38 protein-coding genes, 1 pseudogene and 1 riboswitch (1 of these 40 running past the window's edge) are annotated in these 57,671 nt (G+C 55.3%); of the genes and pseudogenes, 4 read left to right on the top strand and 35 right to left on the bottom strand.

From position 1 onward, the window contains the following. On the bottom strand, positions 1-578 hold the 5' portion of the coding sequence (locus tag XYCOK13_RS04475; RefSeq protein ID WP_244864994.1) for a TRM11 family SAM-dependent methyltransferase. The gene continues 391 nt to the left of window position 1, outside the view; 578 of the gene's 969 nt are visible here — the first part of the coding sequence; the start codon lies at positions 576-578; its stop codon lies beyond the left edge, outside the window. 112 nt (positions 579-690) lie between these two features. Between XYCOK13_RS04475 and XYCOK13_RS04470 the strand changes: the two genes are divergently transcribed. Further along, entirely contained in the window at positions 691-1,332 is a 642-nt protein-coding gene (locus XYCOK13_RS04470; protein ID WP_244864993.1) for a DsbA family oxidoreductase, read from the top strand. Between the two features lie 207 nt (positions 1,333-1,539). Here the strand turns inward: XYCOK13_RS04470 and XYCOK13_RS04465 are convergent, their stop codons facing one another. The 13 genes and pseudogenes from XYCOK13_RS04465 to XYCOK13_RS04410 all read right to left on the bottom strand — a co-directional run bounded on the left by XYCOK13_RS04465 (position 1,540) and on the right by XYCOK13_RS04410 (position 32,351). Continuing rightward, on the bottom strand, positions 1,540-2,055 hold the full coding sequence (locus XYCOK13_RS04465; RefSeq protein ID WP_213410688.1) for a hypothetical protein: 516 nt from the start codon (positions 2,053-2,055) through the stop codon (positions 1,540-1,542). Positions 2,056-2,159: 104 nt separating this feature from the next. Further along, entirely contained in the window at positions 2,160-2,495 is a 336-nt protein-coding gene (locus XYCOK13_RS04460; protein WP_213410687.1) for a hypothetical protein, read from the bottom strand. Positions 2,496-3,170: 675 nt separating this feature from the next. Then, positions 3,171-15,593 carry a LysM peptidoglycan-binding domain-containing protein gene (locus XYCOK13_RS04455; protein ID WP_213410686.1) on the bottom strand — a complete coding sequence of 4,141 codons (12,423 nt, stop codon included), beginning with the start codon at positions 15,591-15,593 and terminating at the stop codon, positions 3,171-3,173. Between the two features lie 29 nt (positions 15,594-15,622). Beyond that, positions 15,623-16,801, bottom strand: a complete 1,179-nt coding sequence (locus XYCOK13_RS04450) for a hypothetical protein (protein ID WP_213410685.1) — start codon at positions 16,799-16,801, stop codon at positions 15,623-15,625. A 35-nt stretch (positions 16,802-16,836) separates the two neighbouring features. Further along, complete coding sequence (locus tag XYCOK13_RS04445; RefSeq protein ID WP_213410684.1) at positions 16,837-19,482, bottom strand: hypothetical protein; 2,646 nt, start codon at positions 19,480-19,482, stop codon at positions 16,837-16,839. Continuing rightward, positions 19,394-20,401, bottom strand: coding sequence for a hypothetical protein (locus XYCOK13_RS04440; protein ID WP_213410683.1), 1,008 nt, complete (start codon positions 20,399-20,401; stop codon positions 19,394-19,396). The genes XYCOK13_RS04445 and XYCOK13_RS04440 overlap by 89 nt, the downstream gene beginning before the upstream one ends. Beyond that, positions 20,394-24,413, bottom strand: coding sequence for a fibronectin type III domain-containing protein (locus XYCOK13_RS04435; RefSeq protein WP_213410682.1), 4,020 nt, complete (start codon positions 24,411-24,413; stop codon positions 20,394-20,396). The genes XYCOK13_RS04440 and XYCOK13_RS04435 overlap by 8 nt, the downstream gene beginning before the upstream one ends. A gap of 38 nt (positions 24,414-24,451) precedes the next feature. After that, a complete protein-coding gene (locus XYCOK13_RS04430) occupies positions 24,452-26,131 on the bottom strand; it encodes a Hint domain-containing protein (protein WP_213410681.1) in 1,680 nt (559 codons plus the stop codon). Positions 26,132-26,427: 296 nt separating this feature from the next. After that, complete coding sequence (locus XYCOK13_RS22225) at positions 26,428-27,036, bottom strand: cellulose binding domain-containing protein (RefSeq protein WP_308443011.1); 609 nt, start codon at positions 27,034-27,036, stop codon at positions 26,428-26,430. 153 nt (positions 27,037-27,189) lie between these two features. Then, positions 27,190-28,149: pseudogene (locus tag XYCOK13_RS22220) on the bottom strand (endo-1,4-beta-xylanase); the annotation flags it as partial. Between the two features lie 403 nt (positions 28,150-28,552). Next, entirely contained in the window at positions 28,553-29,716 is a 1,164-nt protein-coding gene (locus XYCOK13_RS04420; protein ID WP_213410679.1) for an ATP-grasp domain-containing protein, read from the bottom strand. Between the two features lie 84 nt (positions 29,717-29,800). Continuing rightward, positions 29,801-30,058, bottom strand: a complete 258-nt coding sequence (locus XYCOK13_RS04415; protein WP_213410678.1) for a hypothetical protein — start codon at positions 30,056-30,058, stop codon at positions 29,801-29,803. 85 nt (positions 30,059-30,143) lie between these two features. After that, positions 30,144-32,351, bottom strand: coding sequence for a peptidase domain-containing ABC transporter (locus XYCOK13_RS04410; RefSeq protein WP_213410677.1), 2,208 nt, complete (start codon positions 32,349-32,351; stop codon positions 30,144-30,146). Positions 32,352-32,781: 430 nt separating this feature from the next. On the opposite strand from XYCOK13_RS04410, the gene XYCOK13_RS04405 reads away from it, so the two are divergent. Further along, positions 32,782-34,956: a cellulase family glycosylhydrolase gene (locus XYCOK13_RS04405; protein WP_244864991.1), complete on the top strand. Its 2,175-nt coding sequence runs from the start codon at positions 32,782-32,784 to the stop codon at positions 34,954-34,956. Between the two features lie 632 nt (positions 34,957-35,588). Next, positions 35,589-36,149 (top strand): putative periplasmic lipoprotein, encoded by a 561-nt coding sequence (locus tag XYCOK13_RS04400; protein WP_213410676.1) that lies wholly within the window; start codon positions 35,589-35,591, stop codon positions 36,147-36,149. Positions 36,150-36,180: 31 nt separating this feature from the next. Here the strand turns inward: XYCOK13_RS04400 and XYCOK13_RS04395 are convergent, their stop codons facing one another. The 21 genes from XYCOK13_RS04395 to XYCOK13_RS04295 all read right to left on the bottom strand — a co-directional run bounded on the left by XYCOK13_RS04395 (position 36,181) and on the right by XYCOK13_RS04295 (position 55,859). Continuing rightward, on the bottom strand, positions 36,181-36,681 hold the full coding sequence (locus XYCOK13_RS04395) for a hypothetical protein (protein ID WP_213410675.1): 501 nt from the start codon (positions 36,679-36,681) through the stop codon (positions 36,181-36,183). A gap of 117 nt (positions 36,682-36,798) precedes the next feature. Then, positions 36,799-36,960, bottom strand: a complete 162-nt coding sequence (locus tag XYCOK13_RS04390) for a hypothetical protein (RefSeq protein WP_213410674.1) — start codon at positions 36,958-36,960, stop codon at positions 36,799-36,801. A gap of 118 nt (positions 36,961-37,078) precedes the next feature. Then, the gene (locus XYCOK13_RS04385) at positions 37,079-37,405 is read right to left on the bottom strand and encodes a hypothetical protein (protein ID WP_213410673.1); all 327 of its coding nucleotides are present in this window, start codon (positions 37,403-37,405) and stop codon (positions 37,079-37,081) included. A gap of 534 nt (positions 37,406-37,939) precedes the next feature. Beyond that, complete coding sequence (locus tag XYCOK13_RS04380; protein WP_213410672.1) at positions 37,940-38,875, bottom strand: DMT family transporter; 936 nt, start codon at positions 38,873-38,875, stop codon at positions 37,940-37,942. A gap of 29 nt (positions 38,876-38,904) precedes the next feature. Then, positions 38,905-40,251 (bottom strand): nucleotide sugar dehydrogenase, encoded by a 1,347-nt coding sequence (locus tag XYCOK13_RS04375; RefSeq protein ID WP_213410671.1) that lies wholly within the window; start codon positions 40,249-40,251, stop codon positions 38,905-38,907. Further along, the gene (locus XYCOK13_RS04370; RefSeq protein ID WP_213410670.1) at positions 40,238-40,942 is read right to left on the bottom strand and encodes a B3/B4 domain-containing protein; all 705 of its coding nucleotides are present in this window, start codon (positions 40,940-40,942) and stop codon (positions 40,238-40,240) included. Before XYCOK13_RS04370 ends, XYCOK13_RS04375 begins: the two co-directional genes overlap by 14 nt. 57 nt (positions 40,943-40,999) lie before the next feature. Continuing rightward, a complete protein-coding gene (locus XYCOK13_RS04365) occupies positions 41,000-41,404 on the bottom strand; it encodes a DUF6917 domain-containing protein (protein ID WP_213410669.1) in 405 nt (134 codons plus the stop codon). Beyond that, positions 41,401-42,321: a Gfo/Idh/MocA family protein gene (locus tag XYCOK13_RS04360; protein WP_213410668.1), complete on the bottom strand. Its 921-nt coding sequence runs from the start codon at positions 42,319-42,321 to the stop codon at positions 41,401-41,403. The genes XYCOK13_RS04365 and XYCOK13_RS04360 overlap by 4 nt, the downstream gene beginning before the upstream one ends. Continuing rightward, on the bottom strand, positions 42,318-43,439 hold the full coding sequence (locus XYCOK13_RS04355; RefSeq protein ID WP_213410667.1) for an Ldh family oxidoreductase: 1,122 nt from the start codon (positions 43,437-43,439) through the stop codon (positions 42,318-42,320). Before XYCOK13_RS04355 ends, XYCOK13_RS04360 begins: the two co-directional genes overlap by 4 nt. Continuing rightward, a complete protein-coding gene (locus tag XYCOK13_RS04350) occupies positions 43,436-44,749 on the bottom strand; it encodes a M20/M25/M40 family metallo-hydrolase (RefSeq protein ID WP_213410666.1) in 1,314 nt (437 codons plus the stop codon). Before XYCOK13_RS04350 ends, XYCOK13_RS04355 begins: the two co-directional genes overlap by 4 nt. Beyond that, complete coding sequence (locus tag XYCOK13_RS04345) at positions 44,742-45,623, bottom strand: sugar phosphate isomerase/epimerase family protein (RefSeq protein ID WP_213410665.1); 882 nt, start codon at positions 45,621-45,623, stop codon at positions 44,742-44,744. The genes XYCOK13_RS04350 and XYCOK13_RS04345 overlap by 8 nt, the downstream gene beginning before the upstream one ends. Then, on the bottom strand, positions 45,616-46,743 hold the full coding sequence (locus XYCOK13_RS04340; protein ID WP_213410664.1) for a DegT/DnrJ/EryC1/StrS family aminotransferase: 1,128 nt from the start codon (positions 46,741-46,743) through the stop codon (positions 45,616-45,618). Before XYCOK13_RS04340 ends, XYCOK13_RS04345 begins: the two co-directional genes overlap by 8 nt. Continuing rightward, the gene (locus XYCOK13_RS04335; protein ID WP_213410663.1) at positions 46,740-47,873 is read right to left on the bottom strand and encodes a DegT/DnrJ/EryC1/StrS family aminotransferase; all 1,134 of its coding nucleotides are present in this window, start codon (positions 47,871-47,873) and stop codon (positions 46,740-46,742) included. The genes XYCOK13_RS04340 and XYCOK13_RS04335 overlap by 4 nt, the downstream gene beginning before the upstream one ends. Beyond that, entirely contained in the window at positions 47,870-48,901 is a 1,032-nt protein-coding gene (locus XYCOK13_RS04330; protein ID WP_213410662.1) for a Gfo/Idh/MocA family protein, read from the bottom strand. Before XYCOK13_RS04330 ends, XYCOK13_RS04335 begins: the two co-directional genes overlap by 4 nt. Positions 48,902-48,903: 2 nt before the next feature. Further along, positions 48,904-49,551 carry a phosphoribosylanthranilate isomerase gene (locus tag XYCOK13_RS04325; protein WP_213410661.1) on the bottom strand — a complete coding sequence of 216 codons (648 nt, stop codon included), beginning with the start codon at positions 49,549-49,551 and terminating at the stop codon, positions 48,904-48,906. Between the two features lie 27 nt (positions 49,552-49,578). After that, the gene (gene trpA, locus XYCOK13_RS04320) at positions 49,579-50,388 is read right to left on the bottom strand and encodes a tryptophan synthase subunit alpha (protein WP_213410660.1); all 810 of its coding nucleotides are present in this window, start codon (positions 50,386-50,388) and stop codon (positions 49,579-49,581) included. Next, on the bottom strand, positions 50,385-51,581 hold the full coding sequence (gene trpB / locus XYCOK13_RS04315; protein ID WP_213410659.1) for a tryptophan synthase subunit beta: 1,197 nt from the start codon (positions 51,579-51,581) through the stop codon (positions 50,385-50,387). The genes trpA and trpB overlap by 4 nt, the downstream gene beginning before the upstream one ends. A gap of 16 nt (positions 51,582-51,597) precedes the next feature. Beyond that, positions 51,598-52,398 carry an indole-3-glycerol phosphate synthase TrpC gene (trpC, locus tag XYCOK13_RS04310; protein ID WP_213410658.1) on the bottom strand — a complete coding sequence of 267 codons (801 nt, stop codon included), beginning with the start codon at positions 52,396-52,398 and terminating at the stop codon, positions 51,598-51,600. Then, positions 52,382-53,425 (bottom strand): anthranilate phosphoribosyltransferase, encoded by a 1,044-nt coding sequence (gene trpD, locus XYCOK13_RS04305; RefSeq protein ID WP_213410657.1) that lies wholly within the window; start codon positions 53,423-53,425, stop codon positions 52,382-52,384. The genes trpC and trpD overlap by 17 nt, the downstream gene beginning before the upstream one ends. 147 nt (positions 53,426-53,572) lie before the next feature. Beyond that, a riboswitch (cyclic di-GMP riboswitch) is annotated at positions 53,573-53,664 on the bottom strand. A 370-nt stretch (positions 53,665-54,034) separates the two neighbouring features. Continuing rightward, positions 54,035-54,466: a hypothetical protein gene (locus XYCOK13_RS04300; RefSeq protein WP_244864990.1), complete on the bottom strand. Its 432-nt coding sequence runs from the start codon at positions 54,464-54,466 to the stop codon at positions 54,035-54,037. 718 nt (positions 54,467-55,184) lie between these two features. Continuing rightward, a complete protein-coding gene (locus XYCOK13_RS04295; protein ID WP_213410656.1) occupies positions 55,185-55,859 on the bottom strand; it encodes a hypothetical protein in 675 nt (224 codons plus the stop codon). Positions 55,860-56,467: 608 nt separating this feature from the next. Between XYCOK13_RS04295 and XYCOK13_RS04290 the strand changes: the two genes are divergently transcribed. Continuing rightward, positions 56,468-57,019, top strand: a complete 552-nt coding sequence (locus XYCOK13_RS04290; RefSeq protein WP_213410655.1) for a hypothetical protein — start codon at positions 56,468-56,470, stop codon at positions 57,017-57,019. The last annotated feature ends 652 nt before the right edge of the window (positions 57,020-57,671 follow it).

Raw genomic sequence — 57,671 nt, 5'->3', positions numbered from 1 at the left:
GCTTCAAGCAGAACAGTGCCGATTCCGCAGCACGGGTCCACCAGCCTTCGGATGCGCGCATCCGGCGCGGCCATGTTCACAAGCGCGCGCGCTGTCCGGACGCTTAACGCTGTGGAGTACTGCTGCGGCTTGTCTGCATGCCGAAGCCAAGCTGCTTCGCCAGCGCGATAAGGGCCGAACAGCCAGCGACTCTCCCATCTGGCAAGACCGAACACCCTATCAGGATTTTTCATTTCTGCTGTTCCGCGAACTTGCCAGCCTACCACTCGCTCTGCGTCGCGCCTCTCGGCATATGGCACATCCTGCCCTGTCTTCATGTACTGCACCTTGAAGCTTGCCGTCTCTATCCGGCACGCCCCCACTTGCCGGGCCAATTCATCCAGGTCGCTGTCTGCGCAGACGATTTGCAGCTGTTCCTTCAGAAACGGGCTGCGGCCCGGATCGATCCCCCGCTTCGATACAAAAGCCTGTCCGTTGTCGGACTCGATATAATCGCTCCGAAACAAAGTGCGCAGCTTCAGGCTGCAAAAATCCCGCTCATCTTCATGGCGAGCATACGTGTACAGATATGTTGACATGCCGCCCCCGCTACTATGTATTTGCATAAAGTTTATGGACAGATTGTATCATATTCGCGATAATCGAGGTAAACCCTATGTCCATTCAAATAAAAAAATAGCGAGGTGCCTCATGTCTATACAAGTGGAAATATGGTGGGATATTATGTGTCCGTTCTGCTATATCGGCAAAACACGGTTCGAAGCGGCGCTCAAGCAATTTCCGAAGCGCGAATCCGTGACAGTGATTTACCGAAGCTACGAACTGGACCCTCGCGCCGAGCGGGATATCGACCAGGATGTGCATGACATGCTGGCGGCCAAATACGGGATGAGCCGCGAGCAAGCGAAGAGCATGAACGACAATGTCGCTCAGATGGCGAAGGAGGTCGGGCTTGCCTTTGATTTCGACGGCATGGTGCTGACCAATACGTTCGATGCCCACCGTATGATACATTGGGCGTCCACGCAGGGCAAGCAAGCCGAAATGGCGGATCGTCTGTTCCAGGCGTATTTCACGGAAGCGAAGCATGTAGGGGAGCCGGCACAGCTGGCTGCTCTGGCCGGAGAGATCGGGCTGGATGCGGAGGCCGCCGCCGCTATGCTTGCCGGCAGCGACTTCGCTGATGCGGTTCGGGCGGATGAGCATGCCGCCCAGCAGTTGGGGGTAAGGGGAGTGCCCTTCTTCCTGCTGAACCGCAAGCTGGCGGTCACCGGCGCCCAATCGGTAGACGTGTTTCTCGACGCGCTGCAGCAATCCTCGGGAGAAGCCTAGGCCGCCCGGTTAAGATAGAGAAGCGATGGGATGCCGGCAGACTGTCTACTGAACAGACATGGCGATCGCGCTGCTTCCGCACACCCCTATTATGCAGCATGACGGGCAGATGGAATGGATGCTCCATCGCCCGTCACTTTGCATGTCATCATTTGGTAACTTTAGCCGAACAGCCGGACTGCTCCAGTTGTTCAAATTTCGTCTGTCTTAAGGAGACAATGTCGGGGGAGCCGGATCGGTTTCCCTCATGTATGCAGGGATGCGGCCGCTCTCGCCGGGTTGTTGATGCCTGAGCGCCTGGTGCTCCGCTTCCCCTCTCATATCCAGCAGCTTGGCATTGATGTCTGTGAGAATAGAACGCACTTGTCCGATCACATGATATGTGCTTTTGCTTTCGTAGGCGATCGGATTTTGGCTGCGCTGCTCCTCTTCCGTCAGCTGCTCAAGCATGTCCTTTTCCTCTCCTGCCTCCTGTCTGTATTTCTCCGCCCATGCGGACTGCAAGTCATCTACCAGTTCAGTCAGCTTATGCAGACCGAAACGCAGCGTCGGATATTGCTCCGCTTGCTGCTCAGGTGTTCCCGTATGGCTGACGGCATCCCACGTCTGCGCCAGATCGTCCAATGCCGTTTGCAAGGTATGGATGGACATATCGGCTGGCAGCTGGCGAAGCATCGACCGCGCTTGCTCAATATGCTGTGAAATAGTCGACTGGCCATTCATTCGTTTTGAATCCTCCTTCCTATATAGAATATGCAGAGACCTATTCTTGTGCTGTCTGCATGGCGGCCGCTGTTACTCTCCTCCGCAGATGATCTGCACGAATATTAGGGAAAGTCTCTGTCGTACGTGCTGACTTGACCGCGCAATCGGCTAACAATCGATTGCAGCTCTTCATGTTCCGCATGCTGACGGATGGATTGCGCATATTCATTCAACTCGGTATACAGTTCATTGACTAGGGTGTCAGGGGCGTGCGGTTGCGCTGCCTGCTCGGATGCCGGTTCGGCAACGGCGTGATCGGTTGCCATCTCGAACTGCTGCTCGGAATATGCCTGCACCGTTTGCTCTAACCTATCCGCGAGTTCGCAAACGTTCGTGGGCAGCTGCTGCCGATAGGCGGACAAGTCCTGCAAGATCGAAACCACCATAGATTTGTTCATGTGATTGTCAGCCTCCTTCTAGCTATTGGGGGAATGCTGGCTCAATCGGATACGTTCATCCTGCTTAGATTAACCTCAGATTTCCGCCAGTATGCAGATGGAAGCAGGATCGGCCCATCGGAACAGGGGGCTTGGCTGGTATGCGCCCCGGGCTGAACCCGATCTATGCGATCGTTCACCGCTTGTATTGAGCTGAGAACATGAATCGGTTTGCTTCGGGATTTTTATACCGGGAGTTTGGGGTCTTATTTTCACGCAATACCAAACTGCCGATGAACAGCGGAACGGATTGGTCCTATTGCGCCCATTCGATGCCTGTCCCGGTCCCGAGGGCAGCAATTGATCCACTTTTTCCCTCTATTTACCCCTCTATGCCTAGTAACCGCATATATTAGACCAGTAATTCCCGTTATTCTATACAGCCCATCCTAAGGGTGTCTCCGGAGCAGTGCCGTCGCGCACTGGGCGTGTCTTTCAACCTTTTAGACTAGAATGGAGTTTATGTATGAAGGGGGGACTTCCCCATAAAAAGAACTCTGGCTAGTGAGCCAGAGTCCCCGCTTGCATATATCTGTAATTCTACGATGCTGTTCTATCGATTTCTGACTGGGTGGGTGCTGCTATTCCCGCTCTAGATCCCATACGGTCCGATTCATGCAGTGGAAAACGAGCCTGTCACACTCCATTGCTGCGCATCTGAGCCAAGTCGTAGAGGATATTCTCCAGCTCCAAAACAGGCCGCGGCGTTTCTCCTGCAACGGTTGCTTCATAGACTATCAGGTCAAACACTAGCTGTCCCGTCATCGCACTCAACTGCTGGTGAAGCAGCCAATCGTGAATAACGGCCACCAGTTGACTGACGAAAGTTCCGGCAGTGGGTTGGTAGTCCCGCATGACTTGGAATGGATAAAACGGATAATGGAACATCGGTGTCGTCGCTTCGATGCCAGCCAAATCCGACACACGGAATTGGTATCCGCAAGTCAGACTAATCCAGCGTATGCTCGCTTCCTGCCACATTTCGGGATTGTCCGCATCGAGCAATTGCCGGAACAATTCACTCAAGCACTGCTGCAGATCGGCGCCTTGCAGCTCATACGTCTCGTCGCGCACGATAAGCGGCGTGAACGGATTGGCGAACTCCACCAGCGGTGTGGCATAGACGAAAGCGGGCGCTGTCTCCCCTGCGCTGATCAGATGCCTGTTGCGGGTTACCGCCATGCCCGAGGAGGCGCTTTGGTAGCGGATCACATTCAATTCGCTGAAGCCAATCTTCAGCGTCAGCGTTCCGCCTGCTTCCACATGCGAAGGGAAGTCGAATACCGCTTCCTGTGCGCCAGGCTCAATTGCTTGCGCCTCAAGCGCAACCCATTGCTTCTCATGCTGCACCCAAACATGATCTGGCCATACTGTCTCTTCCGCATCGCCCATCGTGCGGAAGATCAAGGTGCGGAACAGTTCCGGCTGGTCGATGTCATGTGTGGTCAGCAATGTATATTCATGCGTGTCCAACATACCGACATCACGCCCCACACGCACTTGACCGTCGCCTGCAGGCCAGCTGTCCGCCAATTGGCTCGCCAGGCTGGATAGCGCCGCGATGGCCGAATCCGCTGTGTCCGACTCGGATTCGCGATCCATCGACGGCAGCAGATCGAGATCATTCTGAATCAGCGGCAGGTTGCTTGCGAACTGAGCAAGCAATTCGAAGAAATCGAACGATTCGTCGCTGCTTCGTGCCTGCCTCCCTCTCACGAGGCCCTCGCGCACATCATTCAAGCGGATGACCGTCCGCATCTCGTCTTGCCCGGACGGTCTGATGTGGAAGCTGTAGGTGAATTCCCAGCTTCGCAGCGTATCCAGCACATCGTCCCCCTCGCCGTGCGGAACGTCATGTTGCTGCATTGCCCCGCTGCTTGTTGCATAGTCGCTTGTTTGCCTGATGACAGGCAGCAGACGCTTGCCGCTCGCTGACTCCGGCAGCCGTACCCCTTCTCCCTCCTGAGTCAGAAGGGTTGGGATGTCCGGGTAGCTCCTCATCAACACCGGTATTTCCTGCTGTCCGATGTTCGGAGCCCAACTGCTCGATGCTGGAGCGTTCGATGCTAGGCCATTCACTGCCGAGCCGTGCGCGCCACTGCCTGCCTGATCGAATGGCAATACGAAGCTCAACCACGAAGAGGCTTGGTAATCCGCAATGTCCGACATCGCATGAATGTCGAACTCCAGCTCATTGATGACATAGTCGAAATCGAAAAACAGCTTGCGTGCCCGGTGCTCGGACTTCACATCGACGAAGTACGTAAGCTGCGAGGACGGCTCCGACAGCGCAATCTTCGCCGTACTGAGATCGTACTGCGGCAACACCTGCAAACTATGCAAGGGCAAGCCGGGCTTCAGCAGATTGGCATGCAGCCGGTAATACGCCGCCAATGTCCCGCTTGTCGTCTCCAGCTTGGCCGCAACCGTCCGCAAGGAATCGTTGGCCTCAACGACTGCTGTTTTTCCTTCGAAGGCGAGCTCGGTTATATGATGGGCGAACAATCCCTGCACATCCTGCACGGCTCTTGCAAATTCGCGCACAGTCAAGTCGAAGAAGAACGCCATGCTTTCCAGACTGTTCTCGGCTACCCATACCGGAGCTTGACCGGTCTGACCGACAATGCCCCGCACCTGTGTTACATTGATCGCCGTGTACGGCGCAAATAAGCTGTCTCCTTCGATTACAGTCAAGCGTCCGATCAAGTCGTATGCGGATCGGAGTCCCAGCGTTTCCACTGCAAGAGATTGCAGCGTCATGCCGGCTGCAAGCGTGACCGTCCGCTCGGGTTCGCCCTCTGCGGAATAACGAACGACAGCAGGCTGCCTGCCTTCGCCGCCTGTTTGCAAGATGCCCGGCATCCGTTCCACAGCGTCCAGCAGAAACTCTTGGCTGACCTGAAGTGCTTCCGCCATCGATGCAATCGATTCGACAGCACCTGTGCGATAGCCTGCATTGACCGGCTTGCCGGACAATCTAGGAGCGGTGTTCGGATCATCCGAGCCTCCGCTTACCGTCACCGGGAACTGAACGATAGCTTCGATGCCGTATGCGTCGGCCAGCCTGATCTTGAGCCTGTCGGCGAAATGCTGACGCGCAATCTCTACGCTGCCCGCATAGGGCGGCTGATCAAGAACCGGCACAACCGCATGCGCCAGCTTGTCAGCCAGCTTCTCCTTGCTGGCCAGCAGCTGCTCGATCGCCTGGCGGCTGCGCCTGGCAGCCGGAACCGCATAAGGAGCGGTTAAAACCAGGTCGACCGTTTCTAGAAACTGCTTCGCCCACAAGTCGAGTTCAACCGATTGGAACGTCTTAGGATCAGCTTGCTCCCATCCTACTCCGGGTACATATTGCTGCATGCGGGCCTGACGGGAGATCAGTGACGTGGACAGCGGCTTCATCGCATAGATGGAGCCTTGGTCAGGCTGAATCGTATAGCAGAATCCTTCCTCCCCGAAGACGACTGCCCACAGCTTGTTCTTCCGGCCTTCCGCATTCCACTCCCGCTTGCCGACACCAACTGCCAGCTTTAATTCACGGCGGCCGCTCTTCAGCGCTTGTTCGAATTGCTCGGCGAAGCGGCGCATGCCCGCTTCCGAGCCTTCCCCTTCCATCACATTCGGCGCTAGCGGAGTGGAAGCATGAAAGACCGGCGGCGTATTTATGCTTGCATTCGCGATGAGCGCCGACTGTTGCGCACTGAGCCGCAACAAGTGTGACAAAGGCAACTCGTTCCATTGCTCGCCAAGCAACTGTCTAAGCTCTCCGCGGAATTGATCACCATTGAGATAACGCACATCAATCATGGGCCCTAGCTTCTGCAGAAGCGCATCCGGCACGCCCGCTTCCCGCATTTCGTTCACAACCGCATCCGTCACCATAAATTGTACACGTCTCAACGCAAAGGCAGCATTCAACGGGAAAATCTTCGCCGGAAGCTGTACATTCGTCTCATAGCTTACCGTGTACGCTTGCGGCGGCAGTACATAGACGGCGCCTAGCGCAAACAGTTCTAGTGACGTAACAGCCTCCGCCAGCATCGCGAAGCTAATGGCTAGCCCCGTCTGCCTCTGGAACTGAGCCAACAGCGTGTTCAAGGTTTCGCCTTCACGTGTTTCAACCGTAACCGGCTGCGAGCTGTCCGGGACATGAAGGGTAACAGGAACCCCCTTCTGCAGCAAGCCCGACAGGCTCCGGTTCACTAGCAGCAAATCGGTGGCGGACACTTGCATCGCATCCGCCGCCGCCTGCGGCTGCAGCAAGCCTTCCGCGGCTAGCGGCGCGGGCACGGCGAAGACAGCTCCGGCGCGCAGCACACCGGGACGATCCAGCGCTGTGACGAGCGTTCCGAGCGGAACGTTCGGGAACTGCGCCTGCAATCCGGCAAGCGTGTCCGATTCCGTCAACACATAAGGCGCGCCCTCAATCGTCACCGCGCTTCCCGGCAGGAACAAGTACGGCATATCCATGTTCCGCTCGGCCAGAGCTTGGGCTCCGGCCAGACCGAACTTCACGGCAATGCTGCCGAGCGTATCGGAAGCCGGGGAGCCGAATGGACCGCCTGCCGCATAAGGTACAAGCAAGTCCCGGCCATCGTCCGGACGGTACGTACGCAGCGGCACCTGCAGCTTGATGTCCGTGGAAGCTTGAAGAGCGGCATGCCCATTCAACTGTCCAAGCTCCTCATAAGTAGCAGCGGTATCGCGAACGATCTGTGCAAGGCTGGCCCCTGGTTCCGGTGAATAAGCAGAGTTGTTGCGAACGAATACGTACACACCTTCGGCGTAGAAATTCGCCAGCTCCAGATTCAGCGGCACGAGTTCAGCAGCAGGCACTCCCTCTCTGCTCTCAAGCACAGACAACGTGTCGCCTTGCAGCGTTACCGTATGTGCGCTATGAAGAATGGCGTCCGGCTTGAACAGGCCGGGAACCTGCGCATTGGCCTGTACAACGGCGCGAAGATCAATTTCGTACAAGCCGCTGGACAGCACCGCCCCTTCCGCCAGCAATTCATCATCATCCTTAACGCTTGCCGCCAGCGCGGCAACTGTTACGCTCAAGCCCACTTGCGCGAATTGTTCAGCGATGTCATAAAGACTGTCTGTTGCCTTAGCCAGAACTGTATGACCCTCGTACGTGAACGGCGCCTGATCTCGCCAAATGTCTGTCTTAGCCTGATTCGCTTCGGCAATGGCCGCGACATCGCATTGGTAGAAATCCGCAATGGCCTGCAACGAGACAGCAGCGCTCACCGTATACTCCAGCAGCAGCGCAACCACACTCTGGAAGCTGTATCCTTCCCGCACCATAATCGCCCGACCGTCCAGCCGAAGCACAACGCCGGCGCGCAACAGGTCTGGCCGTTCGGCATTTTCCTCTGCCAGCCTGAGCGGCGATTGGCGCAAGAGATCGCATATTTGCTGAAGCGATTGCCCGTTGAGCGTAATGCCCGAGCCTTCGCGAGGCAGCGTTCGCTGAGGCGTACTGTACACGTTGTCGGCTGATAGAGCCGCATGCAGATTCTGTCCCGCCAGTTGAACGGCATCCATCCCTCCGGGAATGCGGGCGCAGAGCGATTTCAGCGAATCGCCGGCGCGCGTCAGCAGCTTTTCGGGGACGACAAGCTGCAGCCCCTCGCCCGTATGAGCAAACAGCCGGTCTGCTTGCACGTGCGCATTATGCTGCAGCAGCTCGCCGGCAGTGACCAAATAAGGTGCGGCAAGTTCGGCAAGCGTCTGGCCCGATGGCTGAACTTGGACCAGCGCCAAGCTGTCCAGGCTTTGCAGGAACAGCCAGTGCGAGCTGACTGCCTGCCACCAAGGCGCCTTCCAGGCGTAGTACAGCATCGGCTCTTCTTCCATGGAAGGCTGATCCAGACTCGTGCTCCATGCGATCTGATAGTCTGGCTGCACAAATTGATAGTAGAGCTGGGCAAGCTTCTGCAGATCGGTTTGCACGTTTTGCTTGCTTACCGCCTGCGACTGGCCGGACCCTCCTGCGTAGGCGCTCAGATTGAAGGAGATGTGGAACGCAATGCTTGCGCAACTTTCGTCCATGCTGTCTGCAATGTCGTAGCTGACCGCCATGCCCGGCCACATCGAAAGCGGGATCAGCTCATCCCGATAGCCGAAGGGCAGAGCAATCGGGTATACACCGGATGAGGCATAATCGGTCCGATTGCCGAACAAGTCCTGGAAAGTCAGGCTAAGCTGGAGCTGCGACTGCGGCGCAAGCCCAGCGTATGGATTGTCCGCGGCGGGCGGCAAACCCGGTGTACGATAGGCATAGTTGTGAGCTGGCCGGGCAAAGTTGGAAGCCTGGATCGTATTGCGGTAATACCACTCCGGCATAGGCTTGTCGCTCTTCTCCCCAGTCGGATCGATCGGGCCCGCGGGCAGGCCTTCTCTCCCTCCTGCCGCTTGTGTGCTGAAAAACTCGTTGTCCTGTATTGTAAAGCCGAGCAATTGGTAGAGTGTGCCCAACTGCTGCTGCGCAGACAACTCCGCATAGGCCGCATCTGCCGTATCTGGATTGGGCCGGTATTGGTCGTATCCGACGACGCCGAGCGGAGCTGTCGTATGCAAGGTCATCTGTCCGTCGTGATATTGCAGCAGAGACTTGGCAAGGAGCAGCCCTTCTGTCCCCCCAATGGCTTGTGTCAAGGCACCGATCTCGCCGCCTGTCAACGCATCGGCCATGCTTTGCAGCGTATCGCCCGGCTGTATGTTGTAGGTGATCGAGCCGACTTGTACGGCAATGCCCGGCTTCAGCAGCAGCTTCGTCAGCCGGTTCGCCTGCGCCAGCTCCTCCGTAGCGGCGAAGCCCATAGCTGCACTGGCATCGTTCAGTGTTTCGCTCGCGCCTGTCTCGTACAGCGCCGATTCAACGGCCAATTGTCCATGCGAAATATCCACGTTTTGTGCGGTCACCGCACAATTGTTGAAGCCGTAAATCGGCGCGAACGCCAGCGCCTCCGCTTGACCTTCGGCACGCCGAGCGTTGCTTGCGCCAGCAATCGGGTTGTCCGCCTGGTCTTCGGCGGACGAACGGTGAATTTGGCTGGCGAGCACAATGACAAGCTTCAGCACAGCTTCCCCGCTCTCATTGAAGATCGTGTCCGGCAGCCCGGCCCCGTCTTCCGCGGCATAGTTCAAGTAATAGCCGCCCGAATGCACGGCGCTCCCTTCCCACAGCAGCTTTATGAACCGCTTGGCATCCGATAGCGCGGCGAACACATCGATTTCCGGCTCTTCATCAGCAAGCTCCACGCGCAGGCTTCGCGATTGGCGCAGCACCGGTTCGTTGGACGAATGGGTCGTTGAGGACAAATTCGCCTTCAGCAGAAACGTATCCTCGGGAAGCAAAAGACCTGACAGCAAACCGCTGCTGTTCGGCTCGCTCGGATTGGCCGGATAAAGCAGGGACAAGCTGGCTTGATCCTGCATGCCGCTGTCGCTCGACAAGTAGTTCCAAAGATGCTGCAGCATCTGTTTGCCGTCTTCGTCTGTGCCCGCCAGCTGATACTCGTGGCGCGTGACGCTCGGATCATGGGATGCCGCCCGCACAGCATGAACATTCACGTCAATCATCGTGCCCCATGCGAATGCATCGATTGCCTCTGCACGCACTGCGGTATTCGCCGATTGTTGGCGGTACATCCTTAGCACGTAGCGCAGTCCCGTTTGTTCCGCTCCGTGTCCGCTTGGATTCGCGCTATTCAGCAAGCGCTGCTTCAAGGTGCCTGGAAACGGCCAGATGGCCGGCTCACCCGAACTTGTCGCTGCGCTTGCCTCCGGCTCCCACAGGTTATTGCCGAGCGGATGCTGCCAATGTATCATCTGGCTCAAGGCGTAGCGATTCGGCTGATAGGCCATAAGCGCCAGCGCTTGCGGCGCTTCGGCTTCAGGCGTGAACGGAGCGGCATAGTCGCGAATCGTCTGCCAGTCGTGAGGACCGAACGCATACGTGCAACAATTCCCGGACGAGTCATTGTCCCCCTCACTGCCACTGTTACTTCCACTGTCACCGTCATCGCCGCGACTACTATCATCATTGCCGTCATATCCATCATTATCACGGCCATCATTCCCGTTACGGACGCTATCTGCGGGAAATGCGATCCACTCAATCCCTTCCGGCTTCGTCAACGTATATGCATAAGGTCCGGCATCCGGCGACGGGGCGTCCCACTGCTGGCCAATGACTTGGTACAGCGGGAACAGCTTCGTGAAATCCGGCTTGTCTGCGGGCGCCGGAATGCGCAAGCCATGCAAGAAGAAGCGTGACATGGAAGCAGCAATATCATTGACTGCCGCTTTCCCGATGACGGCGGCAATCAACTCCTCCTCCGGCATATCCGGTCTGTACGGCACGAGCAGCTTCTTGCCCGGCAGCAACAAATCATCGGCCTGCCCGAGTCCATCCTCCACCATGTCCGCCAGATTCAAGTTGTAGCGCTCTGCCAGCCCACGCAGACTCATCCCTTCCGACACCGCTGCCGGAAATGCCGGAATGTGCCAGACGCTTAACGGCTGCAGTATAGCGGCATTGTCTTGACAAGCTGCAGCAAGCTGCGCAAGCGTCAGTCCAAACCGTTCCGCGAAGGTGCGGAACGTCTGTCCCACTTCAATGGCCTGCTTCGCACCCGGCACCGTCAGCACCTGACCCATAGCCAGCGGCGATTGGTCTACCCCTGGATTGGCCGCCTTGAGCGCATCGAATCCAACACCGAACGAAACCGCTACTGCTTCCAGCGGGTAACCGTCGACCGGTACAGTGAAAGCGATCGTGCCGAGATCGATGAGAGCATCCGGCTTCAGCAGGGCCGCATCGTCTGCGTTCAGCATAGCGCCGCTTCCGTCCGCAGCCTCAAGCAGCTGAGCCGGAGACAGTCCGAAGAAATCGGCAATCCGCTTGAGCGTGTCCGCCGCCTTCGTCTGGTAGAGAGCGCCGGCGACCGTTGCCCGGCTCGCCGGATTCAGTACATCCGGTCGCTCCTGATTCGCCAGTGCGATCGACGCCGCAGTCGGGTTCATCAGCCCGGACTGCGGCTTGCGGGCCGAGAGCTCTGCCGCAATCTGCTCGAGCGAACGCGTTCCGTCAGTCTCGTACTCGTATTGCTCCAGCCGGTCTATGGCAGCTTGTACCGCGCTTTTGGTGACCATCAGGAAGTAATCGCGGAACAAGAACGCGCTGATCGACTCCTTCGTCCCCTCGCGAGTTCCCTCTGCTGCCAGCTCCTTATGCTGGCGGGTTTGCTGCCTCCAAGCTTTCGGATTATCCTCATGCTCCTGCTCCAGCCGGTTCTGATAGGCAGCGGCGAAAGTTTGGAAATAACGTTCCAGCTCCTGCTCGTAGGATTTGCCGATCATAAGACGGGAGTCCGTGCCGTAATCGATCTTCACTTGTCCATCCGAGCTCTCCAGCGTGAGGGCGGGGATCATCGGCAGCAGCGTGCCGCTCGGCGCCTCGCCTTCCTCTGTTGCTTGAGCTGGCATCACCTTGAAGATCATATGATCCTTGAAATACTCTGTCAGGCTTGCATAGGTGAAGGACTCATCTGCCAGACCGGCCAGCAAATGCTGATAGATCACCTGCAAATCATACAGGCTTACATAGGCATCCGCTGCGGACGCTTCCCCAACGGAAGCGAGTCTCGCATCAATCGCGCGCCGCAGCATCCCCTCGACGAGCCGACAGAACGCCGAGTCCCCGCCAGTCGTCTGCCGCAGCGCCTCCCGGCTCGCAACTTGCTCCGGGATCGCATTCGGCACGAACAGCAGCGGAAGCGCCTGCACGACTGGCGCTGCGCCCGGCTGCCCTCCGCTCGCTTGGGTGTACAGCACGCCGAAGCGAACTTCAATCTCAGTTGCCTGCTCTGCCGCGGCCATAGCCGGGCCGGCAACCTTCAGCCGCTTCACTTGCCACTGCAACGCAGGCTCAGCCAGCACGTCCGCGAGACGCGGCTTTGCGGCCGAAGTGGATGGATTGGCAGTTCGCGGCTGCTGCAGACGCAAGCGCTTCTCCTCGCGCACGCTGCGCGCTGCCAGTGCTTGACCGCCTGCCACATGCCAAGGCGGCACACCTTTGTTCCCGATAGTAAACTGCTCACGCAGCGTCCAATCGAAGGAGAAATGTATCGTAACAAATACAACCTTCACCTTGACGCTCGCCTCAACCTCGACCTCGAACCGGATGACGATTGGCTCATAAGCCTGAAACGTCAAGAGCGCGCGGGCGGCAGCCCGTATTTGCACGCTGGCCTTAATGATCGAGAAATCGAGCGAGCCGAACAGCTCGCCGACGATGCCGACCATGCCCTGCACCGCATAGTACAAATCGGTCGATTCCTCACTTGCCGTCGGGTGAAACCAAGCGAGCGTTCCTTCGAGAATACCCTGAACGGTTAAGTCCAGTCCGGCGCTGAGCGGTCCTTTATGTATCGTCTTGCCGACACCGACGGCCAGACCGAATCCGAATTCGATAACCGGCTTGAACTCCCCGTTGTCAATGGCCGGCACGGTTTGCGAGGTAGCGCCTTCCAGATAGGCCAGATAGAAACCGCCAAAACCGACGAACGGGAACACTTGGATAGCGAAGGAGCGTTCAAAATTTCCATTGTGCGGAAAGCCGATGTCGATCTTGAAATTGCCGTTGGTATAAATGTCGATGTCGATCACGGGGATCGTAATCGATACCTCGCCGAACTCCAAATAACGCATCATATCCGGCAGCACCAGCTCCGTATGGTACAAGCCGATCTGGTCGGTTATTTTTTTATATAAAATTTCGAACTCCAATCCTTTGAAGCTGCCCGCCCGCGCGCCTTCCAGCGTCACACGCAGCCCGTACATCTGCGGATCATTGAAGATGGCCGCAATCGTCACCGTCTGCAGCACCGTGAATTTCGCGCCAAGCAGCCAGCCGCTGTTCTCATTGAACACCAGCGCATTCGATTGCTCCAACGGATTGCCTGCGGCAAGCTCCGGCCGGAATCCTCGTTCCAGCGCCGTAATTACGTCGCTAATCGAATGAAGCTGGCTCGTATCGCGGAAGGACACATGTTGGCCAATGCCAAGATACTCCAGATGGAACAACTGGTTGCCTGCCCCAGGCACCTCTGGCGGGTGATCGTTGACGACGTCCCATTCGAGCGGCTCATCGTCTTCGCCAGTTCTGATGGGCATGCCAAGGAAGGTGCCGTCCAGTGCCAGCACCACGCCTTCCTTGCCTCCTTTTGGCGTGCGCCAATGGTAAGTCAAGGAAATATCGCTGATCTCGATAAAGCCGAAGTCGACTTGAATTCCGGTCGAAAAGGTGACGTACTTCTCTGTTATGTCTACCGTCAACGTGGCGTTCTCAAAGCCGATCGCGTTCAACACGTTCCACGGCTCAGGCAGCTCGAAATCCCAGGAAGGATGAACAAGCTGCACCAAAAATTTGATCATATCGCCGAAGGTGAAGCTGACCGGACCTATTGTGAATTGCTTTTTCTCCGCAGACAACGTCACTTGCGCCGGAAATGTCAGGCCCAGCAGGGCAACCTTGCCGCTGGCATACACAAGATAAGCCATCTCTCCCGCTTCGTCTTGATAGCCGGAAAACAGCAAATTCGTATCGTGCAAACCGAACAGTTCCTTGCCGAACAAGCGCAAACTCAGGTCTGCTTCTGCGTACACCGACAGCTGGAAGTGTTCCGTAGATGGCACGAGCTCTACTCCGATTTGGTTGAATGTCAGCGCGAAGAAATCTTCCAAACCCTGCGTATCCAAACCGCAGTTCAGCTTGCGAATCAAACCGGAGAAGCTGAGTGGCAAGCCGTCCACCGTGCTCATCATGCCTCTGGCAATTACGCCATCGTTCTGAATTTCCAATTCCATCTCAAAGAGCAAGTCGAACAAGCGAAGATCCGCTCCGAACAGCGCATTAACACTTGTATAATCAGACGTCAAATATGTAACGTTCGCGTTCATATACAGCTCTTCCAGCACGATCTGATTGTTGTAAATATCCCAAACCGGCTGCTCGCTCTTCGAACCGACCAACACTTCAACAGACATCAAGCCAAATGGCGAGGCAGATGTAAGCGAGGCTGACATCGCCTTCAGCCCGACACGGTTGAACAAGCCGTCGAGCGGAGCCGGCAACGCCGGCGGCGCATCCAAATTAAGCAGCCAGCGGGCTACGTCCCCCATGCTGAGCGCATCATCTTCAGCCCCATACATGCCGTTCAGGTACAGCACCTTACTACTGTTGTAGATAGGTACATTCAGCGTCATCGGCTGAAGCGTCATGCCTTCCTCTTGCAGGCTCATGCCGAACTGCACCTGAGTTTCCAGCTTGAGCTGCTCGTCTGTTTCCGGGTCTTCCGCATAGCGCACCCGCGCTTGCAAATACGGCGACTTCGCCTCAAGAAATCCGATCGAGAACGTTTGCGGCTCGCTCCCGTCCTTCACCAGCGGAGCCCGCAAATCGAAGGTCGGCTCATACGCCCAAGCTTCTGCGAACAGGATCGGTCCTTGCCAAGTTAGCGACTGGCCTGTAATGAATCGCGTCAAAAAGGCGAAAGGCCCGGTTAACTCAACCGTTGCCGAATACGACAAAGGACTATCCTGCTCATCCATAGGCCGGAACGAGTCCCAGTGGAACAGAATGCCGCTCTGGCGCAATCTGTTCAGCGGTGTTGTATCGAGACGGGCCTGCCATTTGCCGAACGTCCAGCCGGATGCAAGCGGGCCAATGCTGAACGTGAATCCGGGCTCACCGTCAACTACTCGAATTGTGATCGACCGGGACTGCTTTTCGAGACCCAGCACTGTGATCATGCCCCATACCGTGAATGCCCCTCCCGAGATGCCGCTTACCTGCACCATGCCCCCATCCGGCGGATTTATGGCGAACTCCTCATCGCCGAATGCGACGCTTGCCTTCCGCCACAATGCATCCGAAGGCATGTTGACCGCGCTCAAGAGAACAGGCCCTCTCCTCCCTGCTTGCGCCGCCACATCCTGATGAATGGCTTCTATTGTTGTGGTGCTGCCGGCATTATTGTTGGACATGAATGTATCCCCCCTTTATGCAACGGACGTTATTGAATATCTAAAAAAATCGGTGTGTGGTCGCTTGCTTTGCGGATATGCCAGAAGTTCTCCCACCAGCGGAAGGCCTCGACAGGATTCGTATAATTCGGATAGTTTGCAATCGGAATATTCATTGTGCTCACATAGGGATTAGGAAAGCCGAGCGCGGCATCCACGGAGGCTTTCTCATATGTCGCCTGATTCGCCGCTGTTTTCGTCCGGTGCCAGACAAGGAAATTGTCGATAAGCATGTGCTGTTGGTATGTATCCCAAGTGTCCGGCTTCGCATCCCTCTTCCTATAATAGTGAGTCGAATAATCCTCGTTCTTCTTGAGCATCTTGCGAAACCGGCGATTGCTTAGAGGTCGATATGCCTTATTCGCCGAATTCGTATGATAGTCATTCACATTGAAATCCCCCGCCGCGATGCTGATTGTCGGATCTGTTCCCCCTGTTGGCGTCAGCTCCGCAATTTTCCCCATAGAACGGGTACCTCCCAGATGAAAGCCGGGTGACGTATGCATAAAGGCCATGCGAATTTTGCGGTTATTTCCATACTGTTCGGTGAAATCGACGAGAAACGGTCGCCGGTTCTGGTCGTTCGGGAACAAAATCTCATTGCCATTCGTTTCGTAAAAGCGCACCTGTCCCGCCAAGGTCGTACTGTTCGTAATGGCCGCGTCATTCCAAATCGAATTTACTCCCGCATCATATTGCGCGGCTGCTCCCGCGCCCGGCTGCTGCGATTGATTGTTGATCCACGCATTTGGCCCGTTGAAGGTCACCCGGCTCGTGTCATAAAATACGCCGACCACCTCAGACTGCGCCCACGGCGTGTTGGCCGGCTTCTGCGTATTGCACTTGAGCGGTGGGACCAGCCGCCAATTGTTGTTGTTCGTCCATTGCTTGATGTAGTTCAACATAGCAACGAGCCCTCGCGCCCCTCCGGAATTGCGGTCCAGCAGCTCGCCCAAATCTTGATTGTCTGGCGCAAGTGCTTCCAAAATCGCGATCACCTCCGGCGTATGTGAGGCATTGCCGTTGCCGGTAAACACCATTTCCATGTATGCGAGCAGCTCATCGATAGGCAGCCGCAGTCTTTTCTTAGACCAATTTCCTGTAATGATCACCTTTGCTTGAAATTTGGCTTCTGTAAATTTTTCCACATTCCATACAAGCACCTTCACTGCTTCCACCTCACTTCCATCATTAATGCTGCTCCTTATGTGTTCTTTATCGCCGATTCGTCGGTGTACGAAGCGTACCAGCCAAGGCTGTCCGCCCGTGCTGACGGGTCAGGGTTGCCGAACAGCACGAAATCGACATAGGCGCTTGGCGGGAATTGCATCCCGAGGAAGCCGAGACGCAGGTTATTCAGAATAAGCGTATAGGACGTGCGCCCGGAAGCCGAGGTTCCCGTTTCCATACGGAACGCATCGATGGAGAAGCGCAGGATGTTCTCCAGCGCGAACATCTTGCCGCTGTCCCCGGTGCCGGGCAAGTACATCCCGGTGAACATGCTGATGCCGGCTTCCCCAGGCGACCAGGCTGCGAGAAGCTTCGCCGTAAATCCCGCTTGGCTCGCCAGCGCGCCCAAGCTGCCCAAGTTCAGCTCGAATTCCAGGCCATACCAAGGATACAGAAGCGACGTCTCGCTGATCGGTGTCTGAACGCTATGGTAGCCCAGACTTGCGGGTGAGCTGCCCTCGTCCGCTTGGATGAACCCGGCAAGCTTCAGCGGAAAGTGGCGGTACAAGCTATCGTGACGCGCTTGGCTTGCTCCTAAGTTGAAGGCAAGATTTTCAGCGTCAAATACGAACTGTTTGTTGTCCGGATTGGCCTGCGGGAAGCGCATATGCAAAGCGAGATTGGAGAAGTTCAGCTGACCGTTGTCTCCATCCGGACCGTTGCCGAAGGAGAACAGGTCGAATTCGGGCCTGTGCTTGAAGCGCAGGTTGCCAGAGAAGGCGAACCGGCTTTCGATGTCTCGACCCTCCTCCTGCTCTTCCGCTGTCGTCTCCGTCAGAAATTGGGCGCGCAGCAGTTCCACTTCCTCCAGCACTTCGCTGCGCACACGGAATCGAAGATCCTGTTCATTCAGGAACACATAGGTCTTCCTGCCCGCCTGCTCTTGATAAACCCCGTTTAACGCCATAACATTGGATTGTCCCTGCGCGCCTTGCAGCTCTACCGTGTCACCGAACAATTGATTGACCAGCAGCTCTACGCTGCTGGAGAAACGCTTAATCGCGGAATTCTCGAATTGCACCTTCAGCGTCTTGACCCTATAGCGATAGACCGAACCGTCCTGCCGCATCGGCGTTTCATCCTCATAGTAGATGAGTCCGAACATGGAGCTGTCCTTGAGCCGAATCGCAACCGGCGCATCGCTAAGCCTTTCGGCGTCCTGTGCAAGGTGCGCTCCCCCGTCCTGAATCACAATCGGATCAACGTCCTCCTCATCCACGAGCACCGGACTGCTATGTATGCCGATATGATGCGCCTTGAAATCGGCTGCAGCAATGCCCGCACGCAGCCCCGCCAGCTCGGGTGGTAAATCCTCCAAAGGCGTGTGAACGTTCAGCGCGAGCAGTCCGGTCCAGCCAGGACTGTTCAGCAGCTCCGCGAATACGCGGAATTCCTCATGCGTCTTGGCCATCTCTTCAGCGTTTTCGAAAATACGCTGCACATGAAGCTGCGTCAATCCTCCTTCATTGAATGCATACGCCATCGTCCACGATTCCAGATTGGCGGCCAATTCCTTCAAGCTGCCTGTACAATACTTGAAGATGAGAATCGTATCGGCTGCAGCCCATTTGGAAGGTTCCAAATCGAAAGAGAAGCCTTCTATCGCCAGCATCGATGTTAGCCATGCTGCATGCTGCGCAAACTTCGGGCCTTCGGCTACAAGGAACAGCTGGTTGCTCTGCAAGGCTTCCTTGAGCGGGCCGCTGATTGAGCCTCCCCCAGGCCCGGCCAGTTCCAGCGTCTGCTCTCCCTGCTGAGCTTGGGCCAGCACAAGCGACTGCCAGGATGTGGCTTCCTGGTTGAACTTGGCCAGCCATCCCTTCCGTGTCACCGCTTGTCGTGCAGCCGCCTGCTGCCTTGCACTTGCCGATGCCTGCTGTATAGGGCTAGTGCTTAACGACGCTTGCTGCTTGTCATTCCATGCTGCTTGCTCTTGCAGCACGTCGCCTGCTTTCGGCAGTGCCTTCCCGCTCTGTTCGGTCGCCTGTACAATTCGCGCTTGTCTTGCCGGGGCCAGCACCTTCTTCTCGAATGCCGCATATTGCTCCGCATTGGGCAAGCCCTGCAAATTTCCGTACGGTGCCGCAGGAAAGGCTTGCCGGGTGTGAGTCAGGGCGGGCAGCGGCTTCACGGCAATTTCCATGTAGCCTGTAATCGGATTCGCCGCAGACGATGCCTCACCGAGCTCATACAGCACCGATTTCTCCGGCTGGGCATAGTATGCGACGGCTTCGTCTTGCTGGGAAGTGACATACAGATAAGCGGTCAGAGCATTATCCGCCAATCCCTCTCCTTGTTCGCTATGCTTGGTAAATCCGGGCGCATAAGCAGGCTGTCCCGGAACGAAATGCAAGCGATTGCCCGCTTCCGCTAGGCTGCCGGCGTACTCAAGCGCCGAGGTGCCGAGCATGAGCCGGAATTGGGGCGTCTGCTCTGATGCTTGCAGGAAGGCGACGTCGCTGCCTGTCGCTTGTGGCAGAGCCCCGGCAGTCCCTTGCTTCGCCTTGGCACCTATGTCCGCCTTCTCCCGGTTAGCGCTGGCATCCCCCCCCTGCTGCTGCGCTGCCGTGTCTAAGCACCTCGAATGCGCCGCAAGGCACAAGGGTAAAAGGATCGGCATCCGTCTCTGTCTGCGCCGCAGGCTGGACGGCGAACACCAGACTCGCATTGCCGCCAGCCACTGGGCGCACCTGCACCGACTGGCCGGTCCACGTCGTATAATGTGTATCCAGCACCTGCACCGCTCCTCCGTTATCGGCGGCGAATGCGAAGCAGGTGCGGGCGGCTGCCAGCGGATTGATGGGATCGACACTGGCTTCCAGGCGAATGCTTCGGCCGGCTGAACCGAACACCCGGTAGCGCAGCGACTGCAAGTACCCGGGATAATCCGGGTGATCGTAATAGTAACGCAAGCCCGCATCGAGAGCGTCCCAATCATCCGCTCCATTCGAATGCTGTGCTAGCAGCAGCGAGAAGGCCAGGCAGCCAAGCGCGCCGCCAGAGAGCGGCAATGCAATCGATGCCTCCGGCACATACTGCGCTGATCCGGATCCCGATTGCCAGTAGCACCAGCGGTCGACGCCCGGCGGCTGGCGCAATGCAAATCCGGCAGGAGCGTCCGAGCCGCGCAAGCCCACTGTCGCATTCGCCCCAATGACGAGGCGATAGTTTCGGAAGCGAAGCTGCGCGAGCTTCGTCACTTTGCCAGCGCTGTCCGCCTCGATATATTGCGGTGCCCAGTTTGCGGCAGGAGCGTTCGGGTCACTCAGCCAAATCAAACGCACCTGTCGGCCTGCACCTGTGTAGAACTTGCGCACATTAGCGACGAAGGTCGGCTCATCGATGGGCTTGGCGTTCAGGAACATGTACATGCCGCCCTGTATTTCCCAGCTTGCCTGCAAGCTCAGCGGACTAGGCGGCAGCTTGTCCGGCGGCGGGAGAAAAGCGCACTGATAGCTGTCCAAGCCGGATTCCTCGCTTGCGCTCGTCATGTAGTACAAATCGCTCTGCCCGCTCTTCGCGAAGATCGGCTCACTCATGACTTAGTCCCCCTCTGTTCGCTCCAGTTCCAGCTCCGGCTCGGCTGCCTGCTTCTGTATGCAGCCAAATCCGGTCTCCATGCAGCAAGGGCAAGTCGTAGCAACTCCTGTCTTGTTCATAAGGCTGAAGCGGGTAATCGTCCAGTCGAATTTTCGCATAGGACTGTGTCTGAACCGCTGCGCGCGCTTCCGCTGCAGTGCCGATGATGTTCGCAGTGCTGCGCTCCATGTTCCAGCCTGCGAGAAACTGATTGGCCGGATGCCATGCACCGCCGAATTGTGCCGCTACGTCACGCAGCGTAGATCCGACGGACACGTAGCAGGTCTGCCCGTTTACTGCAATCGGAATTTCCGGCACCAGCACCGCACGTCCCCGGAAATAGTTGACGATAATCTTGTCTTCATAGCCATCGAAATTGCCCATGCTTACATACTGGGCGGTTGCCCCTGCCAAGTCCGCATAACAATCCGCGCCGAGAATAAGGATGTGATCGGTGCGATCCGCATTCCCCATGCTGCTGCTCTCCGGGAAGCTCTGCGGATAGAGCAGCCGATACAACCGGCGGCGGCCGCCATTCTCGCTGTACAGGTCAATCGACCCGCCTGCGCCGCCAGCGGCTTGCGGAGCCGGAACACTCGGACGCTCGCAGCGTGACAGAAATGCGTCAAATCCGGTTAGCACACTGTTCGCCTGCCAATATTCACCGATAGCAACCCACTGCGTCCCGCTCGGCACGAAGCCGTTCAGCTTGTCTGTGACCGGACTTGGCGCGCCGACGAATTGCCGGGCCTCCGCATCCAGCCGCAACCGCATGCCGGGCACGAGATCGACATAGCCGTTCGCTGGATTGAAGCCGTATGCGTATTGCAGCTGCTCGGTGAAGAGCAGTGGCAAGGATCGCGCGATCGCCTGACGAAGCATAAGGAAGGCTCCCGGCTTCAGCAGCGGCACGCTCCCATCGCCTCCACCCTCATCCGCCGACGGGTCCAACTGCTGCAGCAGCCGATCATACGCTTCCCACAGCGCGTTCCGGCTCTGCGCATCGAACTTCCAGGCAGGCCCGGACTCGGCTACAGTTAGCAAATATGGGTAATTCGGCGGTGCATCGTCCGGTCTTGTCCATACGAATACGTCCGAATCGATGCCCGGTTGTGCATTGAACACATCGGGCACATACAGCCGAATATCTTGCGATCCCGGCGGCCGCTGATCTGATCGGTATACATATGCCGGCTGCTCGCCCGACGCCTGTGACACATAATAACTGGCCCCGTCTCCATACAGATGAACAGCGGCGCTAACAGGCCCGCTCGCCACCTCGCCTATCGCCTGCACGGTTGCCAGCGTCTGGTTGTCGGCAAATTGCTGATTGCCGGCATAGCTCGTATCCGTCGTATAAAAAGTTAGCGGATGTCCGCCGTTCGCATCCGTCACTGTGACAACATAGCCGCGAATCGCGGGCTCCAAACTGGCCGTCCAGCATAAGCGCCAGGCATAACCGTTGATGGAAGCTTCTGTAATGCGTGGCACGCTCACGACGACCAGATACGCCTCGCTTAGCGGTCCGCTGCGCGCTTCCGGCTGCTCGCCAACTGCTTGCAGCTTGACCGCATAGGCCAAGCCTTCCTTCACCTCGTACCCTTCTCCCTTGCGCGGGAAGACGACCGTGTAGCCGCCAGCGCCGTCTGTCTGGGCAGCTACCGGCTTCGCCAGCAGCTTATCCCCTTCATACAAATACCCGAGGTAGCCCGCTACGCCCGGCTTCGCCTCTGGTTCCGCCACTTGTACCACGATGCGGTCCGCATCCGTCTCGATGGAAGACGCGCCCGGCACTGCCGAAATGATGGACGCCGCCTCTCCCGGCGCGCCAACGGCTACTCCGCTCACCACCGTCACCCGCACGCTATACGTTCCCGACGCCTGCAGCGCCACGCCGAGCAGTGCTTCCGCGCTGCCACTCGCAGCGCTATGCACAACTTCGCCGCTTCCCGCCAGCACTTCCACCCGGTAGACGGGACGCTCTGTCGACACCGATTGCCAAGCGACATACAGGAAGCCGTCCGCATAGCTCGTCCTGCTCACTGCTACCGTCTCGGTCAGCACCCTCACCGTGGCGCCTGCCGGTCCTCGCGACAGCGCGCTGCGCGCTATGACCATCACGGTTCCGCCCCTGCCTGCCGGCAATGCCACAACCGCCTCGCTGCTGCTGGTCAGCGTAGTCGTCTGGCCCTCGCTATCCGCCACCAGCACCACATACCCGCTCACGGCTGATTCTCGGCTCGGCTCCCAACGAACTGCCACCTGACTCGCCGCACGGTCATACACAACCGAGGTCATCCGCAGCACGCTCACGATGACCGGATACGCCTCGCTTAGCGGTCCGCTGCGCGCTTCCGGCTGCTCCCCAACTGCTTGCAGCTTGACCGCATAGGCCGAGCCTTCCTTCACCTCGTACCCTGCCCCCTTGCGCGGGAAGACGACCGTGTAGCCACCGGTGCCGTCTGTCCGGGAAGCCGCCGTCTTCGCCAGCAGCTTATCCCCTTCATACAAATACCCGATGTAGCCCGCTACGCCCGGCTTCGCCGCTGGCTCTGCCACCTGCACCGCTATGCGGTCCGCATCCGTCTCAATGGACGTCGCGCCCGGCACTGCCGAGATGATGTCGACACCCGGCCCGGGCTTGCCCCATGAGCGATCGCCGACAGGGCGGAGCCTAACCTGATAAGCAGCTAGCGGATCAAGCTCGAGCGGAATCTCGGCACGATTCACATTCGCACGGCAAGTCGTGCTGCTTAACCTTACACCTTCGTTCCATATTTGAATCTCATAATCGTTCACGCCCGGCATCGGTTCGCCCGGCCACGCCACTGACAATGTCTTGCCGTTGTACAGAACGGCGCCAATCTGACGCTCTTCCGCCAAGAACGGAACCTTGTCACTCACCGGACTGCGCGATTTGCCGAGCAAGCCAAGCACTCGCACTTCATATTGCGCATCCGGGTCCAACCTGTCCGGCAACGCCAGGCTCGCCGTATTTCCTAATATTGTAGCTTGCGCAATCGAGGTATTGCCTTGTATCAGAGCTGCTTTCCCATACACCGGGATGGGTTCAATAGGCAAGTAACGCCAAGTAATGTGCGCGAAACCCGCTTCATGAGCGACACGCTCTATGCTTGGCGGAACAACGAGCACGGGCTCGCGCGGGCTCTCCGGCCCGGCGCTGCTGCCCGACCAATAGCGCAGCGTCCCCGCATAGCGATAGGACGGGTCCAGCACATGTCCGAGCTCGATAGTTATCGAGGTGGATGACGCTTTGTTCTTAGCCTTTGCTGCATCCCCCTCGTACAACGTTAATTCAACCATCGTATCCTCGGGAAGCGGCGGGTTGCAACCCGCCTTCACGATAGACAGCTTGCCGTCCGGTGAAATCTCATAGCCGATCGCGTTGCAGATCGGCACTTGTTGCACGAGCGGCAGCTCAGGTGAAGCTGGCCCCTGTGAAATGCCCTTCGTCGGGTAGAGGATGATGCTGTACAGCCTTCCCTCAATCCAAAGCCCTGCGACGGAGAAGCTGCCGCCGTTCCCGCTCAGCTGCTCAGTATGGACAGGGCGGCCGCTGCTTTTGTCCATGATGATGACCTTGCCCCCGCTGACATTCCCCAGCTTCGGGAGTTCCCAGCGGACTTCAAGGGTATCGCCATCATTTACAGCCTGCAGCCCCTGCAGCGATTCGGTAATCAGATCGACGGCCGGGCCGAACGGTCCGGGCGGGCCGCCGGGACCGTCGGTTTGGGCAACCTTAACCTGGTACAAAGTATTCGGCTCCAGCCTCATACTCGGAATCAGCTCCCCGCCAAAGCCAATGACACGCTTCTCCTCGAGCTGCTTGTCTCCCGTGAACAGGGCAATCACATAGAACTGGCCGTCAGAAGGCTGCCAATTCACTTGAATGCGATTCGCATTCTGGTTATAGATCACACCGCTTACTTGCGGCGGCGGTAAGTTCGCCATCCTCACACCTCTGCTTTCTTCCATGAATTGCGCTCTGCTTAACGGGCTGCCGCAATGTCCTCCAGCAAGCTTTCGAAGTCCTTGTGGAAATCCTGCGGCAGCCGGTGGAGAACCAGCTCATGGGAACGGTAGTGCGTGCGGAAATAGCGGGACTGCATCGCCTTGTCCCCCACCCATATGCCGTTGGCAAACATTGTCGTATCTCCGTACTCTTCAGGAGCGGCCAATTCCAGATTGATCATATACCCGTCGTAGTCGACCTCTTCTACGGAAGCTAGCCTCGCCGCTCCTTCTCTCGTCATGACCTGATCGCCGGCCTTGAGCTCCATGGCCAGCTTGAACCCGTCCGGTGTGCCGACGACATGGCAATCGGACAATGTGAGTTCTTCGCCGTTCTCGGTTACAAGCTTGTATGCCGGCCCGTCATGCTTGCCGACGTATGTAGCGCCGACTGCCAGCTTGTCGCCGTTCGCGCTCACCAGCACCTCTTCCCCGCCGGACAGCTCCTCAATTGCAGCCTCGCGCCCGTCTGCCAGCGTAATGCGAGAACCCTTCGCCAGACAATGCCAAGTGAAATTGAACGGCCTGATATACAACGTTCCATCCAGCGGGTCCCAATCCGGGAAATCACTGCTCTGAATGTTGGCGTTGACGAAGAAAGTTCCGCTGTTCTGTGTTTTTATGGAAATATTGCAGTAGAAATAGACGATCGTATCCGTGCTCCAGGGCGCCTTGCCGAACACAATCGGATTGCCGTTGTCAGTGCTTTTGGGATCAGTGGGAGCGGGTTTGTTGAACAGGAGGGTGCAGGGATCGCTCGGGTCTACGGTGAAATAGGGGTATACTTGGTTCTCAACGTCCTCCGGATCTACCTTCAAACCGCCTGTTGCCATCGCCACAGCGAGGTTGATGTAAATGTTCTGCTTCGGCACAAGCGGCTGGATAATCGGACTCTGGAAGGTGACTTTGCCTGCAAGCGGGACCATGACGGTCTTGTCGTCCCATAGCTGCTGATTGAACCAGTAGTCGACATTGTCCCGATTGCCGACGCCGCGGCTCAAGCCGATCGTGATCACCTTGGCATTCGGGTCTTTGGGAACCGGCTGGGTAATCTCAGGGTCTGCGACCGGTCCTTTGTCGATTTCCCGGGTAACCACAAGGTGCTCTGTAGGAGAATTGACTGTCTTCGTGTAGGCCACAAACAGAGCGGCCTGCATGCGCTCCGGCGCTCCCTTGTCGCTCTTCGCCTGAATCGGCGTAAATTCGCCCTCGCCCATTACATGGATGTTCTCCGAAGCCAGCAAGTCCTGGTTGTCTTTATCGAAAAGCTGCAGCGTCAAAATCACAGAATAAGCGCCGCCGATATAAGTGGACAGTCCTTGTGCCACTGCCCTTCCCATCAGGTCGATGGCCAAATTGTTGATCAGGTTCGCATCAGTGAATCCGTCGGTCCCCTGATCATACTTCACCGCCAAATCCTTGCCTCTTACGCCTGCCTCGCGGGCCATCTGAAGCTGCAGGCTTAATTGAGGATACCGTTGCGGAGTAATGCCAAGAAAATCATAGTGGCTTTTGACCAAGCGATAATCCTCATCATTGGCCATGTTCAGCGCAAGCGCACCATCGGCGCTGCGCTGCGCCTTGTCGATGATTACTTTTAAATCTGCCTTGTATTGCTGGTCCAAAACGGGCATTTCTGAAACTTTACGAATTGCCATACATGAATTCCTCCTCCTATTATTGATAGAACAATTCCATTGCAAACGCTGCCATCCAACTGAGGAACCAGCAAGCTGTCCTCCCTTCTACGAATAAAGTCGATCAGACGCAATAGATGCCAAAAAATGTAGAATGCCAGACACCTCTACTGTATCATAATCGGAATATTGGGATGTGTATTTTTTTTCTGAAATTTATATCAATTGAATCGCGCAAATTTTGGTTGTCGGCATTCGATAGGAAAAAAAGAAAAGCCGGCTGCCAAGCAGCCGACTTTCTCTTGTATAGAGATGCCTTACGGGGCTGTTCCCCATACAAGGACGCCGTTCTGGTAAAGCGTTACCCGATCCCAATCCGTGAAGGAAGTTTTGGCAGGATCGTAGGAATAGTCATTGGATTCGTTGAAATTGGACCAGTCCGTCTTGGACATGCGAAGCTGAATATCGCCGCTCTGACCGCCCGGCTGGATAGAGCCCGCGCCGGATGAGAAGCTAAGCTCTACATAGGTGTCCGCATTCGTGCCGGATGTGCTGTGGAAGGTGGCCGTAATATTGCTTCCGCCCACCTGTGCCCAATCGATCCAGGCGTTCACGTTCTGATTGCCGTCCTTCGTGAAGTAGTAGCGGATTTTGAGCGAGCTTAGATCCACCGGACTGCTTCCGTTATTTTTGATGTTGAAGTGCGGCTTAATCTGATTATCGGTTGCGTTCGTATCCGCAGCACGATATTGGACGACGAGATTGCCGGTCGGAATCGGACCGCCGCCTCCGTCTTGAGGCGTTGCGCTCACTTGCGATGAGTTGGCGCTCGATCCTGCGCTGTTCTCGGCACTGACTACATAATAGAAAGTAATCCCATTCGTCGCATTGTTATCCGTAAAGCTTGTGCCGCTTATCGTGCCCATAATGGCGTACGGTCCGCCGTTGAAGACCGAGCGCTTGACGGTATAGCTCGTGGCGCCGCTAGACGGATTCCAGCTTAAGGACACTTGTCCATCGCCCGCAGTTGCCGTCAGGCCGGTTGGGGCAGCCGGCACTCCCGGACTGCCGCCATTGTCATTGAAATATTGCCTCAACCACTGCAAAGCAGGACGTTCCTGCCCCGAGCTTGTAATCAAGCCGGTGCCCTCTCTCCAGGTTTCTCCGACAATGTATCCCCACAAGGTGATGCCCGCCACATTCGGATGCTCCCACAACACCGGGAACTTCTCCTGATAGCGCTGCAGCTGGGTATTGTCATCCCCCGTCATGTCCAGCTCCGTAACGTAAATCGGCAGGCCGGTTGCCGTCAATTTGCTCAGCACCTGATTCATGGTGCTGACAGACACATAATCCATGTTGAAATGATGCGCCTGAATGCCGATGCCGTCAACCAGCCCCCGGCTTTTCAACAGATTAATAAGCTGCACGTATTGATCGGCTTTGCTCGGATCGCCGATGATGCCGTAGTCATTAATATGAAGCTCGGAATTCGGGAAGGCTTGCCGCGCCTGCTCGAAGGACCAAATTACCCAGTCCCAGCCTGTCGCGCCATCGCCGCCAATGGCATTCTTATAGCTCGGCGGCGCGTGCAAAGGCTCGTTGACAACGTCTACGTACTCCGCATCAATGTAGCGCTGCCCTGCATCCCGAATCCACTCCTCCACTTCCGCCCGCTGCTCCGCCGCAGAAAGTCCCGATACCCAGCCGGGCTCCTGACTGCCCCATACGAGCGTATGAAAGCGGAATGGGAAGCCCTGGCTCTTGGCATAGTTGTAGGCTTGATCTGCGCCGCTCCAGTTGTAATTGTCACGCGAGGACTCGACCGATCCCCACTTCGTCGCGTTTTCCGGCGTAACTTGATTCCAATACTCAGCGAAATGCGAGGGAATGCCGCTATTGCCAATAACGTTCCCCAGAAATTTGCCATGGCCGTCAGCCAGTCCAGCCTCCGCGCTCGGCAGCAGCGCCGACGTGAACAAGGAGCCGACCAGCGACGCCGTAGCGACAAGCTTGATCCACTTTGATTTAAACACCATTACCCCTCCTTAAAAATAGCATCATGCTGTCTAGTACGAGTTGTTTGTGTCTGACTAAGCGAGGCACTAACAAAATCCTACTAGTTCTGATTTCGCGTCGCGATCATCCCCTTTTCTCCGTTGAACTAGGCTTGCTTTTTCCACCCGGATATCTCCTCCCTCTCCTGCCCAATCAGAATCCAGAAGTGGACAAGCCTTCCTCTATTATACTAAAATCCCAAGTTGAAAGCGCTTCAAAAATTAAGTGTTTCTCTTAGGAAATTTAAGTTTTTCACCCCTGCCAGAAAGATTCGGGGCGGGATTGAACACACTGGCTCCCCATAAACAAGAAGCCGCCCCGCCCGTGTGGGTCGTGGCCGCTCCTTGTCTATGCCAAGCTTATTCATCTGATCGCCCATACGATTCAAAACAATCGCACAACCCGCGGCTGGCCTTCCTGCATTTCTACCTCCATGAACGAGACGCGCTTCCCGGTCTGCCGATGCCACTGCTCGATCTGCTCTTCATTCATGGCAAGCAGCTGGCGCTGCTGCTGTCTGGCCGTCTGCTGCTGCCATTTGCGCACAACGTCATCGTAATGGAAGAACGTCTCTCCCCTGCGAATAGCCGGCTTTGCCGCGGATTCGAACCGGAAATGGGAGGTTGCGGACAGGGAGGCCGGCCTTGCTGCCAGCATCGCATCGATCAAGGCTGCGGTAATCGGCGCCCCTGTCTTCAGCTCCACGTCCATATATGCCGGCATGCTGTTGCACTCCAATAGCACATAGCTGTTCCCGTTGCGGCGCAGATCAATGCCGGTAAAGCGCAGACCAAGGCAATTCGCCGCCTTCCTGCACACGGCTGCCACCTCCTCCGGCAGCGCAATCAGCTCGTACTCGGCCATCCCGGAACCATAATCGGGATCCGTGCGGTAATCAAGCGTTCCCGCAGCTGTATGGATGACGTGGGCCGAGATGACTTCGCCGTCCAGCATATTGACGCGCACATCTTCGCCCGGAATTTCTTCCTGGAGAATGACGGGCTCGGCTGCAATCAGGTCGAGCCGCTCCTGCATAGAAGCGTCCACCTTGCGGCAGTAACTGCCGCCGCGAATCGGCTTGCAGACAGCCTTTCCGACCTTTCGGATGAACTGCCGGGCGATTTCGGGGGAGGATGTAATGCAGGTCTCCGGTAGCGGAAGGCCTGCCTGCTGGAGCGTATGCAGCTGCACATATTTCGCCCGGTTGCCCGGCTGGTTCAGCACGGCAACCCCGGACGCTGCCATAATGCCCAGCCAGCTTTGCACGACTTCCACTCTCGCGGCGAACTGCATGTTGTCGATCAGCCGCTTGCCTGCATCGGCGTTCGCCAGCGGATCGGGATTGTGTGTCAGCACGCCGCGGAAATATACCGCCTGCACCGGAGGCAGCGGCTTGCCGTCGTACAGCAGCTGGTCGTTCAGGAGAGCGTAATCATGTTGCAGCGGCGACCCCAGCTCTGCATAAGGGATCCCCCGTTTCTGCAACTGAGCGATCATATACTGGCAATGAATATCATTGGCTGGATTCATCACTACAATCGTCATCATGTCTTCACCTCTCTTGCTCTTATTCTTGATTGATCTGTATGTACAGAGAACGGGACAGGCCCGCGCCCATCCCGTTCGTCGTGCTTACTCCTCGCCAATGGCCATAGTCGTAGCGGAATCTTCCTCGCCGACAGCCATCGTCGTATAGACGGGCTCGCCTTCCTCGCCGAGGGCCAGCGTCGTAGCCATGTCTTCCTCGCCAATGGCCATAGTAGTGACTACCCATTTGCTGCCGCCATTCGTCTCAATCATTTCATCTACGGACAATTCCACATGCTTGGCATTCGCTTGGAATTTCTCCATGAGCGTCTGCATTTGCTGAGCGTCCAGCTGCATCTTCATTATTGTCTCACCTCCTTTCCAGCATGATATATAGCAAGGCCCAAGGCCTCGACTACCTGTAAGGATTATTCGCGGGATGCGCCGATCAGCGCAGGGCAGATTGATTCGGCAATCCTATGCCGGGGTGCTGCTTGTCCCACATCGCCGCATAACGGCCTTGCCGGCGAAGCAGCTGCTCATGCGTGCCTTCCTCGACTGCCTGCCCGCGCTCCATGACGACAATCCGGTCGCAGGAGATAATCGTATGCAGCCGGTGGGCTACATGGATGATGGTCTGTTCTTTGCAGCTCGAGCGAATATATGCCAGAATCGCTTCCTCCAGCTGCACGTCCAGATGACTGGTTGCCTCGTCCAGGATGAGCACATCCGGGTCGCGCAGCAGAGCGCGCGCGATCGCCAAGCGTTGCTTCTCCCCGGAGGACAAATTGCCGGCGCCCTCCTCAAGCCAGGTATGATAAGCGCGGGGCAGCTCTTCGATGACCTCTTCGAGCTGGCATCCGCGGCATACCTCCCGGATTCGCTCATGCGCGATCTCGCGCCCCAAGCACAGATTGTCGAGCACGGTGCCGTGGAAGAAAGACAGCTCCTGCGATACATATGCGATGCGGCTGCGCAGCAGGCCGGGATCGATATGCTGAATGGGGACGCCGTGGATGCGGATTTCCCCTTGCTCGGGCGGATACAGATGGAGCAGCAGCTTGACGAGCGTCGACTTGCCTGAGCCGCTCTCCCCGACGAAGGCGATGCTCTCCCCCGGACGAATCGTCAGCGAGAAGCTGCGCAGCAGCAGCGCCTTCGTGCCATAGCGGAATGAGACCTGATCGAAGGACAGCGGCCCCTTCCAGTCTTGCGGAACTATGGCTTCCGTCTCGTTCCCGACAGCAGCATGCTCGGTCCGTTCCTTCTCCAAGTCCATCAAATCCCACATCCGCTCCCCGGCAACGAGCGCCGTTGTCAGATTCGGATGCAGGTTGACCAAATTTTGTATCGGCTGAAGAAAATACACGAGAAGCGCCTGGTACGTAATCAGCTGCCCGACGCTCATGCTGCCCCGAAGCACCTCCCTGGCTCCAAGCCACAGGATGACGCCGCCGCTCAGAAATTGCAAGAGCAGCTTGATCGAGGATTGTGCGTTCAGCAGGCTTCCCTGCCTCCATACCGCATGCAGGACGCTGTCGAGCCGACCTCCCGTCTCCCGCTCGGCATGCTGTTCGGCATGATAAGCCTTCAAGGTCTCCATCCCGCGGATAGAGTCCGTCACATAAGCCTGAAGCTGAGCGTAATGCTCCATCGTCCGCCGATTGGCCCGCTCCAAGTAGCGGTGGGAGACGCCCATCAGCAGCACATACAAGGGAATGACCGTGATGGTGACAAGGAACAAAAACGCGCTTTGCCTGAACAGCATCCAGCCGCCTATCAAAACAAGCAGCGTATCGATAAAGACCGTCAGCGAAACATTCGCCAGAGCCTCGCGCACTTTCCCCGCATCCATGAAGCGGGACACGATCTCCCCGGCCTTCCTGCGGGCAAAAAAAGCAGCCGGCAGCTCCAGCAGATGCTGATAGAGCTTGCGCTGCAGCGTCTCGTCCAGCTTCCTGCCAATGTGAATGAGCCATTGCGTGCGAAGCGCGCTCAACCCGACCTGAACGATATAGACCGAGACAAGCGCAATGGAGAGTGCGTGCAGCAAGGACATGCGCTGGCTCGGCACCAGCTCGTCCAGCAAATATTGATAATAGAAAGCGCTTGCGATACCGAGCACCGTGTACAGAATGGATAAACCAAAGATGTAGAAAATCGTTCGCCGATGCGGTATCAACAACAGAAGCAGCCTTGCCAATCTTCCCGGCGTTTGCGCTCCTCCGCGAACGTCGCCGGTTGGCGAGACGAGCAGCAGCACGCCGCTCCACCGCTTGCAGAACTCAGGAATGGACATCCGAACGATACCCTTGTCCGGATCGCCAAGCAGTACGGAATCGGCTTCCACCCGCAGCAGCACCTGATAATGCGGCCTGCCGCTGTCCGCAAGCGTATGAACCAAACACGGAGTCGGCACTTCAGCCAGCCCGTCCGCCGATATGCGAACCGATCTCGCTTGAAAGCCGTAATGAAGAGCGGCCTTGGACATCCCCAGCAAATTGGTGCCATCCATATCCGTGCACGCCAATTCCCGGATTTGCGAAAGCGGAGCCCGTATGCCGAACATGGACATGATCGTTGCCAGGCAGGCCGGACCGCAATCCGACTCATCCATCTGACGCACGAGATGCCGTTGATAAAACCGCTTGTTCATCGGATTCACCTGCCGCTTGGTTCTGATAGCTTAAGCATGGGAGCAACCTGACTTGCTGCGTCAGGTTCTTGTATGAAGATTTCCTTGCAGGAGGCGAAAATCCTTTGACGAGTTTTGGCTTTTTTTGTCGAATATGCAAAATAAGACCTGTGTCCTAAAAGAGATTCATCTCTGTGACTAACGGATAATTGTTGATGTGACCAATGGATTATTTTGCTAATCGTACTGCCTATCTTTCTGAATTTATAGCCATTGCAACAGAACCATTCCATTCGTTATCTAATTTCCCCATGAAATCTGCACTAATTTTTAGAGTTTACTATGAATCTATGCTTGTTTTACATTAGTTGTGTATGCGCTTACAAATATTATGACATGGAGGTGAACCGGTTTACTTACTCATTTTCAACAATCTGAAGGAGGATGAATCATGAAAGGGAAAAACAAACCTGGCTTATCTTTGCTGCTTGCCTGCGCGCTCTTGCTTTCCCTCTTCGCCCCGGCTGCAGGAGCGGAGCCGAATGCCCAAGCCGTCAATATTCAAGCATATGTGGAAGCGATGCAGCCTGGCTGGAATCTGGGAAATACGCTGGACGCCACGGGCGGCGACGAAACCGCTTGGGGAAACCCCTACGTTACGAAGGCGCTGATTGACGAAATTGCCGCTCAAGGCTTCAAAAGCATACGCATCCCCATTACGTGGGATCATCGCATAGGCAGCGGACCGAACTATGCCATATCCCCTGCTTTCCTCGACCGTGTGGAGCAAATTGTCAATTGGTCGCTGGAAGCCGATTTGTATGTCATGATCAATATGCATCACGACTCGTGGCTGTGGGTCAACCAAATGGACACCAACCACGCCCAGGTGCTGGCCCGATTTAACGCCGCTTGGACACAAATTGCCGACCGCTTCAAGAATCACTCGCTCGAGCTGATGTTCGAAAGCATCAACGAGCCGCGGTTCACCGACGGCTGGGGCAGCGAATCGCCTGAGCATTACGAGCTGCTGCACGAGCTGAACGTCTCGTTCCATCAGATTGTCCGGAATTCCGGCGGCCTGAATGATGTGCGTCCTCTCGTTCTGCCAACGCTGGAAACTGCTACATCGCAGGAAAAGCTGAATGAACTCTATGACACCATCGTTCAGCTGAACGACCCGAACCTGATCGCTACTGTTCACTATTACGGATTTTGGCCGTTTAGTGTCAACATCGCCGGCTACACGCGATTCGAGAACGATACGAGAAACGATATTATCGATACATTCGATCGCACCTACAATACGTTCGTCGCCAATGGCATCCCTGTCATTCTGGGCGAATACGGCTTGCTCGGCTTCGACAAGCACACCGGCGTCATTGAACAGGGCGAGAAGCTGAAGTTCTTCGAATACCTGATCCACTACGTGCAGAGCAAGCAAATCACCCACATGGTGTGGGACAACGGCCAGCATTTCAACCGCAATACCTTCCAATGGAACGATCCCGAGCTGTTCCAGATGATGCAGGCGAGCTGGTCGGGGCGTTCGGCAGTGGCTGAGACTGACCTTATTCATCTGCGCCAGGGCAGCGCCGCGCAGGATATCTCAATTCCGCTGCAGCTGAACGGCAATCACCTGGTGTCGCTGAGCGTCAATGGGCAAAATCTGCAAAGCGGTGTCGATTATACGCTGAATGGCAGCGTGTTGACCTTCAAGGCAAGCTTCCTTGCCCAGTGGTCCAGCTCGACTCAGCTTGGCACCAATGCCGTGATCACTGCCAAATTTAACGGCGGTGCAGATTGGCGCTTCCGCGTTGTAGTCTTCGACACGCCAGTTCTGCTGAATACTACAGGAACGACGCAGAATTTCGCGATTCCGACTGACTTCCGCGGCGACAGCCTCGCCACGATGGAAGCCAAATACGCAAGCGGCGGCAATGCCGGTCCGCAGGATTGGACCTCGTTCAAGGAGTTCGGCTATGCCTTCTCCCCGTCCTATGCGTCCAACGAGATCGAGCTGCTTCCGGCGTTCTTCAATGAAGTTCGTGACGGCGAAGTCGTCCTGACGTTCCACTTCTGGAGCGGAGAGGTCATCACGTACACGATCACGAAGAACGGAAACAGTGTTGTCGGTGTCGCTTCCACCCAAGGCCCTGGACCTGGACCTGGACCTGGGCCCGGGCCTGGACCGAATGAAGATCTGTTGGTCCAGTACAGGGCCGCAGACACCAATGCTTCGGATAACCAGATCAAGCCGCATTTCAGCATCGTCAACAACGGAACAAGCGCTGTCGCGCTGAGCGATTTGACTTTGCGCTACTACTTCTCCAAGGATGGCTCGGCGGCTGTGAACACGTGGATCGACTGGGCTGCGGTCGGCGGTGCCAACATTAACCGGACCGTCACAGATACTTATGTGGAGCTAAGCTTCACGGCAGCTGCCGGCTCCATCCCTGCAGGCGGAAATTCCGGCGAAATCCAGCTCCGCATGGCGAAGAGCGACTGGTCCAATTTCGATGAAACCAACGATTACTCCTTCGACCCAACGAAAACCTCTCTTGCCGCTTGGGATCGGGTCACCCTGTACCGGAACGGCACGCTCGTCTGGGGCATTGAGCCTTAGACCCCTCCCCTCACCCACAAAGACCTTGAAGGGCCTGGCCCTTCGAGGTCTTTTCCTTGTCTTAGAATTTCGAACGCATGATGATTTCAGGTAAGGTTCTGTACGGCAACGTGCTGCTGCTTGCCTGCCCGATATCTGCTGAAAAAGTGACAAGAGCCGTGACAGTAGTGAAACGGAGGCGAGCGGAAGGATGACCGTGCTGCCGGTTGTACCTGTAGCGGTCAATCAGAAAGCTGTCGCTCCATTGGAGATACAAAATTTTTGTACGAAAAAAATTACACATCCTCTCGTTCAACTAGTTTTACAACAATATTTGAAAGAAATATCGTATAAAAGCCCCCCGTTTTTTGATGACACTCCTTCATTTTGAACGAAAATACGTTCAACAATTGAGCATAAACGCAAAGTCAAACTGTTTTTAAGTGAAAATTCGTACAAACCCCGACCAATGTGCGGCAAAGAACCCGACAGGCAGCGGCAGGAGCATCAGGTCAAAGCTTGGTCAAACAATCGTCTGACTGTACGATGCACGCGAGTTATAAAAAGCCGAACAGTAGTATCCACAACTTCTAACATATGCTATTTTAGTGATAGATTCATGAATATGTAAATATTGTCCGCGGGGTGATGCAATGCTCAAAAGATTTGTGATTCTATTATTCGCTATTTTCTTATCAGCTTGTTCATCCTCAGGTATGGCTACGCCTACCGATTCCGCTATCATCGATGAACAAAAAGAAGTAATCGGAGAACTGCAAGCGCATATAAGCAAGCAGCAAAGAAGATTGCAAGAATATGAAGAAGCAATGCGTGAGTACGAAATGTTGAAAGAAAGAATTTTGCATTTGACGGAAATGAACGACTTTATCTATGAAACTGCTTGTGAAAAAAGCAACGGCGTAGCGATTTATATAGAAGGTGTACCCGAAAACCAGGATAAACAACTCACTTACCTATTACGTGCCGCCATTGAGTTTTCCGATCACGAACAGCCTGCATTTTTATGGGACAATCGTGAAAAGGTTAACCAATTCTGCTCAGACGAATTTGACAAGGAGGAAAGTGTTTTGGGATGGAGCGGGTTCGATTCCAGATTTGGAAAAATAGACAATGAGAATCGCCAACTTACTTTTTACTTCAGCAGGGACGATGCTCTTCAACTGGCGTTTGGGAAGTATGCGCTGGCAGAATAGACAGATGGATGGATGCAAGAAATTCTCTCCTTTAGCCTCTTCTGTCTTCAAAGTTTATCTGATAATCATCCACTACCAGCCTGCCGTTCTCCTCTGCAAATATAAGCGTTTCACTTGTGCTGTAATAGGCCGGTTCGCTTGTTTGCGTCACATAAACAATCGTAGCTGTCCGATCATTCACTTCAATTGCATAGTCAACGACCCAAGGACTGGAATATCCGATATTGTAGTTCCAGTCTTCACCGCCGCGCACGATTTGCTCTTCTTCAAATTTACCCTTCGCTTTCATAGACATGATGTCGTAGCGCGGTTTTCCATCCCGCGATTGGAGCGCTTCTGCCCAAACTGCAGCAAGTTCTTTGAGCTGAGCTTCCCCATCATCAACTTCTCTGCTTTCATGAACGGTATTGATTGGGCCGGCAGTTTCCGAATTTCCCGCGGTGCATCCGCTTGCCAACAGGAGTGCGGCGACTGCTAATAAACAATAATGTCGTGCTGCTATCCGTAGTATGGTCAATTTCGTTCCCTCCATCTTTTCTGCATGCTGATCTACTGGTTTTTTGGGTCTAATACATTGTAGACGACATTGCATACTGTTGGGTTCATGATACAGCTTGGATACCAGGAACGCGGGCTTGGGCTTCGCCCCCTATATCCAAGCATGATTCATGAAACGCCGACGCGCTTCGGCAAGCGCCACGCGCAGACGATCATTGGCTGCCAGATACAAGCCGATCGCAATGATGATATTGTGATCACTCGGCTTTCCGGGATCATTCTGCACGAAATAGCGCTTAAACCCCGCCCCCATATTCGTATCTCGTATAGCGCCAGCCCAATGAGAAATCCCGCCTCAGCTGCTCTCTGTCGAACCGGTATAAGGGCAGTGAGGAGATGGCTTCCACCTTCTCGGGATAATAGATGGTCACCTAGTTGCGCCAATTGCCGGATGTGCTGGCTATGAACAGCTTCTCTTGAATCAGGGAACGGGTCTTGAGCATGGTGTAGTCACTTAAGCTTACATTGTAATTATACTCAAGCACATTGGTATCCATCAGAAGCCGGGTAGAGACAAGCTCGAACTTTTCTATACTGGAGTCCAGCTGAACGGTAAACAGCTCCATCTTGTTCAAGCTCGCATGAATCAATTCTTTTTCAATGACATCTACACTCTTCCTTGTAGAATAGTAGTTCAAGGATATGATGGGGATAAGCAGGATGAGGAGCATCAAGATAATTTTTGGGAAAATGTTCACCAGGACAGTAAGAGCAGCATAAGTGAATAGACCGGACTATCCGGTTGAATCTGTAGCGGTCGCCCATGTCCGTTAGAGCGCAAAAAGCGTTGCTTTGGATTTTCTAACGGTCGCTGATGTCCATTAGAGGCCAAAAATCATCGTTTTGGCCTGTCCATTCAAAGCTAATGGTCATCCGTTTCCGTTACAATGTCAAAAAACGCCCATACGCCTTGTAACGGGCATCCGTGTCCGTTAAAGTTACATTTCCAAACGGCTAAGTCAGCAGCAGTGGCTATCGGCAAGATCGAACCGCTAGTGGTCGCGCGTCATGCAGGGCAGGTAGAGGAGCTAAGTAGTGATCAGCAGTTGACATATTCCCCTGATCGGTTTTGCTGTCGAAACTGTTTGGATTGATATGACAGATCGTACGCTGTTCAATCAACGCTACCGCAGGATGCTATGCACGCATTAAAAAGGGATGAGACAATCGTCCCATCCCAGCACGCGAGCCAGACTTTTACAAATATGAATCGGTGTTAAGCAATGGAGGAATCAAGCTTCCATTCTGGACGATGCGGATGGCTCAATTGTTCTCGCTTCCGTCCTCCGGGCTGTAATCCAGATGCCGGACAGGACGAACAGCGCACCCGCCAGATGCCCCCAATGGAATGTCTCCTTCAAGAACAGATAAGACAGCAGGAGAGCAGAAATCGCGATGACTCCTGTGAAGACGGCGGAAGTGCTGGCCGGCACCTTAGACACGCCGTAGTACCAAAGAGCGAAGCCCACTACCGTCACGACAACCGCGTAATAGACGATGTACATCCAGTCCGCAGCTGTCGGCTGCGTGAAGTCGAATGACATGGCTTCATAGATGGCGAATGGCAGGAACATGACAAACCCCAGAACGGTGACGAGTGTGGCGATGGCCAGCGGTGACAGCCTGTAGGAGAGGACTTTGCCGAAAATGGTGAACAACGCTTCCCCGACGACAGCGGCCATAATGAGCAGCGTTCCGACCCAGGCAGGTACGCCCGGGACAATCTCCTGCGTATCCCCGCTTAGCAGATGAATCGCCGCAATGCCGAACACCGCGAACAGGATGCCTAGCCACTGCCGGCTCGACAATCTTTCCTTCAGGAAGAAGAAGGAGATGAGTGCAATCACCATCGGTGTAGTGCTGGTGATGATGCCGCTCTCGGTAGCCGTCGTATATTGCAGGCCGTACAGCAGGCATACGCTGAAGCCGAATACGCCGGTCAGCGATTGCAAGAACAGCACCCCCATATCCTTGCGTCCGACCTTCGGCAACCGCTTCTCCGCCAGATAGAGCAACGGCAGCAGCAAGGCTGAGGCCAGCCCGTACCGAAGTCCGGAAGCCAGATAGATCGGGAATGCCTCTACAATCCACTTCCCTACGACAAAGGAACTTCCGACCGTGGTCATCGCAACGATCATCGCCAGATAAGCTTTCATATGGTTGTTCATCCATTCCTCCCCCTTCTTCCGCTGTCCCTCTATGTGCCAACGAGGGCCGGTTCCACCACTTCTGGCAGCACGTCGCCAATCCTTGCGATGTTCGGGGCGTCCAAGCCTCCGAACGCATTGCGCGTATCCAGGATCAGAACGCCAGAATCCGCGATATTCGGCAAATCATAGACGGAATGTGCCGTAAGCAGCACGATCAGATCGTAACAGCCCAATTCCGCATAATGGATCGTCTTCTGCCACTCTGTGCGCTCCTCACTCTCGTCCGGCCATCCATCACAGTATGGATCGTTCACGGTCAGCCGAGCCCCCTTGCCCTTCAGCAGTTCATACACGTCCAGGCTCGGGGACTCCCGCAAATCGCTGACATCCGGCTTGTAGGCCATGCCCAGCAGCAGGATGCTCGAGCCCTTGATGCTCTTGCCATGGGTATTGAGCAGTTCGGCGATCTTGTTCACGATGTAGCGGGGCATATTGCGATTGAGATCCTGGGACAGCTCAATGAAGCGGCTGAAGAAATTTTCGCCCTTGGCCTTCCAGGACAAGTACATCGGATCAAGCGGGATGCAATGACCGCCCAGTCCCGGTCCGGGATAGAAGGGCATGAAACCGAAGGGCTTGGTGGAAGCCGCTTGAATGACCTCCCAGACATTAATGCCAAGCGCATCGCACAGGAGCGCCATCTCATTCACAAAAGCGATGTTGACGCTGCGAAACGTATTCTCGAGCAGCTTCGACATTTCTGCAACCTTCGGACTGGACACCAGAAACGTACGGTCGACAATGAAGCGATAGAGCGCATCGGCCAGCGCTACGCATTGCGGCGTCACGCCGCCGATCACCTTCGGCGTATTTCGAATCGTATATGTTTTGTTGCCGGGATCTACGCGCTCCGGCGAATAACACAGATGATAATCGCTGCCGGCATACAGGCCGTTCTTCGCCAGCACATCGCCAATCAGCTCCTCGGTTGTCCCCGGATATGTCGTGCTCTCCAGTACGACAAGCGTGCCCGGGCGCAAATAGGCTTGCAGCTCGATCACGACAGCCTTCACGTAAGACAGGTCAGGCTCCTGATTCTTGTTCAGCGGTGTCGGCACGCAGATGCAGATTACATCGAGGCTGCCGATCGCTGCGAATTCTGTCGTAGCCTGGAATAGCCCGGCAGCCGCAACCTCGCGAATCCCCTCTTCGGGAACATCTTGAATGTAGGAGAACCCGCGGTTCAGCTTGTCGACTTTGCCCGGATCACGATCAATGCCCACCACTGTGAATCCGCTTTGCGCAAAAGCGATGCCGAGCGGGAGACCAACGTAGCCCAATCCGACAATGCCCACCATCGCCTGCTTTGTTCTTATTTTATCACCGAGCTCCATTATTTCCCACCCCCTCTTCCATAAAAATCTCATACCCGCGTCTAAGCTGCGCTATCGCCTCATCCAACGCAGCGCGTACAGCTGCTTCCTCCACTTCTGAAACCTGACAGCCCAACAGCCATACGTGTCGTGTCTCCCCGGTGATCTTCTGCGCTTCGCCGTCCCGGTAGCTGAATTGGGACAACACCTTCTCGTCGTCTGCCAGCACCAATACGCCTTCAGCCAGCGCTTCCATCTGCCCACTGCCGAGCGGCTGGAACGGTTCGCCGCCGCTGGTGAAGGCTAGGCGAATCGGACCCTTTACACACGCCGCATCGAAGATACCAAGGGGAATCCGGCCTTTCACTGCCGCCACGTTGACCGCATCCACAATCGGGTGAACCGTTGGAATTCGCGTCAACGCTTCCTTGATCAGGAAGCGTTGGATCAAATTTTGCACAGATGGCGGCGTTTGATTGGGGTTGAATCCGATCTGTCGATAGAACTGCCGATACGCTGCGATGTGCGCATCCTCGGCGACTTCTCCTTTGCTCTTGCCGCGCCACCTCTCATGAAGGCTCTTCCATTCCTCTTCGAAGGACAACGCACGCAGCTTGTCCGGAACCGGCTCCAGCTGCAACACCGCGCCCATCACCTTCACGCCGGTCAGCTTTTGTTCTGCTTCACGGGACATGGGTATTGTCTGGATCATCATTTCCCTCCTTCTTGGCTTCCTCAACTTGCTTACAAGCATCCTCTTCGCCGCTGCCTATCCTGATTCTTGTGCCCCGAAGCGAATCCCTGCTTCTACCGTCAGGCCCAAATCATCGGCAGTCAGCGTCTCTTCGACCGCGATCAGAATGTTATAGTGGTTCGGATAATGACATTCGTCAAAGCCCAGCACCGTGCCAATCACTTGCCCGGCGATCTCTACCGGGTCTCCCCGTTCGATGATGCCGCCGCAACACATCTCGGCAAATCCCAGAAATCCGACCCGATCGATTGGATCGCCGCTTCCCGCCTCCCGGTGGGTGGTGGTCACAATCTCGTGGATTTCCCCGCTGCGCACACAGCGCGTCTCGTGCTCGATCAGCCGCATCCCCCGGTGTTCTTGCTTGTGGAAGAGCAGCTTGACGAAGCGAGCTTCCACGGTTCGTTTCACTGCCGGACTCATGCGCTAACCGCTTCCGCCCTGTACGTATCATGCACGAGACGAACCGCGTCATAGCCGTCTTCGCCGTGACAGCCGCCCATTGCGATATTCGCCGCGAAATCATGAAGGATCGCCTCGTATTCGTGATACAGCGACGACTTGAATGCCGTGAACCCGGCCAGCATGTCAATCGCGATCTCACGGCCGTCCTTCAACACAATATGCACGTCTTTCTTCTCCCCGTAGGGATAATTCCAATCGAGATGCACCTCTGCGGGGATGCCTGTATCGGATTCCAGCCGGATGCGCGCTTCGAGATCGACGTTCCGCTCGTTGCGGACAATATCGGCTGAGCGGACGGTCAGATGCCCTAGGAAGTAGGCCAATGTATCGAAGACGTTCGGCCCGTTGTCCGCAACGCAACCGCCACCGCATCGTTCAGGCTGCAGGTACCACTTGTCTTCCCCGGCATGCTCTTCGATCTTCTCCAGATAGCTGGCCCGAACAGAGACGATTTCGTCATGAGAAGTCACAGCTTCCAACGCTTGCACGAAATGCATATTGTAACGGCGATGGAATGCGGTAAATAGGGTAATGCCCGTCTTCCGCGAGAGGGCAACCAGTTCCCCCGCTTCCCGCAAAGTCAGCGTCATCGGTTTCTCGCAGCACACATGCTTGCCTGCCAGCAAGGCATCCATGCAGATAGCGTAATGCTTGTCATTCGGAACATTGACGATCACCGCATCGATATCGGCCTGGCGAAGCAGCTCGTGATAATCTGTAAAGCAAGGCGTCCCCGATTCAGCGAACGGCTTCATTCGCTCCTCGTTCAAATCGCACACAGCGGCCAGCTCCGGCGTATCCGGCCGGTTCTGCATGGCATGCACATAATATTTCGAAATAACTCCCATCCCGATCATTCCCACACGAAGGGTCATGACTGCACAACCTCCCTTGTCATTGGCAATTCGTTGAGCCCCAGTCGCTTGGCAAGCGAAGCCAACTGCTCAAATACCGCTCCATCGAGTTGGACCTGATTACCGTCCCGCCTCCCCATGGCTTCCAGATAACCCGGGTATACGACCTGTGTGGCCGGTGCGGCTGCCGGGCAATTCAGCAGCGTCTGAAGCATGCTGTCCATGCGTGTCCGGAATTCAGCTTGCGGGCAGAACGCTTCTACATGCAGGGCTAAGAAGAAGTGACCGATATTTTGGTCTTCCTTCGCCTGCTGCTGCCCCTCCGGCCGAAGCAGCATGGGATCAGGACCGACATTGGCGCCTGACAAAATCCCGCAGAAAATATCGACCATCAAGCCCAGACCGTATCCCTTCGCTCCCCCCGTCTCCAAGGCTCCACCAAGCATCTGCAGATGGCCGGTTCCTTCGTCATAGGCGCGGGGATCCGTCACCGGCTGGCCTTCATCGTCAATCAGCCAGCCTTCCGGGATGGCTTCCCCCCGGCGTTGGGCAGCGCGAATCTTGCCTGTAGCCACCACGGTCGTGCTCATGTCGAGGACGAACGGCGGCAATTGTCCAGCAGGCGCACTGACGGCGATCGGATTGGTGCCGATCATGTTCACGCTGCCTCCCAGCGGCCGGGCAATCGTCTGCGAGCCGAGATTGGTCATTGCCATGCCGATCATGCCCGCGTCCTGCGCTTGCTGGGTATAGTACCCGGCGCTGCCGAAGTGCGAGCTGCGTCTGACGACCACACAGCCGATCCCCGTCTGCCGCGCCTTCTCCATGGCAAGCTCCATAGCTCTCGCACCCGCAACCAGGCCCAAGCCGTCGTTCGCATCGAGTACGGCCGTGGCCGGGGTCTCCGCAACGATGGCCGGAGCCGCCAGCGGATCAACCCGGCCATCCTGCAGGCGCGCTACATAGATCCGCTCCAAATTAGCGACGCCGTGCGTATCGAACCCGTTTTCATCGGCGTAGCACAGCACTTCCGCAGCAGTGCGGCTCTGCGGCTCCGGTACACCGCAAGACTGGAAGACTGCTTGGACAAATCGGCGCAAGTCTGCACGCTGCACGCGTACAGATGGATGCTCCCTCATGCCTTCATCACCTCTTCTTGTTTGTTGGACTGCTCCTTCCCCAGCGCAATCAGCAGATCGCGAATGGAGCGGGCGTACGTTTCCAGCTCGGACCTGGTTATAAACTCGCCGTCTGCATGGGCACGGTTGCCGGCAAGGCTTCCCGGTCCGTATACGATCGTATAGACATCGGGACGTTGCGCCCACATCGCATCACAGGTGAAGGTCTCGGCTTGAAGCTCGTCCGGGCAACGCTTCAGACCGATGCGGCTCAGGAACGCCTCCATGTCTGCATCTCGGTTCGCGAGCACGGGGAGTCCTTGCTTCACCCAGACGAGCCGACAGATCTGTCCGGCTTCCCGTGCGGTAAGCGCCGCGGCCGGAACGGATGCGAATGCTGCCGCGAAGCCGCGAAGCGCCGCTGCGAATGCTTCGTCCAGCCAACGACGGATATTCCGTCCGCTCTCTTCCGAAGCGTAGGCGAAGTTGAACAGCAATTGGCCGCTCCCATACACTTTGTTGTGCATGCGGCCTGTATGGAGCCCCGCCAGACAGATCTTGCTTCCTTCCGCCGTGAAGCGTTCCGGCCAGTCTCTCGCCAGCTGCTGGGCCAAATAGCCGAGGAGCAGGCTGCTGTTGTGGCCTTGATGCGGCGCATCATCGGTAGCATCCTGGCCGCTAACTTCAATCCGGGCCGTCATCGAGGTAGTGGAACGGTCGAAGTACAGGCCGTTGGAAGGCTCGGCGAATACATTCAAGCGCCCCAGCCAACCGCGCTCCGCCAGCAATTTCGTGCCGTAGACCCCCATTGCCCCTCCTTCTTCCCCGGATACGCACTGGATCAAGATCGAGAGCCTGTCCAGCAGATCCGGCTGTTCCTTCAAGGCCGCTTGTATGCCTGCCAATACGGCGACCCCGGGCCCCTTCATATCCACAGCCCCGCGGCCGACGAAGCGTTCCCCGTCGAAGCTTGCGGGGAAGACGCCATCGACGGTATCCATATGGAAATTGAACATGACCGTCTCTTCCAGCGGACGCTGCCGGCCAAAGCGCAGCACCATATTAGGCTGGCTCTCCCAGAAGGCTTCCTCCAGCCGTTCCGCACATTCCCGAACGGACAACGGAACGTCGGGCGAGCGGACATCATGCGGATCAGGAGAGGCATGTTCAGCGATCACGCATCGTTCCCTATCGAGCGCATATGCGGCATACATTTCTTGTGCCCGGGCAATCTCGGAGGGGCGCCCCGTTTCCATAGGTGAAATCGTGTTTAGACGAAGCAAGGCAAGCAATAGCTCGGCATGCTCATCCGTAAACAGCTGTTCAGCCAACTTGCGCCCCCCCTTCCTTCAGGGAGCACCGTACATCCTCCAGCAATTGCTCGAGACAGCGTCCGTAGGTCACATAAGCCTGCCCCATGGCCTGCCCATCGCCGGACTTATGCAGATGCGGAATCAAGTGGAGATGCGGCTCGATAGCCCATATGCCCCGGTAATCGTGCTCGATCAGCCATTGCACACACGCCCGAACACTAGCGTGTCCTTCTCCGGGCAGCGTATAGACCGCTTCCCCGTCGAGCAGCCGCCCATCCTTGATATGCACATGCTCCACGTAAGGCCATACCTGCTGCAGGAACGCCAGGGCGTCATACTTGTAGGCGATGCCATTGCCCGTATCGAACAGCAGCCGAAAGGCGGGGGTGTTCAACTCTCGCAGCAAGTAGAGCGTATGATCCGGAGAGACCCCGCCCCAGCCGGAGCAGTTCTCATGCAGCAATACGATCCCCGCCGCGTGCGCCAGTTCCGTCAAGTGATGAAGACGCTCCACAGCCCGGTCGCGCCATTCCAGTTCCGGCAAGCCGTCGTTCGGGTAGGACATAATCCTCACATATCGTGCGCCAAGCTCCAGCATGCGGTCGGCTACGCGCTTCAGCTCCTCCATGTCCTGCTTGAACGGCGCTGTAATCGGACGCTCCCAATTGGCGATCCGGGAGGCGACAGCGGTCACGCGCATCCCGGCGGAGTCCAACTGGCTGCGTACCTGCTGAAACAGGGGCTCTTCCCAATCCGCCAGCGCCTGCCCTTCCACCGAGCGCAGCTCCATCTCCTGCCAGCCCAACGCCTGATGGGCCTCGATCTGCTGTGTAATCGTCGGTCCGGCTTCATCGCTGAGGCCGGACATTACCATGTGCTGCGGTTCAAGCATGGAGCTTCACCGCTTCCTCGAACTTCAGCACTGTCTCAATCACATGCTCCACATGCGCATCCGGCATCTCGGCGTACAACGGCAACGCCAGCGCCTTCCCGGGAATGGCCTCCGCATGCGGGAAATCCCCCGGCTTGTGGCCCAAATAAGCGAAGGCCGACTGGAGAGGAAGCGCCCTCGGGTAATACACCTGTGTTTCAATCTCCCGCGCGGCCAGGTACTCCCGCAATTGATCCCGGTATTCCGCCTGCAATACATACGTATAGTAGACGCGCTCATAGGCCGCATCTTTCACGACTTGAACATGCGGGGCCAGCGGAGCGAAGGCTTCATCATACCGCATGCCGATTTGGCGGCGGCGTTCCAGCAGGCTGTCGAACCGCTTCAGCTTGTGTACCAAATACGCGGCCACCGTTTCATCCATGCGGTGATTGTAGCCGGTGTAATGGTGCAGGAAGCGGGTAATTCCGTCCTGTCCGTGGTTGCGGAGCATCCGGCATAGACGCCCCAGCTCGTCATCGTCGGTGACGATCACGGCGCCGTCTCCGATGCCGCCAAGCGGCTTCGCCGGGAAGAACGAATAGAGCCCCGCATCGCCATGCATGCCAGCCGGCTTGCCTTGCATTCGCGCGCCCAGCATGACCGCGCTGTCCTCCAGCACTAGCAGACCGTTGCGCTTGGCCACCTCGTTAATTGCAGCCATATCCGCCATAACGGAGAAGAGATGTGTCGGGATGACCACCTTGCTCTTGGGGGTCACGCGCGCTTCCAGATCCGCCGGGTCCATCATCCCCGTCAGCGGATCGACATCGACGAAGACGGGACGCGCCCCGAGCAAGGCAATCGTGCTCGCCGTCGAAATGAAGGAGAACGCCGGGGTGAGCACGTCAACGCCGGGACCTACGCCCATCGCGCGCAGGATGAGGGTCAAGGCTGCCGTTCCATTGGCCGTCGCGATCGCATGCTTGGCCCCCGTATAAGCTCGAATGTTGTCTTCCAATTCCGCCGCATGCTCCTTCAAGATGAACTGATCGGATGTCCCGACCTGATAGACGATCTCCTTGATCTTCTCCCGATCTTCCTTATACCGGGCTGCATAGTTGAAAAATGGAACCTTCATCCTTCACCCCCGCTTTCGTAGAACTTGCGAATCGCTTCGCATACAGCGCGCACGTCCGCTTCCTGCAAGTCCGGGTACATCGGCAGTCCGACTGTGCGCGAGCAGGCGTGCTCCGCATGCGGCATGCTGCCGGGCTCATAGCCCAGATGGGAGAAGCAAGGCTGCAAGTGCAAGGGAATCGGATAATACGTTTCCGTGCCGATGCCCTGCTCCGACAAGTATTCCACCAGCTCGTCGCGCTGTTCCGCCTCGATCAGATACACATAATAGACCGGGTTGGCCGCTTCCTCGCGGACGCGAATGTGCGGCGTCTGAACCTGCGGCAGATCGGCCAGCAGCCGATCATACAGGGTGGCCCAATGCGAGCGCTTGGCAATTTCGCTTGGCAGATACTGCAGACGCGCCAGCAGCACGGCAGCCTGAATATCATCCATGCGGCTGTTGGTCCCGACCAGATGATGCACGTACGGCTCATCCTCTTCCTGCCCATGCAAGCGCAGCAGGCGCGCGCGGGCAGCCAGATCGTCCCGATTCGTCAGGATGAGACCGGCGTCTCCGATTGCGCCCAACGTCTTCGTCGGGAAGAAGGAGATCACGCCTGCCTGGCCGACTATTCCCGCATGCTTGCCTTCATGGAACATGGAAATCGCCTCCGCGCTGTCTTCCAGCACCAGGAGACCGTGCTTCTCAGCAATCTCGCAGATCGCCTTCATATCTGCCATCTGGGTGAACAGGTGCACCGGCATGATCGCCTTGGTGCGTGCGGTAACCTTATCCTCCAGCTCATCCGGCTTCAGCATATACGTCACTGGGTCGATGTCGCAGAACACGGGAACCGCGCCGGCATGAACAATGCTTGAAGCCGAGGCGAAGAACGTGAAGCTCGGCACGATCACTTCATCGCCGGGACCAATGCCCGCGGCCTTGAGCATAATGACCAGCGCCTCCGTTGCATTGCCGACGGCAATGGCGTGCTTCGCTCCGGTGAAGGTCTCCATCGCTCTCTCCAGCTCTTTGACAACCGGGCCGTTCGTGAACAAGCCCTGATCCAAAATTTGATCCAACTTGGCCGCAATCAGCGGCCACTGCCTCTTGAATGACACAGCGCCGGTATAAAAGGGCACCTTCATGTCATCACCTCCCGTATGGAATCTTCCTCCAGCATTAACCCGCATAGTGACTTGGCTTGGCAGATCGCACTGACCACACGCGCATTGAAGGCCAAGTCGCTGACGGGCTTGCTGCTGCGTCCGTCATAATAGTTGTAATACTGCATGAACACCGCACTCAACGTGTCGTCATACATCACCTTCTCCTCTAGCAGCCTTCCGTCCGCACCGTAAGTCTTCATCCAGGAAAAACTGTCGTCCTGGCTGCTGGGATAATAGCCAATGACCCGGTGCCTGTCGAAGTACAGTTCGATCCGGCGCTTGCGAATCGGCGCCTCCAGATTGGAATGCAGCTCCGAGGTCAGCCGTCTGTGGTGCAGCATGGACATGCGGGCCCGTCCCATATGCGGGAAGATGCGCCCGTCAATGCGCATGTCGGCCGATTCCGCCGAAACGACCTCGATCTCCGTCCCCCCCAGGAACAGCGCGAGTGCGGCAAGATGGGGAATCTCCACATCAAAGGCATTCTCATGGCTCGGGTTGGCAATGGTCCGCGATAGTCTCGGTTTGTCCTGTTCCGCCTTGATATGACGCAGCGGTCCGTATACGCCGGATTGAATCAAGGCGTGCAGCCGCTCCGTCAACGTGCTCGACAGCCAGTTGGCCACGACAAGCAAATCGATGGCGTACCGCTCCTGTATGAGCCTGATTCTGTCCAGCTGCGTCATGGTCGTGGTCAGCGGCTTCTCCATGATGATGCGGGTATACCCATGCTCCGCCGCCTCGCTCAGCATAGCCTCATGCAGTTCGGGAGGGGTACAGATGTGCACCACCGTGTGGTCCGGATCAAACCCGGCGACCTCGTTCAGGCTGGAGAAAAACACCAGATTCGGTTCTTCCCTGTCGCGCGAATCGGCCTTCGGATCGACCACCCCCACGGTCTGGTTGAACAGCTGCCCCGTCACATCGTCCGCATAAGCTCGGCGCAAGCAATGCCAATGCAAACCGCGGCCTGCTCTGCCAAATCCGATGATCAGCGTTTTTTGCATAGTCAGCCACCCCTCTGTTGCGGTGCATATTCGGCAGCAGCGCACAGACGAACGCGTTCGATGAATGCCTGAATCCGCTGCGGGTCCTTCACGCCTGCCGTCTCCACGCCGCTGCTGACATCGACTGCATATGGCCGAATCTGACGAATGGCCTCCTCGACATTGCCCGGATGCAGGCCGCCAGCGAGGATAATCGGGGCCCGCTTGGCTGCATGAACGGCGTACTCCCAGGAGAACGTCCGGCCCGTCCCACCAGAAGCCCCTTCCACGTAGGCATCCAGCAGAATCCCCCGGGTGCAAGACAGATAAGTGTCAATCGCCTCCACATCTTGGGGGCCGCGCACCGCAATCGTCTTGATGACCGGACGAGCGGCTTGCGCACAATAGTCCGGAGACTCGGTTCCGTGCAATTGCAGCAAATCCAGGCGGCAATACGCGGCAATCTCGTTCAGGCGCGCCAGCCCTTCATTGACGAATACGCCTACCGTCGTCACGTAAGGGGGCAGTTGCTCGACAATAGTTCGCACCTGTTCCGGCGAAACTTGACGCCGTCCTTCCGCGAACACAAACCCGACCGCATCCGCCCCTGCATCGACAGCGGCCCGCGTCATTGTCCAATCGGTCAGCCCGCAGATCTTGACTCGAATCATTAGTTCCCTCCTCGCATCGTCTACTTCTTAACGTTGAGTGATCGGCTTGGTCGCGTTCTTCAGCCTCTGCATATATGACCGTACTTCGCCCTCCAGCTGGTCCGGCGCCGCCTGTTGAATGACGCGAATCAGCGCACTGCCGACGATAGCGCCATCTGCATGACGGCTAATCTCCCTTACATGCTCTTCTGAGGAAATGCCGAAGCCTACACAGAGCGGCAGATCGGTCGCCGCGCGTGCCTGCTTCAAGAATGCGGGCAGCTCCTGCGGCAGCTTCTCCCGTTCCCCTGTAACCCCGTTCACCGAAATGCAATACAGAAAGCCCGAGCCTTTGCTCATCGTAGCGGCGGCCCGCTGCTCACTGGTCGTCGGTGCGAGGAAGAAGATCAGATCAAGCGCATGCGGACGGAAGATCTCTACCCAAGGGTCCGCCATCGTGGACGGCAGGTCCGGGATAATCAACCCATCCACACCGGCTTCAACCGCATCCGCAGCGAACCGCTCCAAACCATAGGCCAGAAAGGAATTGCAATAGCCCATCAGGATGAAAGGCAGCTCGGGATACGACGGACGGAGCCTGGCCACCATCTCGATGCAGGCGCGAAGCGTCGTTCCGTTGGCCAAAGCCTGTGTGCTTGCATCCTGAATGACGCGGCCATCGGCAAGCGGATCGCCGAACGGTACGCCCAGCTCCACCAAGTCTGCGCCCGACTCGCATAGGGTGCGGATCAGGCTCTCGGACGTTTCTGCAGCAGGAAAGCCTACCGGAATGTAGGGAATGAGGGCGCTTTCCCCCTGCTCCCGCAAGCGGGCAAAGGTGCGTTGAATACGATTCATGAAACGGATGCCTCCTTCTCCTTCAGTCGAGCCAGCGCCTCTATCGCTTGGCTCAAATCCTTGTCTCCCCGCCCGGACAAGTTGACGACCAGAATTTGTCCCTCGTCCATCGTTGCAGCAACCTGCAACGCATAGGCAACGGCATGGGAGGATTCCAGAGCGGGCAGGATTCCTTCCTTGTGACAAAGATACTCGAATGCATGCAGCGCTTCGTGATCTTGAATAAACGTATATTCGACGCGTCCGATATCCTTCAGATAACTGTGCTGCGGCCCCACGCCAGGGTAATCCAGGCCAGGCGCAATCGAATGGGATTTGCCGATTTGCCCATCGCTGTTTTGCAGAATATAAGTGTGTGCGCCCTGGAAGATGCCCGGCCGTCCCTTGATCAACGGTCCGGCATACTTATCTGTATCGAAGCCTTTCCCGGCTGCCTGCACGCCAATCAACCTGACTTCCTCGTCCTCCAGGAAGGGACTGAACATCCCGATTGCATTGCTTCCTCCTCCTACGCAAGCGACGATGCAGTCAGGCAGGCGCCCCTCCTGCTCGAGAATTTGCTCTCTGGTCTCCAAGCCGATCACCGACTGGAAATCATGCACGATGTTCGGGAACGGATGGGGGCCGACCGCCGAACCAAGCAAATAATGCGTGTCATTCACGTTCGTGATCCAATCGCGAATCGCTTCGCTGATCGCGTCCTTCAGCGTCTTCTGCCCGGTATGGACGAGATGCAGCTCGGCGCCGTGCAGCTTCATGCGCTGTACGTTGGGCGCTTGCCTCTCCGCATCGACCGCTCCCATATAAATCACGCAATCAAGCCCTAGCAGACTGCAAGCGGTCGCCACTGCCACCCCATGCTGGCCCGCCCCTGTTTCCGCCACGACCCGCTGCTTGCCCATTCGCTTGGCCAGCAGCGCTTGCGCCAGCGCATTGTTGATCTTGTGCGCCCCTGTATGCGTCAAATCCTCGCGCTTCAGATATATTTTCGGCCGTCCGATCTCTGCGCTTATCGCATGGAGCGGTGTGAGCGGGGTCGGGCGTCCGACGAAATCCTTCAGCAGCTTGGCCAGCTCCGCCCTGAAATCCGGATCATCCTTCACCTTCAGATACTCGCGCTCCAGCTCCTCCAAATTGCCGATCAACGTTTCAGCGACGTAAGCGCCGCCGTATTTCCCATAAAATCCTTCCATTCCAGCTGCTTCCCTCCTATACTTGGGTCCCCATATACGAATACGCAAATTCGCGCACGCGAGCCGGGACATCCTGCGCCTTCAGAATCGCTTCGCCTACCAACATCGCATCGAATCCCAACGCCTCCGCCTTCCGCGCATCGGCACCGCAGGTCAATCCGCTCTCGCTAACCGTCACAACGCCTTCCGGCAGCACACGACGGATGTCCTCCGAACGCGCCAAATCCACCTCGAAGGACTGCAGGTCACGGTTATTGATCCCGACAATCCGCGCCCCTGCCGTAACAGCACGCTCGGCTTCCTCGGCGGTAAAGCATTCCACGAGCGCCTGCATGCCCAAATCATGCGCCGTCTCGATCATCTCCGGCAGCCTGTCCGGTTCGATCGCCCGCACAATCATGAGGACCGCATCAGCGCCGACAGCTCGCGCCTCGTAAATCTGGTAAGGATCGATGATAAACTCCTTATACATGACCGGCACCTGAACCTGTGAATCATTGGCGATGCGCTCCACAACATGCGCCCCCCCGCCGAAATACTTCACGTCCGCCAATACGGAGATCGCTCTCGCTCCATACTTCGCATACATGCGTGCCAGCGACAACGCATCGAAGTCGGTCCGCAGCTCGCCTTTGGATGGGGACTTGCGCTTCACCTCAGCAATCAATGAAATACCCGGCTTCTTCAGCGCGCCGTAGAAATCGCGGGGCATTCGCGCACTCGCGATTTTTTCCTTGATTTCCTTCAAAGGGACAAGGCTTTGCTTTTCCTTCACCTCCTGCACCTTATGGGATAAAATCTCATCGAGCATAAACATCACGCTTCTCTCCTTTCGGCGTTCGACCGGAACGGTTGACCAGTTCCGCCAACTTGGACTTCGCCGCACCCGAGTCAATGGTGTCAGCTGCGATGTGCAACCCTTCTTTCAGATCAACAGCTATTCCCGAGATGACGAGAGCCGCGCCTGCATTCAGACACACGATGTCTCGCACAGGTCCTCTCTCACCACCGAACAAGGCGGCAAGCATGTCGCGATTATAGGAAGCATCACCTCCCTTAATGTCGTCGTGGGCGGCATAGCTTAGCCCCAACGACTCCGGTTCTATCAGCGAAGTTGTCAGCGCACCGGCCCGAATCTCATACACTTCGGTTGGCGCGCTCAGAGAGATTTCATCCATACCGTCCAAGCCGTGTACAACCATGGCATGCTCGGTGCCCGACTGGAGCAAGATCTCTGCGTAGAGAGGTGCAAGCTCGCGATGGGATACGCCAAGCAATTGCCGTCTGGGCCTTACCGGATTGCCCAGCGGACCCAACAAATTCAATGCAGTGCGTATCCCCAGTTCGCGCCGCAATGGAGCGAGATTGCGCAGTGCCGGGTGAAACTGCGGGGTGAATAAGAAGGCGAATCCGCATTCTGACAGCCATCGTCCAACCTCATCGGGCGTCAGTTCGATGCGCACGCCTGCGGCTTCCAGCAAATCCGCGCTTCCGCAAGAGCTGCTCGATGAACGGTTCCCGCATTTGGCAACCTTGGCCCCGGCTGCGCTGGCGACCAGTGCTGCCGCGGTCGAGGTATTGAAGGAGCCAATGCCATCCCCGCCTGTGCCACAAATATCCACTACATTCTCCGATACGTACACACGCACCATGTTCTCCCGCATCACATGGAGCATCCCGAGAATCTCCTCGCGCTTCTCTCCCTTCGCCGCCAGCGCAGCCAGGAAAGCGCCGATCTGAGCGTCTGTCCAGGTTCGATTGAGTATCTTCTCCATACAATCAACCGCTTCTTGCAAAGTCAGCGTCTGCTGATCTATTAGCTTTTGCATGATTCGTTTGAACAAGTGGCCCCTCCCTCTCCCCATTTATTCCTATCGGCTTACTCAGAATTATGAGGTTATTAATAGTATATTTAGGAAAATATGTACTACAAGTGAATAAAAAACCACTCCGAAGCATTTAGGAAACGATCGGAATGGATTTCCCCAGCTCCCGGTAACCAGTCTACACTGGCATCTGTTCAAAATGCCTTAGACCATGGCTTTGCAGTCCCTATGTTTCCATAGGTTTGCCTTGTCAACAAGAACATATGTTATCCTTTGCTATATTTGCATTATATTTCATGACCTGTCTGCCGTCTACCGTAAACCATGACTGCTTTTGTCGAATTCCATTATTCCTTTTTAAACACCCGATAGCAGGGTATGGCTTCGCCAACTTGATTTTTCTGAATATTCACTCTAGTTTGTTGTCATCCATACTACTATGACGGACGTCCGTCCGTAAATAGCTTGAAGCCAAATATGGAAAAATAAGCAGAAAGTCTCGGGACCGTCTCCCCTTCCTACCTTTATAAGCTAGTACTAGAAGGCGATTGACGGCACAAGCAGCAAACTGCCTATCCTGCATCTGCGTGCATTCAATAAGCTACGTGTTATATACGGAATGGCAAGCTATTCTGGAACATCTGCTGTTACATTTATGCTTTGACTGTCCATCGACACACCGTCGATCCCTAGAGCTTGAACATAAATACGATTGTGAAGCTTCCGATCACCGAAATCCCATCTCAAGGACCATCCATCACTAGCATCTTGGTCATAACCCATGAGTGTCCTTTCGCCCCAAGCTTCTGTCCCGGTCGGTACTAGCCAAAAAAGAACTGTATCTGTGTTTTTGGCTTCAACATGAATGGTTAAGGATGTAGCCTCTTCCGGCACTACCCACCATCCTGATTTCTCTTGTAAATCTAGAAAAACATTAGTAATCGAAGCACGGGGCATATGTTCCGCATCATGATAGGTCTCGGTTGTTTGACTAGTCGAACATGCGGACAAAATGAATAGTAAAAGAAGTGCAAAGCAAGAATAAGTTGATTTCTTCATATACCCTCCGAAAAAAATTTATCACAATAAGATTTTTTTTGACCTATCCACACCAGCTAATTACTGCGCCATTCGGTTGAAGGAGCTTGCCAATTCGATGCATGGGCTCATTCTTCACTGTCAGCATGATGGCAGGGTTTAAGGTCAGGGAGTAGACAACCGTATGCGGCGTACCAAAGTAATCTTAGAGAATAATTGAATGATCAATATTAGAATTATGATCAGCAGACAATACTCGGTCCCCTTATTCGCCTAAGGGCTCAGCTCGCTCTCCAACACGCGCGAAGTTGACTTCCACTTTTTCCTCTTGCGAGGACTTTTTGATTGACGCGGCAGGTTCACTTCATGGTATGGCCTGGGACGGCTCGCCATATTTATGACAGGTACTTTCGTCGATACACTTTTATGTACAGATTCCGCCATGCGCAAGTATCCAAGCTAAATGGGGAAATTAGCTCCTATCGCTATAGGACTTTCAACGGCTAGAAGATGTGTGCCCCTGTGCACGCAGCGTATAAAAGGGCCGGGAATCCTTATGCAATGGATTTCCCGGCTCCTATTGGGTGTTATAAAAGCTGCTACGATGTTTTAAATACATTAATTGTGCAGGTAAGGATGCTGTGGAGTGATGCATTGACGTTCTGGTAGTCTGGGGAACACAGGGAGTCAGAGAGTGCAGATCAGATTCATGCCAGAACCGTAATTACATTCAAGAGAATTACTGCCAATGAGTACCAGAATAACTTACACCATTTCTTTTGTATTCGTAATCAGCACCAAGTTCCTGGCTTGAAGCCCAAACATTCGCTGTTCCACTCTCATCAAATTCCGTAACAGATATGGTTTCGACTAAAGGGCCACTATAATCGTAAGTTGCCGTAAAAAGTGAGCCGCCATAGACAATACCAATCACATTAACTCTTAATCTATTTTTCACCTTCGCATCTGTAATCCCCGATACACCTGGCATAGGACCAATTACAGAACCACTTTCAGCGGTAACACTAAAAGATAAGGGTGAAACACACATTGTTCCAGAACCAATAGTAGTTATCATAACTTCATTTCTGTGTATAGAATTGAAATCGGCAGAGAAATTATTACAACTAGCCATTGCCGAGAATGCAGAAGATCCCCCCTCATCCTGAACTCTAGTGTAAGTTCTGCCTTGTTGCTCCATGTATCGTATCAACTCTTCGACCTCAATGCCATCTCCATAATATTGGGTTTTTATAGTCAACACATCTTCGCCATTCTCAATAACCTGGACAGTTTCATTAACTACATCGAACTTAAAGTCATCGTTCACATTTGCTGCGGATACCATACTTATTTGATGAAGAAAGAGTGCTAAGACCAACACGACACTTAAAAAACTTTTTCTAGCGACCATATTAGTTCCCTCCGTAAATCAATGGATTCAGTATGCGCATACAATTTATTTATAACATACCAAAAATAGCATTTCAAGCCAAAGAGTGAAAATTTTGAAATATAGATTACATTACTTATTTTCCTTTTGTTTATCTTCTAGTTAGGATATCACTACGAGAATTGACATACTGTCGTATTCTGTCATAAACATATTTTTTTTCTATTATTGATTCAATCTTCTTTTTAGATTTATAATAGGATTTATAAATTGAAATCCATTTAAGAATGTGGTTGGTGATTCTAAATTATCAGTATTGGATTAAATTTGTTTAGTTTGGGGAAGAATTTAAAGTGCTTGTTATTCGAGTACTGTATATGTAATATGTTCAGTGACATAATGAAAAGGGTCAAGCAAAATTGAATACGTTGCGTATAATATAAAGAGAATAGTTACTAAGACCTTCGAAGTTATCGAAAATAAACTTACACGACAGAGTTTGATTGTATTATTTTGAGTGTGTTAGGAATATTCATGTATTAAGGAATAAGTTTCATTCAACTATGGTCATTTAAGCCTTGTTTTATGGTTCTGTATAATCAATACTTCATTATCGTTGGGAGGTTAAAATGAGATATAAATCAACTAGAATCCTACCCTTTTTAATTATACTATCCTTATTGGCTGCACTTTACTTTTATGAAATAAGGCACTATTCTAGGAGTGTTACAGACGCCTTAAATAACAAGGCGGGATCACAATTAAAGGAGTTTATTGGGGGGGATATAAAAGCAAATGAGGCGTATTTATTTTACTTAGACCTTGACAATCAAGTTGTGGGTACTTTCCTCAAAAAAAATATGTTCGGTTGGAAGGTCCGTGGAGCACAAACGGGAACTGGTTTGGAAGTGAATAAAAGGTACACTTTGACCAAAGCTAGTGTTGGAAGTAGATATGCCCAAAAAAAATTCTATTTTGGATTGACTTCAATTGATAACCTTGGAAAACTAGTGATTAACGAAAAATACCGCGCAACCCTTATAGATCTGGATCAGCAGTTACAATATCCCGATGAAACCAGAAACAAGTTTTTGTGGTATGTATATTTTACTGAAAAATCTAATGATAACGATTATAAAGTGCAAGTTTATGATAAACAAAACAATCAAATCTACCCCTGATATTACCAGACTTCATGACCACGCTACTGCAAGCATTTTCACTTCATTCAAAAACATATCCTGTGCCCAATCGACTGGTTAATATAGTATACCTATATTTTGATAGTCACAGTCTAAAAGCTTAAGTGATTCTAAACGATATCCTACGGGATATGGAACTTTAACCTAGTTATTTATCGGCATCGTTTAAGTGCCGCAAATGACTCAAGATGTGGAAATAGAAAACTTTAATACCTTCATAATCTATGATAGCATTCCTGTAAATCGTTGAATTAAGCCTTCGCAATAAAACGAGCGCCCCGGTACGATGGGAATACGCAACAGGTCATAGCCCTTAAAATCCCATCATCCTTTTGAGGCGCTCTACTGCGGAGTTTAAATCGTAGGGGAAACAAAATCAACTCATTGGGAAAATTTCCCTCTTCTATTTCCATCAAATCTTCCGGAAGCTTGCTAACGAAACTAGATCCGGAAATTCCTTCTGATAACGGTAAGGAAATTTCCGGCCATTATTTTTAGGCATCAATTCTATGCTTCCTCGAATTTTATAGCAGCTTTATAGATGAAGATAGCTACGAGGGGGAGCTTGAAAACCCACTATCTTTGAATCTGTATACGTATGTGCATAATAATCCGCTCACTAACATTGATC

Origin of the sequence: Xylanibacillus composti, assembly GCF_018403685.1 — a bacterium.
GTDB classification, from domain to species: domain Bacteria; phylum Bacillota; class Bacilli; order Paenibacillales; family K13; genus Xylanibacillus; species Xylanibacillus composti.
The sequence above is the reverse complement of the archived record's forward strand: the minus strand, read 5'-3'. Positions and strand labels throughout refer to the sequence as shown.

What these genes read in the sequence shown, in the direction of transcription:
- XYCOK13_RS22225 (WP_308443011.1), bottom strand. Translation starts at nt 27,036, where the DNA reads ATGGGCACGATAAGCGGCACAAGCTTTACGGATAACAATGCGACGAAT.
- XYCOK13_RS04330 (WP_213410662.1), bottom strand. Translation starts at nt 48,901, where the DNA reads ATGCAAAAAACGCTGATCATCGGATTTGGCAGAGCAGGCCGCGGTTTG.
- XYCOK13_RS04405 (WP_244864991.1), top strand. Translation starts at nt 32,782, where the DNA reads ATGAAAGGGAAAAACAAACCTGGCTTATCTTTGCTGCTTGCCTGCGCG.
- XYCOK13_RS04345 (WP_213410665.1), bottom strand. Translation starts at nt 45,623, where the DNA reads ATGCTTGAACCGCAGCACATGGTAATGTCCGGCCTCAGCGATGAAGCC.
- trpB (WP_213410659.1), bottom strand. Translation starts at nt 51,581, where the DNA reads ATGGAAGGATTTTATGGGAAATACGGCGGCGCTTACGTCGCTGAAACG.
- XYCOK13_RS04335 (WP_213410663.1), bottom strand. Translation starts at nt 47,873, where the DNA reads ATGAAGGTGCCCTTTTATACCGGCGCTGTGTCATTCAAGAGGCAGTGG.
- XYCOK13_RS04460 (WP_213410687.1), bottom strand. Translation starts at nt 2,495, where the DNA reads ATGAACAAATCTATGGTGGTTTCGATCTTGCAGGACTTGTCCGCCTAT.
- XYCOK13_RS04465 (WP_213410688.1), bottom strand. Translation starts at nt 2,055, where the DNA reads ATGAATGGCCAGTCGACTATTTCACAGCATATTGAGCAAGCGCGGTCG.
- XYCOK13_RS04415 (WP_213410678.1), bottom strand. Translation starts at nt 30,058, where the DNA reads ATGAAGATGCAGCTGGACGCTCAGCAAATGCAGACGCTCATGGAGAAA.
- XYCOK13_RS04355 (WP_213410667.1), bottom strand. Translation starts at nt 43,439, where the DNA reads ATGAGGGAGCATCCATCTGTACGCGTGCAGCGTGCAGACTTGCGCCGA.
- XYCOK13_RS04470 (WP_244864993.1), top strand. Translation starts at nt 691, where the DNA reads ATGTCTATACAAGTGGAAATATGGTGGGATATTATGTGTCCGTTCTGC.
- XYCOK13_RS04400 (WP_213410676.1), top strand. Translation starts at nt 35,589, where the DNA reads ATGCTCAAAAGATTTGTGATTCTATTATTCGCTATTTTCTTATCAGCT.
- XYCOK13_RS04370 (WP_213410670.1), bottom strand. Translation starts at nt 40,942, where the DNA reads ATGATCCAGACAATACCCATGTCCCGTGAAGCAGAACAAAAGCTGACC.
- XYCOK13_RS04410 (WP_213410677.1), bottom strand. Translation starts at nt 32,351, where the DNA reads ATGAACAAGCGGTTTTATCAACGGCATCTCGTGCGTCAGATGGATGAG.
- XYCOK13_RS04440 (WP_213410683.1), bottom strand. Translation starts at nt 20,401, where the DNA reads ATGAGTGAGCCGATCTTCGCGAAGAGCGGGCAGAGCGATTTGTACTAC.
- XYCOK13_RS04365 (WP_213410669.1), bottom strand. Translation starts at nt 41,404, where the DNA reads ATGAGTCCGGCAGTGAAACGAACCGTGGAAGCTCGCTTCGTCAAGCTG.
- XYCOK13_RS04375 (WP_213410671.1), bottom strand. Translation starts at nt 40,251, where the DNA reads ATGGAGCTCGGTGATAAAATAAGAACAAAGCAGGCGATGGTGGGCATT.
- XYCOK13_RS04445 (WP_213410684.1), bottom strand. Translation starts at nt 19,482, where the DNA reads ATGCCGATCCTTTTACCCTTGTGCCTTGCGGCGCATTCGAGGTGCTTA.
- XYCOK13_RS04325 (WP_213410661.1), bottom strand. Translation starts at nt 49,551, where the DNA reads ATGATTCGAGTCAAGATCTGCGGGCTGACCGATTGGACAATGACGCGG.
- XYCOK13_RS04430 (WP_213410681.1), bottom strand. Translation starts at nt 26,131, where the DNA reads ATGGCAATTCGTAAAGTTTCAGAAATGCCCGTTTTGGACCAGCAATAC.
- XYCOK13_RS04390 (WP_213410674.1), bottom strand. Translation starts at nt 36,960, where the DNA reads ATGGGGGCGGGGTTTAAGCGCTATTTCGTGCAGAATGATCCCGGAAAG.
- XYCOK13_RS04420 (WP_213410679.1), bottom strand. Translation starts at nt 29,716, where the DNA reads ATGATGACGATTGTAGTGATGAATCCAGCCAATGATATTCATTGCCAG.
- XYCOK13_RS04435 (WP_213410682.1), bottom strand. Translation starts at nt 24,413, where the DNA reads ATGGCGAACTTACCGCCGCCGCAAGTAAGCGGTGTGATCTATAACCAG.
- trpC (WP_213410658.1), bottom strand. Translation starts at nt 52,398, where the DNA reads ATGTTTATGCTCGATGAGATTTTATCCCATAAGGTGCAGGAGGTGAAG.
- XYCOK13_RS04295 (WP_213410656.1), bottom strand. Translation starts at nt 55,859, where the DNA reads ATGGTCGCTAGAAAAAGTTTTTTAAGTGTCGTGTTGGTCTTAGCACTC.
- XYCOK13_RS04340 (WP_213410664.1), bottom strand. Translation starts at nt 46,743, where the DNA reads ATGAAGGTTCCATTTTTCAACTATGCAGCCCGGTATAAGGAAGATCGG.
- XYCOK13_RS04290 (WP_213410655.1), top strand. Translation starts at nt 56,468, where the DNA reads ATGAGATATAAATCAACTAGAATCCTACCCTTTTTAATTATACTATCC.
- XYCOK13_RS04360 (WP_213410668.1), bottom strand. Translation starts at nt 42,321, where the DNA reads ATGACCCTTCGTGTGGGAATGATCGGGATGGGAGTTATTTCGAAATAT.
- XYCOK13_RS04455 (WP_213410686.1), bottom strand. Translation starts at nt 15,593, where the DNA reads ATGTCCAACAATAATGCCGGCAGCACCACAACAATAGAAGCCATTCAT.
- XYCOK13_RS04395 (WP_213410675.1), bottom strand. Translation starts at nt 36,681, where the DNA reads ATGGAGGGAACGAAATTGACCATACTACGGATAGCAGCACGACATTAT.
- trpA (WP_213410660.1), bottom strand. Translation starts at nt 50,388, where the DNA reads ATGAATCGTATTCAACGCACCTTTGCCCGCTTGCGGGAGCAGGGGGAA.
- XYCOK13_RS04380 (WP_213410672.1), bottom strand. Translation starts at nt 38,875, where the DNA reads ATGAACAACCATATGAAAGCTTATCTGGCGATGATCGTTGCGATGACC.
- XYCOK13_RS04300 (WP_244864990.1), bottom strand. Translation starts at nt 54,466, where the DNA reads ATGAAGAAATCAACTTATTCTTGCTTTGCACTTCTTTTACTATTCATT.